Consider the following 57,671-nt stretch of genomic DNA (forward strand, 5'->3'; position numbering starts at 1 on the left):
GTAGACCGCCTCTTTCGTGACCTTGGCGTCGAGCGGAGCTTCGTTCGCAAAATCGGGCAGCAACTCAAGCATCGACCGCGGATCAAGCAGCGCCCCGGAGAGGCAGTGCTGTCCAACCTCCCGCGCTTTCTCGAGAACGTAAATATTTTCTTTACTGAACTGCGAATCCGGATGCTCCGCATTGTGCGCGTCAATCATCTGCGCCAACCGCAGCGCGCAAGCCATCCCAGCCGGTCCGCCGCCGACGATGACTACATCAGCCGGCATCTGCGGCCGTTCAACGCCTTCGAGAGGTTTGCGGAACACTAGCATTTAGCACCAAGTGTAACTGGCTATGATAACGGAGCGGGCGGATTCAGCGAAGGGGATCGGGCACACCAAGTTGTTTGCAAATTCGAATCGCTGTGGGATTCTTGACTTCTCGATGCCGCGGAACGGTACTGGTGCGTTGGCCGGCAGGATTGAAGTAGACACTATGATTCGCTCCCTCGCGGACAAGAACGCAGCCATTTGAAGCAAGGTGACGAATTAAGTCCACGCGCTTCATCTGAGCTTGTGGGTAGCCCCGTTTGCAGCGTTTAAGATTAAGAAGGATCAGAGGGCTACGTCACGCGACAGACACGATGATCTTCTCTGTAGTGATTTTCTTACCCGGATTTCGCTTTCCAGTAATTTCGCGGTTGGCTTCTACGAGCAGGCTGATCGCGTCTCTCAGGTTCTCGCGTGCCTCTTCCAGCGTATCTCCCTCGGAAATTGCACCCGGTAGCTCCTCCGCGTAGGCAAGGTAACCGCCGCCCTCAGACGCAGGCACTTCCTCGAATACGGCAGTGAGCATCAAGTCCATAGCAATATTATAAAGCGTCTGTCCAGTCCAGGATACGTTGGAAGAAGCTACCCTCCTGCCTTCGCCTTCTTCACTTCTTCAATCAGCGGCGGGACGATGTCGAACAAGTTACCCACGATCGCATAATCGGCTATCTCGAAGATCGGCGCTTCCGAATCTTTATTCACCGCAATAATCGTGCGCGCGCCCTTCATGCCGACGATGTGCTGAATCGCCCCGCTGATGCCGAGCGCCAGATACAGCTTGGGCGCGACGGTTTGCCCCGACGATCCGATCTGGCGGTCCATGGGCAGCCAGCCGGAATCACAGATGGGGCGCGACGCAGCCAGGTCTCCGCCGAGCGCGTCCGCCAACTGCTTGGCGATTTCGATGTTCTTCTGCTCTTTGATGCCCCGGCCCACGGCTACAATGATTTCCGCCTGCGTCAGGTCGACCGCCTGCTTGGCTTCCTTGAAAACTTCCTGCGGCTTGCTGCGGATGACGCCGTCGGCGATCTCGACGCTAACGGTTTCGACGGGGGCGGCGTTGGCTCCGGCCTCGGCCTTGTCACCGCGAAACGCGCCGTTCTGAAACGTAGCGAACCATGGAGCGTCGCTCGTGAAGCTCACGTCGGCGGCCAGCTTGCCCTGAAACATCTGCCGCGTAAAAACCAGCTTGCCGTTTTCGTGCTTGAATCCAATGCAATCACTGATCACGGTGCGGCCCATCGCCGTGGCCAGTTTGGGCACAAAGTCGCGGACCTGGTAGGTGTGCGGCATCAGCACCAGCTTGGGCTGCTTCGCTGCCAGGAATTGCTTCAGCCCCGCAGCGAATGCATCGGGCGTGTAGGGCTCGAGTTTCGGCGACTCGACGGCATAGACTTTCGCGATCTTCTTCGCCGCAACTTCGGCGGCAAGTGCCGCGGCGCTGCCGCCCACAACGGCCGCCTCCAAAGTCCAACCCGTAGCCGCGGCAATCGCCTGGCCCGCGGTGATAGTCTCCCAGGAGACGCGATTCAGTTTTCCTTCGCGCTGTTCGACGACGACTATGATGCTGTCAGCCATAAAATCCTTTTGTCATTCCGAACCGGCGTTCTTCGCCGGTGAGGAATCTGCTTTTCCGCCTACACCATCGCAGCAGCCGAGCTTCGCTCGGCGGGCGGACGAGGCGTCCGCCCCTCCCTAAGCCACTACAAAACCCGCAATTCGTTTCGCAGTTTATCTACCAGCTTCTTCGCAATCTCTCCCGCTCCGCCTTCGATATGCTCCGTCTTTTTCGTCTTCTGCGGAACGTACAGGCGCTCGATCTTCTGGAGATTCTCGCCGATCGCCGACTGCACTTCCGCCAGCGCCACTTTCCGCAGCGGCTTGTTCTTCGCCTGCTTGATGCCGATCAGCGTGGCGTAGCGCAGCTTGTTGATGCCCGACTGAATGGTCAGCACCGCCGGCGTAGGCATGTCGACAAACTGAAAGTACCCTGCTTCCAGTTCACGCTTCACCCGAATTCCGCCGTCGGTCTTCTCGATCTGCATAATGATGGTCGCATGCGGCAGCCCCAGCAACTCGGCCAGAATTACGCCGGTCTGCGCATAACCGTAATCGTCGGATTGCAATCCGGTGAAGATGAGATCGAATTGCTCGTCTTTGATCGCCGCCGCGAAGGCCTTCGCTGTGTTGAACGCATCGAGCCCAACGAACTTGTCGTCTTCCAGATGAATAGCGCGGTCCGCGCCCTTGGCCAGCGCCTCGCGTAAAACTTGCTGCGCGCGCGCCGGGCCGCTGGTAATCACGACCACTTCGCCCTTGTGTTTCTCGCGCTGGCGCAGTGCCTCTTCCAAAGCGTAAGCGTCGGGCTCGTTGACTTCATAGGACACATCTTCGCGGATCCACGCGCCGCTTTCGTTCAGCTTGAGCGGGGCATCTTTCTGCGGCACCTGCTTCATGCACACCAGGATTTTCAAGCGAATAGCTCCTTACTCATGGCTCAGCCAGCCACAGCAAAACCTGTCAGTATAAATGAGTGGGGAGCGAAGAAGGAAACTTGGCCGGATTGAGCGGTCATCCTTAGCGGAGCTGTTTTTCAGGCGAAGCGAAGGATCTCCCGCGCCACTTAAACGACGACGTCGGTTTGCTGGAGAGAATCCATATCGGTCAAAAGTCGATCCGCTACTCCGTGAACACGACCGACTGCACGCCCGAAATCTCAAAGCGCTTGCGGCAGCGCATGTTCTTGCAGGCCATCAGGTCGTCCTTGCGCAGCATGTAGGATCGCGCCTTGGCAAAGCGCGCGCGGTCGCGCTCGTCGGCCCGCCCGGAAAGCTGGCGCTTCTTGGTGCGGACCACCCACGTGACTTCGTACTCCGCCGCCTGGTGGCAGTGAGGACAATTCAGCGAAGCCATCTTCTTTTCCTGCTTCTCGTCGAAAAAATCGCGCTCTTCCATAATGTGGCTGGGTTCGTTTTCGATACCCGCCTAGGAGAATTATTGCATATTTACCGGGTCGCACGATTCGTAAACTGCGCCGATACCGCGCTCAGGTTACACTCGTGAAAGAAGTCCTGGAGCCTAGCGAACCATCATGGCGAGAAAAAAGAAAGCCAAACGCTTTCGAGCGGTCACCGCGGTCAAGGAATTAGCCCGCGACCGCGTCGGCGCGCCTCCCGCCGGACAGATCGTCATCGAGAAAAAAAAGAAGCCGGAAAAACACAAGCCTACGCTAGGCAAACTGCTGGAGCCGGAATGATCGGAGACCCTTTACTGGAAGGTCGCCGTAACTGTCGTACTCGCGGACAGCACCACGTCGCACGTCGTCGAAGTTGACCCTGCACATGGCGCTCCCCAGGATACAAAATTCGCAGCCGGCGAGGCGGTCAGGCTCACGACTGAACCGGTCGGAAACGGCGCTCCGCAAGTCGTAGCCGGGCAGTTGATACCGGCTGGAGAACTGGTTATCGAATCGCCCGTGGCGGTGTTGGGCTGAATCACCACCGCCAGAATCGGCGACGTCGTCCCGCCCGGACAGTAGGAGATCAGCGGGTTATTCACCGTCACCGTCGCCGTGCCGCTCACCAGATTGCCGCTCGGCCCAGTTCCTTTGTCGTAGCTGGCAGAAATATTGGCCACGCCACAGCCTAGGCCCGTTGGAGACACCGCGCCTCCATTCAGAGTAATCAGTTGCGGAATGTCGTTCCCCCAGGTGACGATGGAGGTGATGTCTTTGTTTTCCGCCGGATGAATGTAAGTGCCGACGGCGGAGAAACCGGCCTGTAGCGTCGGATCGGGAGTCAGAAACGTAAACGTCGAGGGTGAAACCGTAATGCCCACCAATTGCTGATTCCGCGCACAACTATTCAGGCTGAGCAGCCACGTGCTCACGCCCATCAGGCCAATAACACCGATCCACTTGCCAAGCCACTTCCGGTTCATACCAGCTCCTGAGCGGGCGATCGAAGCAATACGCGCGCAGCGGGGGATGGGCCAATTTAGTCAAAGGCCAGGCAAAAAGCAATAGCTCAAACGGCCCTCGCGTCAGCCCTTGACCGCCTCCGCCACCACCTTCGCGAACTCCTGCACATCTTCTTCCGTCGTGTCGAACGAGCACATCCAGCGCACGATATTCTCCTCTTCAATCCACGGATAAAAGAAGTAGCGCTCCTTAATCTTGGCGATGGCGTGCCCGGGAACCTGCGCGAACACTCCGTTGGCTTCCACTTTCCACACGACGCGAACCTGCGGAATTTTCGCGATCTCGGCTTCGAGCACGCGCGCCATGCGGTTGGCATGTTCCGCGCTGCGCCGCCACAAATCGTTCGTCAGCAGAGCCTCGAATTGCGCCGCGATGAAGCGCATCTTCGACGCCAGTTGCATCCCTTGCTTGCGCAGATAGAGAAAATCTGCGCTCAGCTTGTGCGCGGGCTCGCGATTGAAAAACACAACCGCCTCCCCGCCCATGATCCCATTCTTGGTGCCCCCGAACGACAGCACGTCCACGCCCAGGTCGCGCGTCGCCTGCCGCAAGGTCTGCCCGAGACTGGCAGCGGCGTTGGCAATGCGCGCGCCATCCACGTGCAAAAACATTTCGTGCTCATGCGCGAACTGAGCCAGCGCCTGAATCTCTTCCGGCTGGTAAACCGTCCCCATCTCAGTAGATTGCGTGATCGAGATAACCCGCGCCTGCACATGGTGCTGGTCGCCGATGCCGTGATAGGCGTGGCGCACAGCGTCGAGCGTGATCTTGCCATCCTGATGCGGCAACGGGATCAGCTTGCATCCCGTATGTTTTTCCGGCGCGCCGCATTCGTCCGTATAAATGTGCGCGTACTCGCTGCACAGCACCGCATGATACGGCCGGGTGAGCGACTCTAGCGACAGCACATTCGCCCCGGTTCCGTTGAAGGTGAAAAAGACGTCGATCCCGACGCCAAAGTGTTCCTCAAATTTCGCCAGCGCCGAGCGCGTGTAGTCGTCGTCACCGTAAGCGACGACGTGACCTTGATTGGCCCGCGTGATCGCCTCCAGCACCTCAGGATGCACTCCGGCATTGTTATCGCTGGCAAAATTGCGAGTCGGCGTTTTTGGCGCTAGCGGCATAGCAAGACAATGTAGCAGAACTGCTCCATGTCATCCTGAACCCAGGCGAAGCCGGGGTGAAGGGCCCTACGTTCGCCCGAAGCCACGATGCAGTTGACAGGAATGCCCACGTTTCTTACAGACCGTACCGCTCCCATCCACTGCAATGCCTGTTGCGTCGTATCGTAAGGTCCTTCGCTCGGTTTCACCGAGCTCAGGATGACATCACGATGGTTCGCTGCCGCAGCCGCGCCATTACCGGATTTTGTCAGCGACACAATCGCGGCCACCGAATTACAATTCCCTTCCTGATTTCCGGAGGCCAGTTCGTGACCCTGAAGTCCTGCGTGATCGTCCTTTTCCTCTCTGCCCTCGCCGCGGCCCAAACCGCCGAGCAGAAAACCGCGCGCTATCTCGACTCCATCCGCCATCAGCCTTCCCTGCTTCTCGCCTTCCTGCACGACGTGCCCAAGGGCGGAGACCTGCACAACCACCTCGACGGCGCCATCTACGCCGAAGATATGCTCGACTGGGCCGCCTCCGATAATTTCTGCGTCGACCGCACCACTTCGCGGCTGCTGGGAGCGCCCTGCGATTCCTGCGAGCACTACACGCCGAAGCCCGCAATTAGCTGTGCCTATGACGACCACATTCTTTACGGCCAGATCGTCGACGCCTGGTCGATGCGCAACTGGCGTCCCGGCGACGAATCCGGCCACGACCACTTCTTCGCCGCCTTCGACAAGTTCGGACTCGCCTCGCACGGCCACGTCGCCGAAGCCGTCGCCACGGTCATCAATCGCGCTGCCCGCGAACACGTCCAATACATCGAATTCATGCACACCGCCGACGGCCGCGCCTCGGCCAATCTCGGCACGAAGTTAGGGTATGACCCCGACTATGCCAAGATGCGCGACAATCTGCTCGCCAATGGCCTGAAAGAAATCGTTGCCGCGACCAGCAAGACCCTCGCTGACGATGACGCCCGCGCCCGCGCCGAACTGAAATGCGGCACGCCCGACGCCGAACCCGGATGCACCGTCACGGTTCGGTACCTTTATCAAGTGTTGCGCGGCCTGCCGCACGAATGCGTATTCGCGGAGATGGTGCTGGGCTTCGAACTCGCCTCCTCTGATCCGCGCTTCGTCGGCCTCAACCTGGTCATGCCTGAAGACTGGTACGTGCCCATTCACGATTTCAACGAGCACATGGCGATGCTCGATTACCTGCACGGCGTTTATTCCCCCGGGGTTCATCCTAAAGTTCACATCAGCCTGCACGCCGGAGAAATTGCCGCCGGCCTCGTGAAGCCCGAGGATCTCTCCTTCCATATTCGCGCCTCGGTCGAGCGCGGACACGCCGAGCGCATCGGCCACGGCGTCAGCGTGATGCTCGAAAAAGATCCCATCGCCCTGCTGAAAGAAATGGCGGCGAAGAACGTGCTGGTCGAAATCAACCTCACCTCCAACGACCAGATTCTGGGCGTCAGCGGCGACGACCATCCCCTGCCGATCTATATGAAGTACGGCGTCCCGGTAGCGATCTCGTCAGACGACGAAGGCGTAGCCAGATCTGACATGACCCACGAATACCTGCGCGCCGTACAAGATTTTCACCTTCCCTACACAGAACTAAAACGCATGACGCGCCAAAGTGTAGAGCATAGCTTCCTGCCGGGAGAGAGCCTGTGGGCGTCGACAAAAGACGCGTTCCGTTCGGTAGCAGCCTGCGCAGGAGATTCCGCCGCCACTGCAAAGCCCTCCGCAGCCTGCGCAAAGTTTCTGGAAGTTAACGAACGCGCCCGCGAACAATGGAAGCTGGAAGCTGCCTTCGCCGAGTTTGAAAAGAGGTTTTGAGCGGGAAATATTTCTTAGAGAATCACCCCGACATCTCGCGGATTGAGGGCCTAAGTCCGCTACCGCACGATTACGCTCTGCGATAAGCTGCTCTCATGCCTCGCAAACGCACCCTAGTCTCGTCGCCTCTCGCCTGGAGCAGCACTTGGATCAAGACCGTGCCAGTTCCCCCTCCACCGCTGCCCGTCCTCGCTGAGCGCGGAGGCACGCAGTTGCGCACGCCCTTGCCCGTGGCCATCGTCGACACTCGCGAGCAGAACCCGCTCTCCTTCCGCCGCTTCAAAGGATGGTTCACCCGCATCGAGCACCGCGCCCTGCGCCTCGGCGACTATTCAGTCGAGGGTATGGAGGACAGCTGCATCGTCGAGCGCAAAGACCTGGCCGATCTGATCTGTTCTTTCACCACAAATCGCTCCGTGTTTATCAAACGTCTGCGCCACATGGCTGACGCGCCGCACAGCCTGCTCGTCGTGACCGCGTCGCTGACGGAAGTAAAATCCGAATATCCCTACCGCGCCGCCAATCCCAACCGCATCACGCAATCGCTCATCGCCACGCTCGCCGGCCTCCGCCTGCCGTTCATCTGCACCGACTCGCACGAACTCGGAGAAGAAGTCGTCGCCTCCTACCTCTACCAAACATTTCTGTATGATTGGCTGGACCGCAACGGCCACGGCCGCCAGTTAGCCGACGGAGATCTGTAAGATCGCGTGGCTAGGATCGCGTGGCCCCGGACGCATTCGTCCGGGGCCCGCGCCAAGCGCGCGATGGTTTGCATTGAAAGCGCGCGGCTTCAGGCCGCGCTCGTGCCCAAAAAAATAATTCCGGCTTTAGCCGCTGAGATATTTCTCCAAGCGCGCCCACGAACACGAAGGCACGACATAATCATGTCACAGCAATTCACCCAAGCCGACACCGCCGCGCAACTCATCCTCACCCGCACCCCTCTGCGCCCGCAGATCGCCCTAGTCCTCGGCTCCGGCCTCGGCAGCTTCGCCGATTCCCTCACCAACTCGACCCGCGTCCCCTACGCCGACATCCCCTCATTCCCGCGCTCCACCGCCATCGGCCACGCCGGACAAATGGTGATCGGCCACGCCGGTACCGTCCCAGTCGCCGCCATGCAGGGCCGCGTGCATCTCTACGAAGGATATTCCCCGCAGGAAGTAACCTTCCCCATCCGCGTCTTCGGACGAATGGGCATTCGCGCCGTCATCCTCACCAACGCCGCCGGAGGCATCAACCTCAGCTACTCGCAAGGGGCGCTGGTCGTGCTGCGCGACCACATCAACCTGCAAGGATCGAACCCGCTGGTCGGCGCGAACGACGACCGCTTCGGTCTGCGATTCCCCGACATGACGCATGCCTACGCCCCCGAATATCGTCAGATCGCGCGCGAAGAAGCCGCAAAACTCGGCATCCCGCAAAATGAAGGCGTGTATGCCGCGCTGCTCGGGCCCAGCTATGAGACTCCGGCGGAAATAGAATATCTGCGCCGCATCGGCGCTGACCTGGTGGGCATGTCGACGGTCGCCGAAGTTATTGCCGCCCGTCACATGGGAATGAAAGTCCTCGCAATTTCCTGCGTAACAAATATGGCTGCAGGAATTTTAGACCAGCCGCTATCCCATGCCGAAGTCATGGAAACCGGAGAGCGCGTAAAAACCACATTCGAGTCCCTACTGCACGCCGTCCTCCCCCGCATAGCGCAAGACATAGGAGAGTAAATCGGCCCCACGTGGCGACGGACGCATTCGTCCGTCCCGCGATAGCTTGCCCTGAGCGAAGTCGAAGGGGCGAAGCCGAGTGAAGTCCGCAAGACGGCCGCCGGAGGAAAATCACCGTCCCATCCTCCGAATCAACCAGCCGCCGGCGGCTTCACCCACGAACCGCGACGAAATTATTCTGACTCACCGCAAACCCAAGTGCCCTCGCGAATCACCGCCGCGCGAACCATGCCCGCGTTCTATAATGCTGCTGCAATCCATTTCACGGAGGCACTCATGCCGCAAGCCATCCCCGAAAAGTACAAAGATCTTTTTCAGAAGCGGGCGTTCGCCAGCCTGGGGACTTTAATGCCCGACGGCAGTCCGCAAGTTACGCCGGTCTGGTGCGACTTCGACGGCGAGCACGTCATCTTCAACTCCGCCCGCGGACGTCAAAAAGATAAGAACGTCCGCCGCGATCCCCGCGTATCGCTCGCAATTATCGATCCCGAAAATCCCTACCGCTATCTCGAAATTCGCGGCCGCGTCGTCGAAATCACCGAAGAAGGCGCCGACGAAAGCATCAACAAGCTGGCCAAAAAATATCTCGGCGTCGACAAGTATCCCTACGCCCAGCCCAGCGAAGTCCGCGTCATCTACAAGATCAAGCCCGAACACACCACGGTGATGGGATAGGCGTTTTCGTAGCGCCGGCGTCCCGCCGGCCGTCGCGGGGCGTCACGCCCCCCACCCCTGGAAAGCAGCACTTCGGCTAGACGCACCGTGGAAGAGCGGCGCTTCAGCGCCGCGTCCAGCGCGAGAAAAAAGAATCGGGCTTTAGCCCCCGAACGAGGATCGCCATCCGTACTTACAACCTGTGCTTCCTCGGCTTCGGCAACGTCAACCGGACGCTGGTCCGCCTCCTCGAAGACCGCGCCCAGGAACTTCGCGACCGCCACGGCATTGCGTACAGCATCACCGGAATCGCCTCCCGCCGCCTGGGCTGGATCGCTGACGCAGACGGCCTGGACGCTTCCGTCGCTCTCAATCCGAAGAACGAACGGGAAGGGCGCGACTTCAGTCGTGCCGATAACGCCCCGGCAAAAAGCGGGCTTCAGCCCCTGAGGGCCGCAACCGCCTACGATCAAACGAAAGCCTGGCTCGCCGCCGCCCGCGCCGACGTCCTCTTCGAAGCCACATCTCTCAACGTCGAAACCGGCCAGCCCGCCATCGAGCACATCCGCGCGGCGCTCGAACACGGAGCCCACGCTATCACCGCCAACAAAGGCCCCATCGTCCACGCCTACCGCGAACTCCGCGACCTGGCCCTGGCGCGCGAAAAGAAATTCCTCTTCGAATCCACGGTCATGGACGGCGTGCCGATTTTTTCTCTCTTCGATCAGATGCCCACGATTCACCTGAAAGGCTTCCACGGAATTCTCAATTCGACGACCAACGTAATCCTCAGCGAAATGGAAAATGGCCTCGCCTTCGACGACGCCGTGAAAAAAGCGCAAGCCCTCGGCATCGCCGAAACCGACGCCACTCACGACATCGACGGCTGGGACGCCGCCGTAAAAACCGCCGCGCTCGTGAACGTATTGATGTGTTCGAACGAAAATGACACGCCGATTCGCCTCGACGAAATCGCCCGCGAAGGCATCCGCGACATCACCATGCAAGCCGCCCGCAACGCCCGCCGCGACGGCTGGCCCTTCAAACTAGTCTGCCGCGCCAAGCGGGAAGGCGACAAAGTAGTAGCGAGCGTCGCCCTCAAAAAAATGCTGGTTAGCACGCCAATGGGAGGAATCTCTGGAACCTCCTCATACATTTGTTTCAATACAGACGTTTTCCCCGTGCTCTCGATTACCGAGCAAGACCCTGGCCTGCATGCGACCGCGTACGGCATGCTCGCGGATTTTGTGCGTGCGGTGGAGTAATGTATGTTTGCTGTTAGGTTTGTGGAAGGGCACGGCTTCAGCCGTGCCGTTAAGCGCCACGAATCACGCGGGCTTTAGCCCCTGCGCGGCGCCGGCCACTGCCGCTCTGGCCGCGACGATCCTTCACAAGCAATGGCCAATGCTTTGGATAGACACGTCGCTCAAAGTATCGTAGGGCGATGGATCGACCTGACGGTTCGTGTGATTGAATCGAAACTCGACGTACACAGACCAGCGATCGCAAGCCAAGCCATCTCCGGGATACTCGTCGATCTTAACCCGCGGATTCCACATCTGATCAGAGTAAGGCGTTCCCCGAGTGCCCAGATACTTTCCCACCTCGGCTCGTCGGCTCCCACGCGGCAGGTCGCGCTGAAACTCCGCGAGCTTGGCCTGATACCGAGCGTCCCGTTCAGCCTCAATTCGCGCCGCCGCCGCACGCCGTGCTTCATACCGCAAAACAAGAATTCTCCCCGAAACCAGAGCCAATAAAACGACAACGAAGATCACTACCAGAGGTTTTTTCATTGAGCGGCCCGAGCAGCAACATGATGCCACGCATTAGCTGGCTCGACAACGACGTCCGCAATCATGATAAAAATAAACCGACGATTATGCCCACCACCGAACACGTCATCTCCCGCACCCTCGACCTCGCCTACATCCGCGCGCAATTCCCCGCGCTCGCCCAGGCCGTCAACGGACACCCCGCCGTCTTCCTAGACGGCCCCGGCGGGACGCAGGTTCCGCAGCGCGTGATCGACGCCATCTCGAATTACCTGCGCCGCGACAACGCCAACACCGGAGGAGCCTACGCCACCAGCCGCCGCACCGACGCCATGATCGCCGAAGCCCGCTCCGCCATGGCCGACTTCCTCCACTGCGCCGCCGACGAAGTCGTCTTCGGCCCCAACATGACCACGCTCACCTACGTCATCTCTCGCGCAATCGCCCGCGAACTCAAACCCGGCGACGAGATCGTCATCACCCGCCTCGACCACGACGCCAACGCTTCCCCGTGGCTGCAAATGGCCGAGGATCTTCAAAATGAAGGTCGGGGCGTCATCGTCCGCTGGGCCGAGATCAACGACGCCGACTGCACGCTGAACATGTCCGACCTGGCGTCGAAAATAAACAAGAACACGAAGCTGGTCGCAGCCGGCTACGCCTCTAACGCCGTCGGCACCATCAATCCAGTGAAGGAGATCGTTCGCCTCGCGCACGCCGCCGGAGCGCTCGCCTATATCGACGCCGTCCACTACGGCCCGCACGGACTCATCGATGTGGCCGCGCTCGATTGCGATTTTCTGGCGTGTTCGACCTACAAATTCTTCGGCCCGCATATGGCCGTGCTCTACGGCAAGCGCGAACACCTCAAGCGCCTGCGCCCTTACAAACTGCGTCCCAACACGAACGCCATTCCAAACTGCTGGGAGTGGGGCACGCTCAATCATGAATGCATCGCCGGCATCGCCGCCTGCGTGGAATATCTGGCCGATCTCGGCCGATCTTCTGAACAGAGGGTGCCCCACCCTTCGCGCCTTTCGAAGGGTGGGAATTCCGACTCTCGACCTGAGACGACGCCCCGCCGCGCCGCCATCGAAGCCGCCTACGCCGCCATTCACGAGCACGAGCGTGCTCTAACGGAACAGATGATGGCCGGCCTCAAGAAAATTCCTAGCGTAAAGATCTACGGTATCACCGACCCCGCCCGCTTCCACGAGCGCTGCGCCACATTCGCGATAAGAATTGAAGACCACACGCCGCTCGAACTCGCCACCAAACTCGGCGACCGCGGCATCTTTACCTGGGACGGCAATTACTACGCCCTGAACCTGACCGAGCACCTCGACGTAGAAAAATCCGGTGGCTTCCTGCGCATCGGCTTAGTCCACTACAACACAGCCGACGAGATCGATCGCCTCCTCGCCGCGCTGCACGAGATTGTCGGCGCGTAAGAAGATTTAATCTAATATCCGACACGCAGATCAGCCCGGGACGCGAATCCCGGGCTGTTGTTTTGCAACCGACGCGAAATGTCACTGGGTGCCCCATTTCTCGCGTTCTTGGCGAGAAAGCTTGCCCTGAGCCTGTCGAAGGGTGGGGACTTCAAAGACCCGCGGTTACGGCCAGCGCTTGGCGGTGTCTTCCCAACCCGCAGCCCGCACAGGCTGCGGCGGAGGAATCGACGGCGACGACGGGATCGTTAGCCGCGCCGTGGGCTGTGGTCCATTGACCGCGGTCGCCAAGGCCGGCTTTCCCATTTCGGACGCCATCTCTTTTTCCTCGGAAAGCAGGGGCGCCACCAACCGCAGGGCCTCCACTTCCTTCTCCAGGCGAGTCAACTCCATCTCCTTTTGCCGCAAGACTTCATAAACGTTTTTCATCGCCATAGCACCTGCCCGTGTTGGTCAGAATTTTGTTGGTCGAAATTTGGATTGGGTTGCAAACCCGTTCTCCGCACTCTAGCAGAGTTGCCTGTGTTGTCAAGGATTTCAGTGCGCTGCGACCCTAATGAAGGCGCCAATCGGGGCCGCGAAAGATGGTCGCGCTTCCGCAGCACGGGATAACCCGCTATCCGTATAACCCGTTAAGTGTAAAGAATTGGGTCTAACGCGATCTAACCTACTAACGATCTAACGTACTAAGATCTAACGTACTAAGAAGATCGCGGCGACAACCGCGCCCACCACCAGCAGAACGCCCACTATGTACTTGTGTGTCGCGAACCACGACTGCGCGGGCTCCAGTCCCGCGCTCAATACGAACTCCGGCGAGCCTTTCGCCGCGGCCGGTTCCATCCCGTCAAACGCCGCGCTCGAAATCCCCGTCGGCGCTTCTGTCGCTTTGAATTCCCTTACCGTCGTCGCCGGAACCGAACCGCCCGAAACCCTAATCATCGAGGACGCCCGCTCAATCGATGGCATGGATACGCCACTTCCCGCCGATTGAGCTGCCGCGAATGCCCGCATCTCCGCTTTCGGCGCCATCGTAGCCGGAACCACGGAGCTCGCCGCAGCCGTCACCCCTCCCGCGCCCGCCTTGGGCACGCCCAGCTGGCCCCGCCACTTTTTCTCTTCGCACTCCACACAAAGCGTCCGCCCCGCCGATACTGGAAATCCACACGCCTCACACTTGCGCAGACTCATCAACCCCGGTGGAACGTGGCTCTGATCCACATCTTCCGCCGTTTCCACCTCGCTCGCCGGATGCAATGCCGCCGACCAGAATAACTTCTTCTTCGCCTCGTTCTTCCGAGACGCAGGCGCCTCCTCGACAACGGCTGCCCCATCCCTTCGCGCACTTTGCGAAGGAGCCTCCGCTGGGCTTGTCGAAGGGCTGGGAACCAGTGTGATTGATGGCTCTTCTACGTCGAGTAAAACCTCGCCTGTTTCCAATTCCTGCGCCGAAATCTCATCCTTCTTCAGCATCTCCGGTAGCGTCCGCGCAGCCTGCGCCAGTCGCACCGCGGTTTCCACCATCTCGCTCAGCCGCTGCACCGCCGACACGTCGCGCGCGCCAAAGGCATTCGCCTTCCCCGAAAAAAGTTCGAAGATCCCCAACACCCCATCGTCGTTGACCACAGGCATTACCACTACGGAGGCGATCCCCATCTGGCGGCACACTTCGCGGTTCACTCGCGCGTCGCGCTCGGCATCGTCACAGCGCAATGCCTGGCGCGTACGCACGCTCTCCCCCGACAACCCGAACTCAGTGGAGAACAGCGCGCCCAACTCCGGCGCGTTCGATCCTGTGGTGGCGCGGCACAGCATTTCGTCCTTGCCCTCGCGCCGCAGGGCAATCGCAACTCCGCTCGCTCCGGTAATGTACTGCGCTCGGTTCGCCAGCAACTGCAACGCAGCATCCAGGTCGCGCTGTGCCATTTCAGCCAGCGACCCGGTAATCTCGCCGGCAAAACTGGTCGCAGCGGGATGTAAGCCCGGTCCCATGAGAGGATGCGCGCCCTGCGCGAGCGAAGAGCCATTTTGAGAGGAGTTGGCGTGCGGTTCCATAGCGACTGTCGCCGTCCTTAAGCCGGGCAATCCCGGACCGAAGCCCTCAGCGATTCACCTAAGTCGTTAAGGACGCGGATGATTGAAGTCTCGCTCGCAACAGGAAAGGTGTCAAGAATTTCGCTACGCGAAAGGATTAGCCCAAAAGTTTCAGGAATCGCGCTTTGCCCGCCACCGCTCACGTAGCGGCGGACGCATTCGTCCGCGCACGCTAAGGGGCCGAAGTGCTCGGCTCGGACGAATGCGTCCGGGCCTACGTGACAATGCTGAGTGCCGCCTGCTGCCTCATCCGCCGCAGCGCCGCCTGCGCCAGCCCGTTCGCCTCGGCATTACTCTCCCGTGGAACATGCGAAATGGAAAACGCCAGCGAGCGCGCCAGCTTCCGGCAGGTCCAATGCAAAGAGTAAAGTCGCGGACTGCGGCAGATATACTCCCCCGTCATCTGCCTCACCACGACTTCCGAGTCGGAATATACATGCAGCTTTTGCGCCTTGCGCGAGATCGCGTATTGCAGCGCTTCCATAAGCGCCGCATACTCGGCAACATTGTTATCTTGATGGCCAATCCACTTGGCGATGCGTACCGGGCCGCTGGCGCAGCCCTGAATCACCACTCCAATGCCCGATGGCCCCGGATTTCCCAGGCACCCGCCGTCCACGTAAGCCACCAGTTCTGACATCACGATGCGCGACTTCGATTTTTGCGACTTCCGATTTGGCGCCGATCGTCTGACGACCGCTCTCTGCAATACTCAAGATTGAAGATGCGCTCATCCCGCCATACCGTCAAGACGATTTTTTGATTCTCTTTCATCGTTTTGCCCTGTGCCCCAGCAGTGTGCAAGTTTATGTGCAAAAACCGGACCAATTTACTCGGTCTGTGGATAAGCTCCCAATCTGCAATCATTTGCATTTCTGGTTATGCACAGCTTTGCTTGGAGCTATTGCACCAATAGTTTGCGTTGACGTTTTTTAATTCTCTGTTAATGTTGCTTGCGTCGACGGTCGAAAGGGTTGGCGCCGTAACAAGCGACAGTCCAAAGTAGACTGAGTGATCGGCCCGGCGGGGCGACCTGCAAGGGCGACCAGACCTGAAAAAACCGACTGCTCTGCGAGGGTCAGTTGGGGTTTGGGACTGCGAAAGCAGTGATCGCATCAAGGGGTCGTGACGGTACATGCTTCCACGCTGTTGGCTCCCTCGCAGGAGCAAGCAGCTAGAGCATAACCAATGTCACGGCCCTTTCAATTTTTCCCTGGCTGTTCTCCACAATCGGCATCTTCCGATCAATGGCGCTTTCAGCGTGTTGTTATCCGCATCTGCAACGTTGCGGCGGCACCCTTCCGTCGTGAGCGCTGCTCACCTTCCCGTCACCGCAGCCTTTCCCACTTCGATAAGACCTGGGCGTGCAACCAACGCAAAAAAGAAAGTCGCTCCTTTGCCGACTTCACTTTTCGCCCAGACCTCTCCTCCATGCTTTCTGACGATGCGGCGAACCGTCGATAGTCCAACGCCCGTCCCCTCGAAGTCCTCAGCCTTGTGTAGCCGCTGGAAGACGCCGAACAATTTGTTAGCATACCGTTCGTCGAAGCCCGCGCCATTATCCCGCACAAAGATCACAGATACGCCCTTCTCCTGGATCTGCCCAACCTCGATCACCGCAATCTCGCGCCGCCGGCTATATTTGACGGCGTTCGAAAGCAGGTTGGTGAAGACCTGTTTCATCAAGCCGGGGTCGCACTCCACCGGGGATAGATCTCCAATCTGCCAATCGATCTGACGGCTTCCACACTCGGACTGGAGATCCGAAAGGACGTCTCTCAGCAGTGAGTTCAGATCGGTATTCACTCGTACCAGATGCTCGCGCCCGATCTGGGCCATTTTCAGCAAGTCTTCGATGAGCCGGCCCATACTCTTTACCCCGCTCTGGATTCGATTCAAATACTGTTGCGCCTCAGGCTCCATCTTCGAACCATATTCTTCGCTCAGGATCTGGGAAAAACCGCTGATGTGACGCAAAGGAGCTCGCAAATCGTGTGAAACGGAATAAGAAAAGGCCTCAAGATCGCCGTTCGCCGCATGAAGCTGCGCCGTGCGTTCTTGCACCTGTTGCTCCAAACGATCATGGGCTTCTCCTATCGCTGCATCCCGCTCTTGAATCTGCGCCAGCATTTCATTGAACGTAGAGATCAGAACCCCAATCTCGTTGCGCTCGCCATTCGCGGGCGCACGGACCGAATAATTCTTCTCGCTTAGAACAATTTGGGCAGTCTCCGCCAGCCGCACGATAGGATCGGCAATGGACCGCCGTGCCGAAGCTGACATCCACATCGCCGCCAGCAGCGCCATCAGAAACACCGTCGCGACAATCAGCGCGGAGCCCCTCTCGCGGGCGTTGATCGCTTCTAAATCCGATCGCAGGTACACCGTCGCGACCGGCTTTCCGTGAAACATAATCAATCGGACTAACGCGACCTGACCATTCTGGATCCGAGAGGCTTGAGTTTGACCGTTTGGAATTGTGGGCTGAAGCGAAGGCGCCTGCCCGCGATCTCGCCGATAGCCGGCGAATTCGGAGCCGTCCAGCGTATAGATTTCGGCCGACATCACATGAGGCGCGGCTCGCAAGGCGGACAATGTTGTCTCGGCGGAGTGGGGATCGTCGAACATGACAGCCGAGATCGAGTTCGACCCGATGATCTGCGCCTGAATCCCGAGGTCGCGCACCGTCCCCGCCCGAAAGCTGTAAAGGTCGTAGGCGAACAGCCCGGCCCCCGCCAACAGCAATGCGGTGCCGCTGACCACCATGTTGATCCAGGTCAGCTTCTTAGGGATCGAGCAGTCTCGAAGGCTGAGCATTGTCTTTCTAGTCTCCGAGTTGAACGCTGGTTCTTACGTTGACCGCGACTTTTAATAGTTCGGAACTTAGAGTAAGTCCAGCCCGCTCCGCGCTGGCGGAGTTCACTTCGAACCGTACCCGGTTGCCGTCCACAACGAACTGCACCATGCCCCCGCGTTCTGTAAACTTGGGTAGATCGCTGACCGTCAAAACGCTTGCCGTTCCAAGGCTCATGAGAATTTGCTTCAATCGTTTGTCTTCCGACGTGCTAATGAACAGGACGCGGCAATCGGCCGCGTCTTGCATTGTGTGAATTTGTTTCGCCACTGCGTTCTTGCCGCCTATTGTTTCCTGTGCCACCGTAGCCTCGAGCGCCGGACCGAAGGGATTGTCCCCCAGCACACAAATAGCGAAGGAATCGCCCTCGCCTTGCGCGCCCTGAACCGGCCACTCCACGAATCTCGTAAAGTTATAGAGATAAGTAGCCTTCACCTCATATTCGGTGGGCTTCCCATGTTGTCCGAGCAGTGGCTGAGGAGCGATGAGTATCCATGCCATCGCCAAGATTCCGCATCGAGCTAAAAAGCTGTGGCGCAGTGAGTTCGGGATGCGGATCGAAGTGGATTGTGGTCGCCGCATGGATTTCAATCTGCGCCTCTCCAGGTTACCTGTCCATAAACGCTCCTTTTCACGCCGACCAACCCCGTGGGGTCGCCACCGAACTCGGCATGATGTGGCTGCAACAGATTTTGACCGGTGACCGATAGCTCCAAACGCGAGGCGAGGTTCCACCCCAGCCAGGCGTCCGCCGTGCTGTAGCTCTTGACCCCTTGCGCCGGCAAGGCCGCCACGTAACGGTATGCCGGGTCAAATTCGAATCGTTTAGGCAAGGTTAAAATTGCCTGGGCAGTTGCTTCATGGTGCGGGCTCGACCCCTCGTAGGTCGAAACATAACTGGTTTTCGTGTGGGTTGGCTTATCCAGCAGATCCATGCTCAAGTAGGAATAAGACGCCTTCAATTCCATCCACCGGGCCGCCTTCCAATCCGGCGCTATTTCTCCTCCATTCGTAGAGCCCATGATGCCGTTGGCGAATGGAAGCGAGAGCAGAGTGTAGCCGGGTGGAGGCGAACTCACGATCGAAACCGTGGCGTTTCCATAACTTTCGAGGTCGTTATACTTGTTGTGGAAGGCGGCCACAACCAGGTAAAGCCGCGAATTCACCAGCTTCCGATACCCCGCTTCATAGCTCAACAGCGTTTCCGAAACAAACTTCCCGTTGTCGCAGACGCAGACGTAAAGCGGAGCAGGCGGGGCATTGCTGACAAACCCCGTCAGTTGCAGATCCTCGTCAACGCGGGAAGGCGTGCGCACCGCGCGCGATACGGCTCCCCAGAATGTCTGATGAGGAGTAGGCGTCCACAAAACGCGCCCGCTCGGTTGGTTTTCCCAACCGGTGAAAATGTTGTGTTCGAACTTCGACCCAACCGTTAACCAGAGTTTGTTCTGAACGATTGCGATCTGGTCCTGTGCAAACAGACTATAGAGATTGTCGGCCTCGTGATGGGGCAGGAAATTAACGGTCGCGACCGTTTGGATCAGGTCGCTGGGACTCCAGCGCGCTCCCAGTCCCCAGACAATCTCATTTCGCTGGAGGACGAAATGGTGAATTGCATCAAAGTCAAAGGTATTTCGAGTCTCCCCCAGTTGCGGCCCCAGCCTGTAGGTCCGGTCATAATAGGCTTGAACCTGAAAATCGGAGCCGCCGCTTAGTTCGCGACGCCAGCGCGCGAGGAGGTTTCCCCCCGACACATATTGCGTTCCATCGACGTTCAGCTGGGCCGGCGGCGAAAGATAAGCGATGCCGATCTGCTGTCCGATATGGCCTTTGTAAAGGTCACCCTGAACGGTGAGCCTGTCACGAGCGGTTGGACTCGAGTCCGCCCGAAAACCGGCTTGCCCTAACTGCCAATCATCATAGTTGTCGCCGTTCACGTGGTAGCCAGGTGAGCGCCCGAATCCTATGGCATAGGCGCGGTAGTCGAACCCATCACCATGGCCGCCGCCATACCGGATTGCTCCTGCACCTCGATCGGAATTTCCCGCGCCCGCGGTGGCGAGCTCTCCATGAGTTTCCTTGGCACTCTTCGTAATAATATTGATCACGCCGTTGACCGCATTCGATCCCCAGATCGTCCCTCCGGGCCCGCGAATCACCTCGATGCGGTCGACGTCGGCAAGGAGCAGGTTTTGAAGATTCCACTCGACCCCGGCGAACAGGGGAGTGTAGACGCTGCGGCCATCGATCAATACCAATACCGATTTCGAGAAGCCGCTGCCGAATCCGCGTATGCCTACGGCCCACACGCTCGAATTGACTCTGGCAACTTCAACGCCAGGCACGAGTCGAAGAACCTCCGGAATGCTTGTGGCCCCAGACCTTCGAATGTCCTCCTGGGTAAGAACGTAGACCGCAGCCGGAGTTCGCCAAACCTGCTCGGGCTCCTTGGAAGCGGTCGTCACCTCCACATCGCCGAGCTGCTCCAGGCTCAGATGTTTAAGGGTCACGCTGCTGTTTTGATCGCTTTCAGGGCCATCGGCCCAGCTCGTGCCGGCCAAGCCTGCGCCCAATAATAGGCATGACAAAATATCCAGGAAGAGTCTGATTGCGGTCCAGTAGCGTGCGTCGTTCATGAGCCGGGTCTAATTACTGAGGTCTTAGTGTTCTTGTGTCATCGGCCGGGAAGCATAATGACTTCAATCGGGTCTTGGCTGCCCATTCTCAACGACTGAAGCGCCAGGACTGCCGCTCTGCTTATGGGTACGCCCGTGCAATTAATGCCTAGAAAATCGTTTTCCTAACTCCACCGCTCTTGTGCAATAATTCCTCCCCGGAACCCCTCCGCGCCGGCCGAGCGCTGTCACGGATGCTCTTGAACAAAATTGGACCAAAATTCGACCAACATTTTGTGAGGCGAAAATCTCATGGCTAAGTTTCCCCTGTCTCGCCGTCAATTCATCAACCTTGGAGCGGGCGCTCTCGCCGCCTCGACTGTAGCCAAAAATATCCTGCAGCCTCATCTGCTTTCCGCATCACCCCGTCCGGTCGCTCCCAGCGATACCATCCGCTTCGCATCCATCGGCACCGGCATTCGCGGATGCGAGCATCTCGAAGCGTCGCTCAGCGTTCCCGGCATTCAGTGCGTCGCCGTCTGCGATCTTTATGACAGCCGCCACACCGCCGCGCAGGAATCCGTCAAGAATCCCAGCGTCCCCGCCACCCGCGACTATCGCTCCATCCTCGACCGCAAGGACGTCGACTCCGTCCTCATCGCCACCATGGACCACCAACATCGCCACATCTTCGAAGATGCCTGCGCCGCCGGCAAAGACATTTACTGCGAGAAGCCCATGTCGCACACCGTGGAAGACGGATTCGCCATGATGGAAGCCGCGCAAAAAAATAAACGCATGGTGTGCATCGGCAGCCAGCGCGTCAGTTCCATCCTCTACGCCAAAGCCAAAGAAATTTACGACTCCGGCAAACTCGGCGAAGTCTTCTCCATCAACGCCTATTGGGACCGCAACTCTCCCAGCGGCGCCTGGGTTTATCCCGTTCCCCCCGACGCCAGCGAAAAGACCATCGACTGGAACACTTTCCTGGGCAATGCCCCCAAGCGCCCCTTCGATCCCGTCCGCTTCTTCCGCTGGCGCTGCTTCACGGATTACGGCGAAGGCCTCGGCGGCGATCTTTTTGTACACCTACTCTCTGGCATCCAGTTCATCACCGGCATCAATCAGCCCGCGCAGCGCGCCATGTCCTCCGGCGGTCTGTTCCATTTCAAAGACGGCCGCGAATTCCCCGACCTGATCGAAACTCTCTACGAGTATCCCAACTGCCGCGTCACCCTGCGCTGCAACCTCAACAACGACGGCGGAGAGTTCATCGGCTTCTACGGCACCAAAGGCACCATGATCATCAAAGACGCGACTCTAAGCTACAAGCCGCAGGACACGCGTCCCCGGCCTGAAGACTATTCGATTTACGGTTGGCCAAAGGCGCTGCGCGACCAATATCTCCAGCAGTGGCAATTGGACCACCCCATGCCACCCGCCCTGGTATCGAAAACCGAAGAGGAAGGCGAGTCCTACGCCCTGCCTCGCGGATACAGCGACACCGTCGATCACCAGACCAACTTCTACAATGCCGTGCGCACCCGCAAACCCGTCGTCGAAAACGAAGTCTTCGGCAACCACGCCGCCATCGGCTGCCACTTGGCAAACTTCTCTTACTTCAACCAGGACGTTGCCGTCTGGGACGAGAAAACGAAAAAAATCGTGAAGGGATAAACGTTAGCGACAAGTTTCCCCCAAGTGCAGTCGGGTGCCCCATTTCTCGCGCGTTCTTTGCGCGAGAAGTGGGGCTTCTGTTTTCGCGAAGATTTCGATTGGAGGCGTTTGTCCATCCATCATGCCGTAAGTGGACTACCGTTTGTCGGCTGCAATGTGTGAAATTCTTTTCGCTCTATGCAGGGTGTCGAATTACATGTAAGATTCCTCGGATTTTTCAAGTCCCGGGAGATTTCACCATGTTTTGTCGGACCCTCGCGATAGCAATCCTGGCATCTCTACTCGCTCTCCCGACAGCTTCGGCGCGCCCGATCCGCTTCGCGGCTGCGACGACTACGACCAGCGGCATCTCTCACACAGTTCGCGTGGCGGTCGGCGACTTCAACCACGACGGCAATCCCGATCTCGCAATCTCCAGCACCTACAACCAAGTTGCGGTTTTTCTTGGTAACGGCGACGGGACCTTTAGCGGCCCAACGATCTACAACCTCACTTTCTACGTTACCGGCTCGGTGGCTGTCGGAGACTTCAATCACGATGGCAAACTCGATCTCGCGGTCGTGGGCGGAGACACTTCTGGCAACGGACTCGCCTTCCTCTCAGGCAATGGCGACGGCTCATTCAACCCTCCGGTCTACTTCCAGACCACTCTCGGCGGCGCCTCGATTGTGGCCGTCGCCCGCGACTTTAATCATGATCACAACTTGGACTTGTTTGTCGGGGGCAACGGCAGCAGTCAAGTACTTCTGGGAGATGGAAAGGGGAATTTTCAGAATGGCCAACTGGAAAGCGTGTACGGTGACGGCGTGGCGGTCGGCGACTTCAACAGTGATGGAAACCTCGACGTCGCCTCCACCCAGCCTTACCCCTACTACAACTCGACCGGCGTATCGATCCTGCTCGGAAACGGAGATGGCACGTTCCAGTCCCCGCTGGCCTATTCCGGCATGGAGGAGCCTTATGCGATCGCTGCTGGAGACTTCAACGGCGATAAGAAACTTGACCTGGCAATCGGAGATTACCTCTTCAATACCGTCGTCATTCTGCAGGGTAATGGCAATGGCACATTCACGAACATCGGCCAATGGTACGCAGGCGGCAATCCGGGCGCGATCGTCGTTTCCGATTTCAATCTTGATGGCAAGGCCGACTTGGCCGTGTCAGATTACAGTGGCAATGACGTCGACGTCTTAACCGGGCAAGGAGATGGCACGTTCCCTGGTTCAATATTTCTCTCAACCGGCGCCGGCGCTTCCGACGTCGTGGCTGTCGACCTGAACCACGACGGCTCTGCGGACCTTGTGGTGGTTAACAATGTGGACGACACTTTCAGTGTTCTGCTCAATGCAGCCGGAACTTACGTGCAGATCACAAGTTCGCCTAACCCCTCCCGCCTGGGCCAACCCGTGACCTTTACAGCTACTGTTAAGGGCAGCGTGACTAAATCTTCGACTCCTTCGGGCACCGTAGTTTTTAAGGATGGTGCAATTATTCTGGCAAACGTTCCGCTTGCCAGTGGCACTGCGGCATTTACTACATCGTCCTTGAGACAAGGCCGTCACAACATAACTGCGACGTATACCGGAGACATCGCCTTCAATCCACACGAACCAGCGACACTGATGCAACGAGTCCAATAGCATCGTAGTTACCCATTGCAGCCGATTCTCGAAAGAGTTCTATCTTCCGCCCGCTCGCTTGACAATCATTCCGCTTGGGCATCCACTTAATAAGTTGATCGGAGGCGTCTCATATGTTTCGCTCCCGCATTTGCGCAATTCCGATATTCCTCAGCCTCGCCTGTACCCTTCTGCCCGCTCAATCCGACTCTTCCGCGCCCGCCACCCAATCGGCGCAGGCCTCATCCGACATCCCCACCTTCCGTAGCACCGTCCGCCGCGTCGTCGTCGACGTCGTCGTTCGCGACCAGAACAATATGGCGGTTCACGGTCTCGCCGCCAAAGATTTCGTCCTTACCGAAGACGGCCGCCCGCAAAACATTCTCTCCTTCGATGTCCACGAGTTCGATACGCCATCGATCTCTATTCCCCCCAACACCCATCTCCCGACGAACAACTTCGTGAATATTCCCCCCGTCCCGGAGCGCGGCCCGCTCTACGTAATTCTTTACGACCTCGTCAACATCGAGATCGCCGACCAGCCCGACGCCCGACGCCAGGTCATGAACTTCATCAAGAAGAAGCCCGACGGAACCCGCTTCGCCCTCTTCGTTCACTCCGACACTCTCGCCCTGGTGCAGGGTTTCACCGACGACAAGAGTCTTCTGTACGCCGCCCTCGATCCTTCGCATCCCAAGCCGCACGTCCCCATGGTTTTCATGATGGGCAAGAATCTCGGCTTCGGCGACCCCGTCTCGACCATGAATATCCTGACCCAGGTCACGCAGTTTCTCGAAGGCGTTCCCGGACACAAGAATTTGATCTGGCTGGCCGGAACTTTTCCGCTTGCGCTCGCTCCCCGCCGCGAAGATCCGCGCGAATACGAGGACGACATCAAAGCCGAACTCAATGTGCTGACCCGCGCCGAGGTGGCGATTTATCCCATCAATGTCGGTGGCGTGCCTGTCAATCCTCCCGGCCAATTAACCGGAGCAAGACCAAACGGCGGCGCCGCCAGCCAGACCGCCACTGCCGGCGCCCAAATGACCGCAGCGGGCGCGACGGGCCAACACCCAACCAGCGGCCTCGGAGAATTGGGTTCCGGCGGCCAGGCTGACGCCGCTGGAATGGTGCAAGTCATGCAAACCGAAAGCACCTTCGATTCCGCCATCACCGACTACATGGTGCAGAAAGCCATTGCCGAGGCCACCGGCGGCCGCGCCTGGTGGAGCACCAACGACATCACCGGCGCACTCGAGGAAGCCACCGAGGTCGATGGCAATTACTACGAGTTGACTTACTCGCCCACCAACACCAGCGATGAAGGCCGACGCCGCAGCATTCGCGTGAAGCTCGACCAAAAGGGATATCAACTCGCTTATCGCCGCTTCTATTTCATGGGCGCTTACTCGGCCCGACCGCAATTATCCAAAGATCAACCGGCGGCCGCGTCCGTCGCCACCGCCGAAAACGATACGCTTCAACCCAATATGAAACACGGCGCTCCCATGCTCCACGATCTTCTCTTTTCCGCGCACGTCCGCGCCGACGGCATTCCCGCGAAAGCCACGGCAGAACAAATGGCCCAACTGGCCGAGCAGCCGGGCTATGCCGGCACGCGCAAAAAAGACAAACCGATGTCGTCCGTCGACGTACAGAAATATCTGGTGGATTACCGCGTAACTGACAAAGCTCTCGTCTCGAAAGCCGCCGGCAGCAAGCCCGCGCAATTCGAATTCGCCGCCGCCGCCTTCGATGACGACAGCCGCATGCTCAACGGCGTCATCAACAACGCCAGCGGAGAAACTTCCGTCAACCCGGAGACCAGCAAGTCCGGCGTCTTCCGCGTCCGCCAGGAGATTTACGTTCCCGCCGCCGCCTCCTGGATTCGCATCGGCGTCCGCGACAAATCCAGCAACCGCGTCGGCACCCTCGAAGTCCATCTCCCGCTCGCCCCCGAAACGCCGATCCCCGCCACAACATCGGCCCGTTAGACACCTCGAGAAATTGTCATCCCGACCGAAGCGGAGGGAACTGCTGTGCCGGATTTGCCTCGGTGAACCCCTGTGCCCTCTGTGGTCAAGATCTTTGTCCGCGAGTAGTGGGATGTTTTCGCTTCGACGAAGCGCTCTTCTGCCGCCGATAAAAATTCCGGAACTTCTCCCGATTCCCGCACCGCGTCATATCGCACCAGCGGCGCTGATGATTTTTGCTGGTATCCAGAAAAAACCACTCGCAGCTCTTCGAGAAGCATGCCCGCACATAGGCCAGTTGCTCCGTCGCCAGCAGATCGCCCGCCGCGCGCGCAATCGGCCACAGCACGCGATCGAAGTCGCGGACATCGTCGAACTTCCACGCGAAGCCGCCTCTCACCGTAACCAGGCTCATGTGCATCGCCGCGTCCTGCGCAAACGCGTTGAGCTTCGCGAGCGCAGCCGGAGGCACTGGCCGCCGATTAATGACTTCCCAAAATACATCGTGAATCGCTTCCCGCAACTCTCTGCCCCGCACCAGCGCTTCCTGCGCGCCGCCGGGATTGATGCGGCTCCGCTCCTGCAACCCATCCGCCTGACGCCCATCGAGCAGCCCCGCATCCTCGCCGAAGCGCACGAGATCGCTATACGTAACGAGCAACTCTTTCGGCAAGATGTGACGGTCGTCGAGCGTGTTCACGAAGTCGAGGCACACGTTCCCCGCAATCAAATCGAAGCGCGGCGGATACCGACCTGCGATTTTCTCCTCTTCCCTCTTCTGGTCCAGCGGATTTTCCTTTCGCGATCTTCTCTAACCATTAAAACACACTTGACAAGTTAGGAGCTAACGATTATTATCGACCTAACTCGTAATTGCGCTTTTGGCGGTTAGCTTATGACGACTCAAGTCGGCGCTCGAAGCTACGGCACCCAATCCTCAGCAAGCAACCGCCAACGAAGAGTTGGCCGGGCAGGAAAAGGTTATAGCCGAAAAGATCATTAACATTGGAGGCAGACGCGTGATTGTGCCCAACTCACTTAGACCTGCAACCGCTCGCAGCCGTGCGTATTCCACTCAGCTGGCGCTTGCCTTCGCGGCCATCTATATCGTCTGGGGGTCGACCTATCTCGCAATTCGTTACGCAGTCGAAACCATTCCTCCGCTCGTCACTGCCGGCATTCGGCACTCGATTGCCGGAGTGATTATGTTCGCTTGGGCCTGGGCTCGCGGCTTTCGTCCCACCCGCGCACATTGGATTTCAGGATGCGTCTTGGGAACATTGTTCTTTCTGATCGGCCACGGCTCGCTGCACTGGGCAGAACAATATGTAGGCTCCGGTCTCGCAGCCTTGCTCGTCGCGACCGAACCCATGTTCATTCTTGTGCTGGCGTGGTTCATGGGGCAGCAGCGGATCAGCCGGCTGAGCGCTCTGGGATTGGGTTTGGGCGTGCTCGGAGTCGCAATACTGGCGGGCGCCGAGTTGACGATGAAAGGATCGAGCCTGCTCGCAGTGCTGGCCGTGCTGCTGGGCTCGCTCTCATGGTCGGCCGGGGTCGTGATCTCGCCCAGGCTCAAATTGCCTGAGGACGCTCTCGGCCGAACTGCGCTGCCCACGCTTTGCGGCGCGGCTATGCTGCTCGCAGCCGCAGGCCTCACCGGGGAATTTCATGCCACCCATTGGGCCGCCATTTCTCTCCATTCAATTGTGGGCCTGGCCTACCTCATCGTTTTCGGTTCGGTGGTGGCGTTTACGGCTTACACCTGGCTGTTGCAGCGCTGCCCGCCGGCGCTGGTCGCGACCCACACTTACGCGAATCCAGTGGTTGCCGTATTCCTGGGATGGCTCCTAGCATCCGAGCCGCTCACCATGCGCGTCGTGCTGGCGTCAGTTGCCATCCTCGCCGCAATCGTCCTCGTACGCCGCGGAGAACAAGCCACTAAAGCACCGGCCTCAATCTCGCTGCTGCCCAAACTGCGGAACGAGGAATGTGCTTAAACGCGAGTAATTGCCTGCCGCTATCACGCCAGTCGCTGTGACCCGAGCCCAGTCACATCGAGTTGTCATCCCGAAGCGAGCCGTTCTTCAGGCGAAGGGAGGGATCTCCCGCGCCACAACTCTGTCCAGTCGCCTGTATCGATCCCACCGACTGCCGCTCCACAAATTTTAGTTAACCATAGTTTACGTTCTGCTATATACTTCTGCTAATACTTTCTGCTGCATATAGGTTCACGGGACCTCCGCTCTACCGCCCGTCAATTGACCGTCTCTAAATGGACGACCTGAAGGCACCATCGAAGCCGCGGAGGGATTCGCCCTTGCGCGTCCCCGATGCTCGGCTGACCGCACCCTCAGGCCTCGTCATCACCCACGAGGATATCGATCGCGCCCACGACCGCGAACGTGTCCTCACCACGCGCACTCAACGCGGCCCGTGGTCGCGCGCCCGGCTGCTCTGGCTTCTCGTCGGCCCCGGCATCCTCGTCATGCTCGGCGAAAACGACGGCCCCAGCATGCTGTCCTACGCCGGGACCGGCGCGCGTTACGGCATCGGATTCTTTCTGCCCTTCGTTGTGCTCACGTTCGTCATGGCGTGCATCGTCCAGGAAATGACAGTGCGTCTCGGCGCGGCCACGCATCGCGGCCATGCCGAACTCATCTTCGACCGCTTCGGCCCTTTCTGGGGATGGTTTTCCATGATCGACCTGATGGTCGGCAACTTCCTCACGCTGGTCACCGAATTCATCGCCATCCGCGCGGGCCTGGGATTCTTCGGCATTCGCCCCGCGGTCGCCGTCATTGGCGCATGGCTGGTGCTGTTCGTCGCTTTGATGGCACACCGCTACTGGACCTGGGAGCGCATCACTCTGTTCGCCGCCATGTTCAACCTGATATTCATCCCGGTCGCTCTGTTGAGCCATCCACACTGGGGTGCGATCGGCAGCGCACTGTTTACCTGGAAGCCCCTGCCCGGCGGAGTTACACCGGAAACGGTTCTCTTCCTGCTCTCCAACATCGGCGCAACGGTCACTCCCTGGATGCTTTTTTTCCAGCAGAGCGCCATCGCCGACAAAGGCCTGACCACTCACGATATTCGCTTCGGCCGCATCGACACCGTTCTGGGCGCGACCCTGGCGGCGCTGGCCGCACTCGCGACGATCGTCGCGACCGCGCCTCTGTTCGCGCACGGCATGTCCGCCGGAAATTTCGAAGGCGCCGAGTTCGCCCAGGCTCTGCAACCGTTCGTCGGACACTGGGGATCGGCTCTGTTTGCGCTTGGCATTTTTGAAGCCGGAATGGTGGCGGCCATCACGATTTCAACTTCTTCCGCGTACGCCTTCGGAGAAGTCGCGCACCGCCCGCACAGCCTGAATCTGCCCTTTCAGCAGGGAAAATCTTTTTATCTGGTCCTGATTCTCGAAGCCGCGGCCGCCGCCGGCCTGGTATTAATCCCCGACATCCCGCTGGTTTACATCGTGCTGCTGGTCAACGTGATTGCAGTCCTGGCCATGCCCCCCGCGCTTCTTTTTCTCTACATGCTGGTGAACGACCGCGAAATCATGGGCGATCTGGTGAGTCCTACCTGGGCGAACATTCTTGCGCTCGGCGTAGTGCTTATCCTCGTCGCAGCCGGGCTCCTGTTCGGCGTGAGCGTAGTCGCACCCCACGCCCTCGCGTTGCTGGGGGGAAAGTAATGGAAGCACATTTCAACCCCGACGACTCCGATATCAGCAGCGAAGATCTGGCCTCCGTCGTCAACTCCCTCGAACCGGACCAACTCATCTCCGCGAAGGAAAAACATCACTGCCCGCGCCGCCAGTTGACGCGTACCGAGAAGATCTTGTTCTGGGCGCTCCGCATTTATCTCGTCTTCATGTTCGGAGTAGTGATCTATCAAATCTGGAGCGGAGCCCCTAACTTTACTGCTCGATTCTATGTGAGCCCCTGTGCCCTCTGTGGTTAAAGCCTTCTCATCCCTCGCCACGCAATTTCCCGCGAAACGAATTACACTAGGGAGTTGCGATCTATGTAGGAGAACAACCGCCCGCGGCTGTCCTGCGGCGTGCGCGAAGTCATCCTTCCAGGGAAGGCCATCTCATGTCCGTGAATAGTTTCAACAGCAAATCTACCCTCAAGGTCAGCGACAAAGAATACGAAATTTACCGCCTCGACGCGCTCGACCAGCAAGGCATCTCGACCAAACACCTGCCCTTCTCGCTGCGCATCCTGCTGGAAAACTTGCTGCGAACCGAAGACGGGCGCAACGTGACCAAGGACGAAATTCGCGCCCTCGCCGCCTGGAACAGGTATTCGAAGCCGGAAAAAGAAATTGCCTTCACCCCCAGCCGCGTCCTCTTGCAGGATTTCACCGGCGTCCCTTGCGTCGTCGATCTCGCCGCCATGCGTGACGCCATGAAAACTCTGGGCGGCGACCCCGCGCTGATCAATCCCCTGCAACCGGTCGAATTGGTCATCGACCACTCGGTTCAAGTCGACGAGTTCGGCACGGCACAAGCTTTCGATCTAAATGCCCTGCTCGAATTCCAACGCAACAAAGAGCGCTATTCTTTTCTGCGCTGGGGCCAAACCGGATTCCGCAACCTCTCCATCGTCCCCCCAGACACCGGCATCGTCCATCAAGTCAACCTCGAATATCTAGCCCGCGTAGTCTTCGTCAATGAAACTCCCGGCAAACGCGTGGCGTATCCCGATACGCTCGTCGGAACAGACAGTCATACAACCATGATTAATGGGTTGGGGGTGTTGGGATGGGGCGTCGGTGGGATTGAAGCTGAGGCGGCGATGCTCGGGCAGCCGGTGTCCATGCTGATTCCGCTGGTAGTGGGCGTGAAGCTTTCCGGAAGATTGCGCGAAGGCGCGACCGCGACCGATCTCGTTCTCACCGTCACCGAAATGCTGCGCAAGCACGGCGTCGTAGGAAAGTTCGTCGAATTCTTTGGCCCGGGCCTGCGCGACCTGCCGCTCGCAGACCGCGCCACAATCGCCAATATGTCCCCAGAATACGGGGCAACTTGTGGAATTTTCCCGATTGATAAAGAGACGTTGAAATATTTGCGGTTGACTGGACGCAGCGAGGAGCAGATTGCGTTGGTCGAGGCTTATGCACGCGAGCAGGGAATTTTTCACGACGAGAAGACCGCGGAGGCGGAGTACTCTGAACTGCTTTCGCTCGATCTTGCAACCGTGGAGCCGAGTCTGGCGGGGCCGAAGCGTCCACAGGATCGCGTGGTGTTGTCGCAGGCGGGCGAGTCGTTTCAGAAGGCGTTGCCTTCGCTGATCAAGCCGAAGGCTGCGGCTGCATCAACGTCAACCGCGGCCGCAAACAAGACCACGACGAAGGAGCACTGGGAACTTGAAGGTGGCAGCCCTGCTGCGATCGGCGTGGAAGATCCGAACGTTCATGAGCATGTGCCGGCGTCGGTGAAGAATTCGCTGAAGCACGGCAGTGTCGTGATTGCGGCGATCACGTCGTGCACCAACACTTCGAATCCTTCGGTGCTGATTGGCGCGGGGTTGCTGGCGAAAAAAGCCGTCGAAAAGGGTTTGACCATGCCGGCGTGGGTGAAAACTTCTCTGGCTCCGGGATCGAAAACGGTGACCGAGTATCTGGCGAAGGCTGGGTTAACGCCGTATCTCGAGAAATTGAAGTTTCATCTGGTCGGTTATGGATGCACGACTTGCATCGGCAACTCGGGGCCGCTGCCGGAAGAAGTTTCGAAGGCGATCGACGAGAACGAGTTGGTCGTCGCGTCAGTGCTTTCCGGGAATCGCAATTTTGAGGGCCGCATCAACTCGGAAGTGCGCGCGAACTATTTGATGTCGCCGCCGCTGGTCGTGGCATTTGCGTTGGCGGGGCGCATCGACATTGACTTGCGCAAGGACCCGATTGGCAAAGGCCGCGACGGGCAACCGGTGTACATGGCCGACATCTGGCCGTCGCAGCGCGAGATTGAAGAGACCTTGCAGCAATCGATTTCGTCGGACATGTTCTCGAAATCTTACGCCGACGTGTTTTCGGGAGACGAGCGCTGGCGCGGGCTCGCCGTGCCTAAGGGCGAGACCTATGCGTGGGAAAAAGATTCCACTTACATTCGCCAGGCTCCGTATTTCGACGACATGGCGGTGAAACCGGAGCCGGTGCACGACATCAAGAAGGCGCGCGTGCTGGCGGTTCTCGGCGACAGCGTCACCACCGACCACATTTCGCCGGCGGGATCGATCAAGAAAGATAGTCCCGCGGGAAAATATTTGCAGGAACATGGCGTGAAGCCGGGGGATTTTAATTCTTACGGTTCGCGCCGCGGCAATCACGAAGTGATGGTGCGCGGAACTTTTGCCAACGTCCGACTGCGCAACAAGCTGGTCGCTACCGAAGGCGGATTCACGCGGCATCTGCCCACGGGAACCGAAATGTCGATCTTCGATGCGTCAGAAAAATATCGCGCGGCCGGCACGCCGCTCGTGATTCTCGCGGGCAAAGAATATGGAGCAGGCTCCTCGCGCGACTGGGCCGCCAAAGGCCCGGCCCTGCTGGGCGTGCGCGCCGTGATCGCCGAAAGCTACGAACGCATCCACCGCTCGAATCTGGTGGGCATGGGCGTGCTGCCGCTGCAATTTCCCGCGGGGCAGAATGCCGAGTCGCTCAAGCTGACCGGTGAGGAAGTATTCGAGATCACCGGCATCCGCGACCTGGTCGAGAAGTTCGCCGCAGGAAGCAAAGTGAAAGTGCGCGCGTCGGCGAAAGGCAGTCCAGATATCGAGTTCAACGCTCTGGTCCGCATCGATACGCCGCAGGAAGCGCTGTATTACGCGAACGGCGGGATCTTGCAGTATGTGTTGCGGCAGTTGTTGAAAGGTTAAGGATACAGCTTTCTGACTGTGCGAATCGTTTGATTGTCTTTATCACACGTTGAGCATTTCATCTCCGCCGCTTCGATCAAATAATCCATGATTTTGGTTACCCCGCCCTCAACAGCAAGTTCGACAACTGTATAGTACAGACCCCGATGCAGACGCTCTTCAAACGGATAGTCCACCATCCGACAGAATGTCTGCAAACTACGTTTGTGAGCGAATGGGCGCGTGTTACCGGTATTCATCGGAGCAAGGGTGATGGATTGTTGAAAGTCAGTGGCAAGCCGCAATGTGTCCAATATGAGCACGACATGAGTTTGGCTGCAGTATTCGCGCGCACACATCAGTGTCTGGAGACGTTCTTTGCACAGCCAGAAGAACACGCGAGAGTTCAGCATGTTGAGCCATTGCTCGAAAGAACATCCCTCGAGGGCTTTCTTTTCAAGCTTGGATCGATTAAGAGGTTTTTGGTCTCTGATCGTGGCTACGCCGTGATCCGGATGCTTAATGGGGACTGACTTATTCCTCTGTGTGGAGAGAATGGCAGGGCGGTCTGCCACCGGCACTAGGAAAAGGTTTAGAAGGGCTTCAGTGCTAAGCAGCCCGTGACGCTGGATACTTTCCCAGCTGCTGCCTTCTGCCATGTGATACAGGCGCGGATAGTGCGTGGCCAATTCCGTCGGCGTAACACTCATTACCACGCCCGCCGATCTATGATGCTACGGAAGTCGAACCTAGTAGAAATCAAACTCACAGGGGCAGCAGCAACTATCTCTACTTGTTCAATGAACTGGATGTCATCAACGTTCAACTGTTCGAATCGTCGAGCATTTTCATTGTTTTTGTGTAAGTAGTCTGCGAATGTTAGGGCCACGTCTGTCGGGCCGTTCAAAGCGGCGGCCTTACGAAGCAGAGCCCAGTCAAACTCGCTGACCCGGCGATCACGATTCGTAGTGGAAGTCTTCTCGGTTTTCTTCAGCTTTGCCAAGGCGATGCCACTACGCTGTGCCACATCGCTCCATTCGATTGGGAGAGACATTGGTCCAGAAGTGCCTTTGGGCGGATCCTGCACTCTTATGGGATAAGTACGGCACACCATAACAACTTTTCGCACTCGACTCGACATCACGGGACACTACCGTTGCTGGTTGCCTATCAGAAGCTGTAGCTGATGATGTGTGACTGCCCCTTCATCCATGAAGACTTTGTGCCCGGCATTGGGACCTCCGACACGCACAAGTACCTGATATTCGCGAGCTACGTAAGAAATGATATGGCCTTTACCTTCGCTCCCAAACTGCCCTCCTACGTACACGTCAACCAACCGAGAATAATCGCGAGTAACCAATCCCAAGTAGGTTGCTACGCGAACCAAAACATCTTCCGCTGTGCAGCGCTCTGTGTTTACAACAAAGTCTGCCGAATTTCTTAAGAGCGCGACGCGCGATTCCGTCGGGTCTTTCTCGACCGCGGAATAAGTGCGCAGCTCTTTTAAGCTGACATTTCCACGAGCCTTGTATCGCTTGGCGAGAGCAGGCGGCGACGCTTCCAGATGGACGTGCTTGACAGCAAAACCGTACGACTTGCGGATCGCTTTTATTTGTTCGAGAATTCGAACTGCATCAACAACAACTACATCGTCTTGCCCTATTTTTCCGTCGACAATATGTCTTTTCAGCGCATTGAGAACCCACTCCCCGCCGGTTTCTTTGTCGAGTTCGGTTCCGAATTGTTGTAGAGCCGTCCGTTCTGCTGGCAACGTCTTCTTAAGTTTCGAGAGAGCTAGGTCTTGCAGAACGTCCTTCGTCTTTAGCCTGCTTGCAGTGTACTGCCTCCGTAGATTGTCAGAAAGCGTGCTTTTGCCTGCAGAGACACTTCCAGAAATTAGAACGATCAGTTTTGGCATTGCACCGCCCTTACGCTGTGAACGCTAGGTCTTGCTGTGCCTTGGCCCTTTCCTTCCCCTGAGGTAAGTCATACACGAACACTTTTATTGCGGCTTGAACTAGAACTTCACGGACGATTTCCTCAACGACGGGCCAAGCGCCGCCAGCCAGTCCTGTTCCTATACGGGGCATATGAACTGTAGCGTTTTTTGCTTTGGCGATCTTGGCCACTTGCAATAAACCATCACGAAGCGCCCCGTAGCGAATGCGGGGACGTGGCGACGGGCCATATCCATGTTGTGCAACAAGGCTGGTCAAGACCACATTGGGCTGTAGTTCATTCGCAATCACATTTCCGAGCTTCAACTTTGCTTTGTCGTTCGTCACCTCTAGAGTAAAGGCGCGCTGTGCCGAGGGCCATTTATTCTTTACGGCTGCTGCAAAGCCCCCCCCTCCCCACGTAAAAGCACCGTCATTAACGACCTGCACCAGTACCTTGCTACCGTCTCCCCGAGTTGAGGTCGCGTCACCTCGAACATACGTTATCGGCAGCCCGGCCCTAGATTGTTCCTGCGGCGGTCGTAGAAAGCCAATTACGCGGGGATAAATGTCCAGCGGGAATGGTGCAATACCTACGCATTCCAAGTTCACATCCCCTAATGGAGACCAGTGTTCGCTTTGCTTAGCTGTGAAGCCGATGGCAGTGCACTCGGCAGCTGCAGTTTTCGTTGGTAGGTTCCATCCAGGCCGGAGTGACCATTGGGCGGCGCTCGCTGTAGGCGTTGCATAGTCGATTACGTATCGCCCAGCTGCATCGCGATGAGAAGAAAATGCCAACGCCGTTTCGCTCGTCAAGCGGCAGATGCGAAGAAGGGCTGCTTCAGCAGAGGCTTCGTATTTTTCCCGTAACGCCAAAACTGTATCGACAGAAGCCCGCAAAGTATCGATTTGCTTTAGTGCCCCTGTAGGCAAAAGGAATTCAGCCGCAGCCATGTTGCACAAAGTTTCTAATTGCCAGTCATCGCGTCTGGCTGCGTTGTGCGTACCACGATGACGGATCGTGTCTGCACAATCCGGAAAAAGCGTGTGTGCTATTTCATGAAAGACGGAATATCGAGTTCGTCTTCGTGGTCTGTCAGGGTTGAACTCAATCCTGAAACGACCCCCAACCGGCACTGTCCTCGCATCCAGCACTTCTGTTGTAGGCTGGGTCTGAATCCCTAATAACTCGGCAAGTTTGAATGGATCAAAAGGCGGGCCTTGCCAGCCAAGCTCCAGTGCGCGGAAAACAAGATCTCTGGCCTCTGAGGTTATTGCCTCAATAGGATCACGTCCACGACTGAGAGCGCGCACCGATGGATTTGTCCAAAACACTGATTGCAATCTAGTTCACCTTTGAGGAGGATGGCCCGACGTATCGAAGCTCTTCACTAAGCGTGAAATATATCCTAAATGGAACAGCGACGAGTAGAATTTTCTATCTGTTCCGTATTCGTAACGTCGTGTTCTGGCTGCGAGAGCGAACCTCAACGACTGAAGCCGTTTAGATTTGTGACCTTTGCGGCACGGCTGAAGCCGTGCCCTTCCACGAAGCTTCCACGCGACGATTTCGATGGCCTTCCAGGCGACGGCTTCTGCGATAGGCGGCTCCCTGGCGGCGCAAGCAAACAGCAGATTCCTCCCCTTCGCTCTGCTCAGGGTCGGAATGACAAGCCGAATAACGGGCGCAGCCCTCTAGCGATTTCCGAGACGCGACAGGGCGCACCGATTCTTGGCGAGCATTTTCCAGGCTTCGCGGTACTTCTCATAGAGGTAAGGGCATCGCGTCGAGGGCCGCACCGGGCAGAGCTGGAGGCCTTGAATGTGCTGACGCAGGAGTACAGCAGCGGGGATGAGGTACCAAGCGTCCGTTGGAATCACATAGGCGGCGAACAGATCAACCTGCTCGAGGCTGTAGCCGGTCTGGAAATCCTGCGGTTTGAACTCGCAGTAGTACCCAGTGCCCCGCCGGTAGCTGCTCGACTTAACTTGCACGCGTAAATAGTTCGATCCGTGATGGATACCGACATCGCAGGCCGCGGAATCTCCCCATGGCTTGGAGATTCCGAATCCGCGTAACGCCGCAGCTGCCATGAATAGTAACTCGACCCATTCGCCCCGTTGTTTGAACGTCCTGAACTTCTCCCACTGCTCCATCTGCATCGCCCCTGACTCGTCCCGGAAAAGAAAAAGGCGCGACCGGTGGGCCGCGCCTTTAATCCACTCTATATATCTAGTCTAGCAATTTGGCGGGAGTAAACCGGAAAAGATTTGAACTTTATATTTGGAATGCTTTCATGGGGTTGGGTGGAAACGTGTGTTTTTTGCCTCTTGACAAGATTTTTGGGGAAAGCGGGTTTCGGCGCTGCAAGTGGGGGCGGGGTTTGTTTTGAGGTCAAGGACAGCAGGTCCCTCGGCTGCGTTCGGCTTCGCCGGCATTCGCGGATGACAACTTTAAAAGTTGGCGAGATTTCCAGGCAAAGGCTTTGGGTTAGAACTCGACATGCGCGCGCAAACTAGAACTCTACGTGGGCGCGGAAGTAGGGGACGACTACGGGGCCGCGGTCGCGGTTGTAGCCGGGGTTGTTGATGTGCTGGAGGCCGGGGGCGAGATAGATTCCGCGCCAGACGTGGACGGTGTAGTAGGACTCGAGGATATTTTCGCGGCCGTAGTTGAGATGGCCGTCGCCGAGGAGGAATCCCAGGCCGCCGGCGGCCAGATAATTCTGGTGATCTTTTTTGATGGCGTTGCTGACGAAGGCGATGCCGGCGCGGTCCTGTTTGCGATGCCACCACGCGCCGTTTGCGCCGACGCCTTCGGCGACGGTTTGATCGACCTCGGTGTAGGCGAAGGACTCGGTCTTGCCATTGTCCCATCCGAAGCGGGCGAAGGCGGTGAGGTAGTGCGTGAGAGTTTGCTCGGTGTTGATGCCGAAGCCATATTTTCGAGTGATGTGCCAAGGATGGGCGGTGATGTCGGGAGTTGTGTCTTGTGCCGCGGCCTGGATGATCTGATCGCGGTAGATGCCCATGTTGGCGTAGTTGGTAAAGGCGAGCAGGCGGACGACACCGGTTCTTTTCGGAAGCACGCCGCGGCGCAATTCGTATTCCCAGTTTTCGCCGTGGGCCTGCCACGGCTGCCAGACCAGATCGATCCCGTTGGCGACTTTGGGCATGAGGGCTTCGGCGAAACGGAATCCCCAGTTGCGGTCTTCGTAATCGGCGGTGAGGCCGACAGTGTAACCACGCGTGTCGGCTGCATAGTCCCAGGCGCCGTTGTTGTCGATGGTCCAATTCGCGAACTGGAAGTGAGTGTCGGAGCCGACGGAATTGATGTCGAAGAAATCGGGCATGGAGAATTTGCCGATGCGGAATTCGATGCGGCGGCGGGGCAGTTCGTCGAAGAGGGAAAGATAGTTGCGCGTGTTCTCGACTTTGTCTTTGCTGAGGGCAAATACTTTATGGAAGATGCCGCGACCGAGGTAGGGAGCTTTGCTGAGCGCGGGGTTGCGGACGATATCGAGATTGGTGTTTCCGGCGAGGCCGAAACCGAGCGTGAGCGCGGAACCGCCGGCCTCTTCGATGTCGACGAGAAATTCGGTGGAGTCGTTGAGGCGCATGCCCGTGTAGAGGGTCATGACGCGGGAGGTGGCTTTTTCATACTTCGGGCTGAGACTATGCGGTCCGCTGTAGGGCGCGTGAAAATCGGGATGAGTTTGAAAAATGAAGTTGGTCTGGCCGGAGATCCAGAAGCGCGTGTCCTTGAAATGCGGCAGCATCGATTGGGTGTTGTCGTCGGCGGAGACGGAGGGGTCAGCGACGGCCTCGGCGTCAGTTTGAGCAGGAGGAGGAGCAGGGGCAGGAGACTGTTGCGCGGAAGCGGGAGCGGCAATGGCGATGGCGGCGGCCAGGGCAAGCGCGAATTGGGCGAATTGGAGACTGGGGCGGAGGCGTGCCCGGCTGCACTGAGCGGTATCGGCCTTCGCGAAATCGAAAATAACTTTCAGTCTCATGACCTAGCTGCAACAAGAGTAATTAACCACGCTGTACTTAACTTTGTTAACCGTAGTTAACAGTAACTATGCGCCAGTGTCAACCACGCAAATTCGAGTACTATATGAATCTCCCAGCCTACGCACGGCTCGTTAAAGCCATGTTACGACTTGCGATGAAGCCGGCGCGCCGGATATTAATCAGCTGCCGGCAACGGACCTCAATTTTAAGAGGAGTTGGAGATTTGCATTTTCGGTGTGGAGTGTTATTGAGTGGAGACAAAAAGCGGCCGAGCTGCGCTCGACGGACAGCCGGGGGCGGCTATCCCCACATATTTCTTTTTCCCGGCGGATGGTTTGACACCGTTCCGCTTCAACCCCTAACCTTGATTTTCTCCGGCTTATGAAAGTTCTGGTTCTAGGAAGCGGTGGGCGCGAGCACGCGCTGGTATGGAAGCTGCGGCAGTCGCCGCGGATCTCGCAACTTTATTGTGCGCCGGGGAATGGCGGCATCGGGCGCGACGCGGAGTGCGTGGCCGTGGATTTGCAGAATCTGGAATCGATCATTTCACTGGCTGCGCGATTGCAGCCGGATCTTACAGTGGTAGGGCCGGAGATGCCGCTGACGCTGGGCGTGGTGGATGAGTTTACGCGGCGGGGGTGGGCAGCGTTTGGTCCGACGAAAGCCGCGGCGAAACTGGAATGGAGCAAGAGCTTCGCCAAGGAATTCCTGCAGAGGCATCACATTCCCACGGCAAACTTTGCGATTTGCGATTCGATCGAGCAAGTGCGGTCTGCGCTGAGTCATTTTCATGTGCCGATGGTGGTAAAGGCCGATGGGTTGGCGGCCGGCAAGGGAGTGGTGATCTCCAGGAGCAAGGAAGAAGCAGCCGCCGTGGCGGCAGAGATGCTGAGCGGGAAGATGCTGGGCGCGGCCGGCGCGCGCGTGGTTTTGGAAGAATGTTTGAAGGGCGATGAGCTTTCTTTTTTGGTGTTCAGTGACGGCGAGCGGGTGGCTCCGCTGGTGGGGGCGCAGGATTATAAGCGCGTGGGCGAGGGCGACAGCGGGCCGAACACCGGCGGGATGGGCGCGTATTCGACTACAGATATCGTGGATGATCAGATGCGAGACTGGCTGGTGCATCACATTGCGCAGCCGGTGGTGAAGGGAATGAAGGACGAGGGAGCCGAATTTAAGGGCGTGCTCTACTGCGGACTGATGATGACGGCGCGCGGGCCGATGGTGCTGGAGTTCAATTGCCGGTTTGGCGATCCGGAAACACAGCCGATCTTGATGCGGCTGGAGAGCGACCTGGTGGAGGCGCTTGAGGCTTCGATTGAGGGGCGCGTGAGCGACGGGGATTTTAAGTGGTCGCGGGATGCGTCGGTGTGCGTGGTGATCGCGTCGGGAGGATATCCGGGGACGTACTCGGTGGGCAAACGGATTGATGGGCTCGATGAGGCTGGCGCGGTTGAGGGCGTGAAGGTGTTTCACGCGGGAACGACTCGGCGGGGTGGGGTTTATTACACTGCGGGCGGGCGGGTGCTGGGAGTTACGGCGCGGGGAGCGGATTTGGAGACGGCGGTGAATCGGGCTTATGCGGCTTGCGGGATGATCAAATTTGATGGTGCGCATTATCGGACGGATATTGCGGGGCGGGCGTTGAAGAGGTAGGTCCGGGTTTCGAGGGGACGGGTGCAGCATGGCGGCAGCGAACTCTGAGAATGTCATCGTGAGTTCGGTGAAACCGAGCGAGCGACCTCACGATGGATGGAACTGGCAATACAGTAGTTGGGAATTTCACGGGCACAGCGGAGAGGCATTCCTTTCACGGCATCCTAGCTTCAGGCCGACGTAGGGTCCTTCACCCCGGCTTCGCCTGGGTTCAGAATGACAAGACTTAGGAAAATTTGAGAGAGGGACGATGAACAAGACTTTGGTTTCGATTGTGATGGGGAGTGATTCGGATTTGGAGATTATGCGCGAGGCGGGGAAGGCGCTGGAGGAGTTCGGGATCGAGTATGAGATGGATGTGACTTCGGCGCATCGATCGCCGGACCGGACGGCGGATTTTGCGCGCAAGGCGGCGGGGCGCGGAATTCAGGTGATTATCGCGGGAGCGGGGGGAGCGGCGCATCTGGCGGGGGTGATTGCGGCGCATACGACTTTGCCGGTGATCGGCGTGCCGATTCCTTCAACCTCGCTGCAAGGGATGGATTCGCTGCTGGCTACCGTGCAGATGCCGGCGGGGATTCCGGTGGCGACGGTGGCGATTGGGAAGCCTGGGGCGACCAATGCGGGGATTCTGGCGGCGCAGATGATTGGTCTGGGGGATGCTGCTGTTGCGACGAAACTGGCGGCGCATAAAGAGAAGCTGGCGCGAGGGGTAGAGGAGAAGTCGCGGAAGCTGAGGGGAGTGTAGTTTGATTGCAGAATTTTTGATTTCAGATTGCCGATTGAAAACCCGCGGAGTGAATTTGAAATCGAACAACTGAGTTCAAATCCGGCGGTGATGGACTTTGGCTTACGCGCCAAGCCGGTTAAGGCTGAGATCCCTTCGACTTCGCTCAGGGCAGGCTCTTCACTCCGCCTGAAGAATGGCTCCGTTTGATTGGGATAAGGACGTTGGATGACATCGCGGTTTAGTTCTCCCCCACATCGCGACCCTCTACTTCGATGGGTTGCTCCGCCCGGAGGCGCCTAGGATTGGCTTTCGCGCGAGTGGCGAAAGCTGGTTGAGGAACGCCCGAATCAAATCGAGGTCGCGATCGGAAATCTGCAGAAAACGGATCCCGACTCCGACGTTGGCAGTTTTGTGGGCAACTTCTGCTTCCGCTGAAACCTTATCCTGGCCGAGCCACATATCTACTCTTAACTTTGCGGCTGGTTCTACGGGCAGCGGCATGTCGATATAGAATCCGCCGAGGCTGAGGTCCGCGAGGGTGCCGCGGAAGGAAGCGCCGCTGCGGGCATGAATCTCGACCGAATTTTGACAGCGGAAGCGGGGATGCTGCCGGCGCTCTATCTGCGCGGGCTTGTAGGCGTCGGCGAACGTGGAAGGTAGAGCGATATCCCAGAGAGGTTTTTCCGGGGAGATGTTCAGCAATCCGACGTGGCCCGCTTTGGGTGTGCCCGGTTTGCCGACCCATTTGACGCGGAAGTGGACTCGATTGGTGCCATAGGTCAGGCCGATGATCTCGTTGACGGCGAGTTCGGGTTGCACGGCGGCCAGTTCGGCTCCAGTGCGGCTGATGTTGACGGTGATGGCTTTTTGAGAAAAGGTCGAGCCGGCGCGGTCGGTGCCGAATATGCGCACCGGCAACTGCACTTCCAGGCGAGGATCGTTACGCTTGCCCATGGTGGAGGGCTGTGGTTCGTGATGATTGAGTGTAGAGGAGAAGAGTCGTAAATGGGCGTAACTAGAGAGCATCGGGGGGAACCAGGCGCACCACTGACCAGTTTGGCAGTGATCCCGGAGCGGCTCGCTTCGCATCGCCGGACGACCGAAGGCGGCCGTCAGCCACATGAGCGTCTCCGCCACCAAGTTTAATTTAGTTTCAACGTTTTCAGGTATTCACGGAAGGGGGCACCGAGATCATTGCGCTTTAGGGCGAATTCCACTGTGGCTTTGAGGAAGCCTAGTTTGTCGCCGGTATCGTAGCGGCGGCCTTCGTAGACGTAGGCGTACATTTTTTCCTGCTTGAGCAGCATGCGCATGCCGTCGGTGAGTTGCAGCTCGCCGCCGGCGCCGGCTTGCGTTCTGGCGAGGCAATCGAAGACGGCGGGAGTGAGGATGTAGCGGCCGATGATGGCGAGGTTCGACGGGGCTTCTTCGGGCTTCGGCTTTTCGACCATGTTGCGGATTTCGAAGAGGCGGCCGTTGAAGCCTTCGGCGGGCTGGGCGTCGAAGACTCCGTAGGAGGAAATCATTTTGCCTTCGACCACTTGGGCGGCGATGACGGAACATTGTTTCTGGTCGAAGACATCGACCATCTGCTTGAGACAGGGGACGGGATTATCGATGACATCGTCGGCGAGCAGGACGGCGAAAGGCTCGTTTCCGACGAGTTCACGGGCCATGAGGACAGCGTGGCCGAGTCCAAGGGCTTCTTTCTGGCGGACGTAGGCGACATGCATCATGTCGGAAATGCTGCGCACGATTTTGAGCAGATCGATCTTGTGGCGCTCCTCGAGCATTTTTTCGAGTTCGTAGCTGACGTCAAAATGATCTTCGATGGCCTGCTTGCCGCGGCCGGTGATGATGAGGATCTGGTCGCAGCCGGAGGCCATAGCCTCTTCGACGCCGTATTGAATGATCGGCTTGTCGACGATGGGCAGCATTTCCTTGGGCTGAGCTTTGGTGGCTGGCAGAAAGCGGGTGCCCAGGCCGGCGGCGGGGAATACGGCTTTGCGGACTTTCATCATGCGGGAGTCGGTCGTTAGTCGTCGGTCTTCGGTCTTCGGTCTTCGCGAACGCGGTGCTGGATCATTGTAAATGGTGGCATTTGCAGGTGGCGAACTAGGCCGCGCTATGGCCAGTCTTGGGAAGCGTGTCGGATGCGAAGGACGTTAACTTGGTTGTCGGCGACTTCGTAGACAACGATGAACGACCAAGGCGGAAAGACTAGTTCGCGAGTGTCGGGCGCAAGACCCTTGCGGCCGCGGTTCGGGAATTGTCGAAGTCAGCGATTGCGGTGTAAATGGTCCTGGCGACTCGTTGCGCGGCGGCGGAATTGTCCTGGCGGATACGTTCGACGATCGCCGCAAAGTCGTCTGCCGCTTTTGGCGTCCAGCGAACACGAGTCACGGGCGAAACATTCGCTCGATGCGCTCAACGACTTCATCGTGTTCCAATAGATCGCCGCGTCGAGCGCTCGCGCGGCCTTCCTCGACGGCAGCCAGGAACCGCTCGTCATAATCGAGCATCCGGTCGATGCCCTCTTGCACCAGCTGTTTCGGGTCTTTGCCTGTGCGCGCGGCTACTTCATGCAGACGGGATTGTTGCTCGGGAGTGAAATGCACTTCCATGCTGCTCAGACTAGGACTTTGGCGACGGGCGTGTCAAGAAACGGCATTCCCGCTTGTTTTGGTTCCCATTCCAGATGCGGTTTCTTCTGCGGCCAGTTGCTCCAGGACTGTGCGGAGGGCACGGAGGACTTCTTCTGGGGCGGTCGCCTTCAGGACAAATTTCAGCATGCCGTCTGGGGTGAACTGCGCGCCGCGCTGGGTGGAGACGAATTTGGCGAGTTGCTCGGGATCGACGGCGGCGTTCTGGCGGAACTTGAAAGTCACGGAGTCGCGCTTGCGCTCGATGGCGTTGACGCCGACGCGCGTGCAGAGCAGCTTGAGGCTGGCGTAGTCGAGCAGATTGCGGACGGCGGCGGGCGGCGGGCCGTAACGGTCTTTTATTTCAAGCTCGACATCCTCGAGCTTCGATTCTGACTCGACAGCCGCTACGCGCTTGTACATTTGCAGGCGCTGATTTTCTTCCGGAATGTAATCCGACGTGATGCGGATGTTGAGTCCGAGATTGAGTTGAGTTTCGGCTTCGTCGGGACCGGCTTCGCCTTTCATCTCGCGGACGGCGCGCTCTAGCATTTGCGTGTAGAGTTCGAAGCCGATGGCTTCGATGTGTCCGCTTTGTTCGCCGCCTAAGAGATTTCCTGCGCCGCGGAGTTCCAAATCTAATGCGGCGATTTTGAATCCGGCGCCGAGGTCGGAGAATTCTTTTAACGCTGCGAGACGGCGGCGGGCGATCGGGGTCAGCTCGACTTCTTTTGGGATCAGCAAATACGCGTACGCACGGCGATTGGAGCGGCCGACGCGGCCGCGGAGCTGGTAGAGCTCGGAGAGGCCGAGGCGGTCGGCACGATTGATGAGGATGGTGTTGCAGAGCGGGATGTCGAGGCCGTTCTCGATGATGGTGGTGGCGACGAGGATGTCGGCTTCGTGGTGCATGAAGCTGAGCATCACTTTTTCGAGTTCCGACTCGCCCATCTGGCCGTGGCCGACAATGATCTTCGCTTTCGGAATTAATTCCTGGAGCTTGGCGGCGATTTCCCAGATGGTGTCGACGCGGTTGTGAACGAAGTAAACCTGGCCGCCGCGTTCGAGTTCCTGTTCAATCGAGGATTGGATCAGTTTGTCGTCCCAACTGGCGACGACGGTTTGAATCGCCATGCGATCCTTGGGCGGAGTCTCGATGACGCTCATGTCGCGCAGGCCGACCAGCGACATGTGCAGAGTGCGCGGGATGGGCGTGGCCGACATGGTGAGCACGTCGACTTGTTTGCGCATTTGTTTAATGCGCTCTTTGTGGCGGACACCGAAGCGCTGTTCTTCGTCGACGATGAGGAGGCCGAGGTCGGCGAACTTGAGATCCTTGGAGAGGATGCGATGGGTGCCGATGAGGATGTCGATTTTTCCGGCTTCGGCTTTTTGCAGAATTTCTTTTTGCTGCTTCGGATTGCGGAAGCGGCTGATCATTTCGATGGTGACGGGGAACGGGCCGAAGCGCTGCTTGAAAGTTTCGTAGTGCTGGAAGGCGAGGACCGTGGTGGGGGCGAGGACCGCGACTTGTTTGTTGTCGCCGACGGCCTTGAAAGCGGCGCGCATGGCGACTTCCGTCTTGCCGTAGCCGACATCGCCGCAGAGCAGGCGGTCCATGGGCTGGGTGGATTCCATGTCGCGGGTGACGTCGGCGATGGCCTGGGCCTGGTCTTCGGTTTCGTTGAACTCGAAGGCATCTTCGAACTCGCGAACGAATTCGTTGCCGGCGGGAAAGGAATGTCCGACGGCCATTTTTCTTTCCGCGTAAAGTTTCAGGAGTTCGTCGGCCATATCTTTCATGGCCTTTTTCACGCGGGCTTTGGTCTTGGCCCAAGACTGCGTGCCGAGATGGCTGAGCGCTGGCTTGGCCCCTTCGGACGAACGGTATTTCTGGATCAGATCGAGGCGCGTCAGCGGAACGTAGAGGCGCGCGCCTTCGGCGTATTCGAGCAGCATGAACTCGGCGTTGCCGTCGCCCTGATTGATTTCTTTCAGACCTTGATATTGACCGATGCCGTGCTCGACGTGGACGACGTAGTCTCCGACTTGCAGGTCGCGGAAGTCGGAGAGGAAGGCGGAGACTTTCGATTTCTGGCGGCCGGGCCGCGCAGTAACGTTGTCGGATTCGTCGAACAGATCGCGAGCGCCGAAGATGGCGAGATGGGCGTCGGGAAAAAGAACGCCGTCGGGGACGTAGGCTTTGGCGAGGGTGGTGGTGAGGACTTCTCCGGCGAAATAGCTCGTTTCGTCGGCATAACTTTCGCCGCCGCGAGTGCGGCTGCCGAGACGGAAGCTGACGTTGTATTCGGTGAAAATGTCCGCGAGACGTTCAACTTCGCCGGTGTTGGGGACGGAGAACAGAACCTGATTCCCTGCTCCGGTGAGTTTCTGGACTTCTTCGAGCATGGACGGAACTGCGCCGTGGAAGCGGGGAGTGGGCTGAGTAAGGAATGTGACTAGCTCCTCGTCTGCGTTATGGGTGATGCCGAGATGTTCGATGTCGGCTCCGGTGAGGGTCGCGATTTTTGTCCACCAGTTTTCTGGCGGGAGATAGAGGTCCACAGGGCGGACTAAATTTCCTACGCCGCTGCGCTCGTGGGCTTCTTCGACGCGCAACCAGAAGCGATCGAACTCGGTGCGGAGAAGATCGGGTTCGTCGAGCAGGACGGCCGCGTTAGGAAGTAAATCGAAAACGCTACGGTCGGCTCCGGCTACGGGAGCGTAAAACTCCCAGCCGGGGAAGACGGTTACGCCGCCGGACTTGACGGCGGCTTCGACGATTTCTTCGCTGGTGCCGGCGATGCGCTTGCCGCTGAGGCGGGTGTGAATCGCACCGAGCAGATGGTCGCTGACGGGAGTTTCGGTGAGCGGGAGCAGGAGCGCTTCGTCCAGGGGATTGGAGGACCGCTGCGAAGTGGGATCGAAGCGGCGGATGGATTCGACTTCATCGCCGAAAAATTCGATGCGGACGGGGCGCTCGGCTTCGGGAGAATAGACGTCGAGGATGCCTCCGCGCAGGGCGTATTCGCCGGGCATTTCGACGACATCGGCGGCGGTGTAGCCGACGGTGTTCAGGTGGGCGAGAAGATTATCGACGTCGAAAGATTCGCCGCGGCGGAGGATGCGGGCGAGGTCGGTGTAGTAATCGGCGGAGCGCTGGAGGATCGCGGTGGCGGCGATAGGAGTGACCACGATGTTCGCTTTTCCCGTCGCGATCTTCCAGAGGGCGGTGGCGCGTTCTTCCTGCAACTCGGGATGCGGCGAAAGATTCTGGAACGGCAGCACGTCGCGGGCGGGAAGCGAGACGACGGCGTCGGGATCGGCGGCGGCGGTGAGTTCACAGAATCCCTGAAGGATAGGAACGAAATCTTCGACGACGCGATTGTCGTTGACGACGACGATGAGCGGCCGGTCGGCGTGACGGCGCAACAGCACGAGCAGCAAGGCTTTGGCGGTGGCCGAGATTCCGGAGACACGAATGCGCCCCGTGCCCTCCCGCAGGTGGGAGGCAACACGCGTGAAGGCGGGAAGCATTTCTACGTCCGCGAAGAGTTCGCGGACGAAGGGAAGAAGCATCGAGGTAATTTTAGCAGGAGTGGGAGGAAGGGGATTCTGAATGGTATCGAGATCTCACAACAAATTGTCGCGGCAGAAATCTCCCTCTTCAAAAACCGACATCCGCGACGTAAAATGTGCCTCATATGCAAGGAGCCCTAGACAGCAACGGCAAATGGATGACGGCGGGAGAGGCTGTTTCGAGGAACGAGACACGTGCAATCTGCCCGGAGTGCAAAGAACCAGTCAGACTCCATCAAAAGGGAAGGCATGGAAAGCCACGTGCCCACTTCGAGCATTTTCCCGGTCAGAAGACATGTTCTTTGCGAGCCTACTAGAGGCGTCGCCTGCAATTCTCTAAATCGTTGTTCCTATGCTCTCCCAAAGCGGTTGGCTTACTCCGTTTAGGTAAGTGATCCCAACATGCATCCGGCAAGCGAGTGCGCTCCCTCCAACTGCTTGGGCCATTCAGAGAAATCGGCAAGTCTAGGGTCTGTCCAAGGCGAATGCCGCCATCGTCACCCATCTCATAGACGTTTTTGTAGCTGAGCTTGAAAACAATGTCTGGCTTCGTATCTTGCTCGGCTTCCTCTCGATTCTTCCGGTTTCTGGTTGCGCCGACCTGAATTGTGAATGCGACTACGATCTGGTAAGGCCACAGGATCGAATTCGTTTTGAGGACATCGAAGTCGACGTTCGTGGGAGGACCCCATGTGGTCTTCGACCAGCCGTGCTTGCTAAAGTTTGCCGTGACGATTCGCGGCGAGCATTTTTCCACTCCCCACGCTAGCGCTTGAGCCTTTGCTTTCGCGTCGGCATCCCACGATCCCAACGTCTGACCAGCGAGGAACAACGCCATTAAGAGCACGATTCGCATCGGTAGGCCTTCCCGCTTGGATTATATGCTTGAGGCATTCAAGACCAATCAAATCGTTGGGAGGCCAGCCCGTCCTGCGCACTCAGTATCTTGAATGTGGTTGCCCCATCCTTCCCGCGTTCTTTGCGGGAGGGTGGGCTGCCACGAACGTCGATGGCATTCCGATTCCTTCTAGCCTGCGTCCCACCCTGTCTCCGCAAAGTGCGCGGACACAAGGGTGGGGCAACCTTGGTTCCCGGCTCGGAAAGGCTGGGCTGGCCCCCGTAGCGCTCATTGATGCTTCGGCGGTTAGAACCAGTCGCTGCGGTAGGCTACCCACCAAGAAAAGAAGAGTATGGGGATGGTGGCGGCGACGGCCCACCACAGCGGGAGCAGGAAATCGGCGAAGAGGCCGAGGACCGTGAACACCATCCAGAATATTTTTTTCTGCATAGGGAGTGTTTAGGAGAACACGATGCGGCAGGTTGGGCCGCCACGAACGTCGGCGGCATTCCGAGTCCTTCTTGCCTTCGCCCACCCTGTCTCCGCAAAATGCGCGGAGACAAGGGTGGGGCAACCTTGGTTCTCGAATCGGAAGGGCTGGGCCCGCCCTCAGTCCAAGCTAGATCAGACGCCAAGCGCGCCTGATCTCGGTTCCCGCTTGAACCGGATCGCGCTCTAGTGGTGCCCTCCGCCGTGCCCTCCGCCGTGACCTCCGCCGTGCGAACCACCCCGATATCCAGGGAGGGCGCGTTCGGCCTTCCCTTCATGGGGAGCATTGCCTACGTTGCCTCGCCCATCCCGCGCCTCGTTTGCCTGGAAGTGGTTGAAGCGCTCCGCTCCGCGCTCGGGCAGCGGTCCAGCGTAACCGTGATGAGGATCGAAGCGGTTGTCGACGTGGCCGTAAAAGCCGTGAGGACCATGAAACCAGGGGCCGGCTCCAAGAAACACCCCGCCGACAAACCAATCGGGCCCATAGTAGCCGTACGGCGCACAGTCATAGGGAGCATAGTCGAAGTACCCGTAAGGGCACACGGGAGCCACTCCGATGTCTACGCCGACGGAAACCTGGGCTTGCGCCACAGGTGCGCCGAATACAAGGGCGGTTGTGAGAGCTGCGAAAGCAAGCACACTGACTTTGAACATGATTTCTCCTTGGTTCGTTCAGAGTTTCAACCTGGACAACTTGAGGGCCAGCATAGTACCAAGGGTCAGTAACGGGCAATCCGGAAATTATTCCGGGCCACAGGACAGCATATTCCCGCGTTTCTGTGCGGGAGGGTGGGCTGGGCAGGAACGTCGGCAGCATTCTGATTCTTTATCGCCTCCGCCCACCCTGTCTCCGCAACGTGCGCGGAGACAAGGGTGGGGCAACCTTGGCGCCCGAAGCGGAGAGGCTGGGCTCGCCCCCGCTAGGTACAGCGTGCTCGTGGCGGGAAACAGCAGGTTCCTCGACTGCGCATGATTTCCGCTTCGCGGGAAATCATGCTGCGCTCGGAATGACAAATTCTTGCTCGGTGCGAGAGTCGTGTTGTCCACATGGCAGGCGCGGTGGCGCGGTTTCGGTAGATTTGCCTGGGCCCATATGCAAAATCTTTCATGCTAGTAGAGCGGACTGGATCGCGGTAGAGTCGGCGAAATCTGAATTTTCCTGAAGGAGAATCTCCATGATGATCAGAAAGGCTGTCGGATTTCTTCAGATCACAGGGGCTGTTGTACTGCTCGCGGGAATGGGGCAGGCGCAAAAAATCACCTACACGCGTTTTCAGCTGCCCAATTCAACTTTCACCGAAGCAATCGGCATTAACAATGCCGGTGACGTGGTGGGTTGGTATAACCAGGGATTTCCTACACAGGGCTTTCTATATAGCGGCGGGGTCGTCACTGAGATCGCGGACCCGTCGGCCGATGCGGGTACGACGGCGCCAATTGCCATCAATACCGCCGGCGCAATCGTTGGCACGTACACCAACAGCAGGGGACGGTCTCAGGCGTTTCTCGATGTCAACGGAGTTTTTTCCGACATTCAGGCGCCCGGCACCGTATCCGGTTCGGACGCCGCCGGCATCAACAATTTGGGCCAGATCGTAGGCATGTATTACGATGTCACCGGCCCGTGGCATGGCTATTTCTTTGATAGCGTGACCTTGAAGTTCAAGACCATCGATATCCCGGGTGCGCCATACACCTGGGCCCAGGGAATCAATGACAACGGCTTGATGGTTCTATCTTCGCTGGATTCCAATAATGTTCAGCATGCCTGGTTGTATAACGGCAAGACCTTCACCAACATCGACGTGCCCGGCTATGCCAACACGGTTCCCGAGGGCATCAACAACCAGGGCATGGTTACCCTCATCGCGACAACGAAGGCGGGGCTGAACTACGGCTTTGTTTATAGGGCAGGCCAATTCACGGCCGTGAACCCGCCGGGCGCAACCTCGGTATCGCTGCGCGGAATCAACGATCTGGGCGAGATCGTGGGCAATTATACGTTCGCCAGCGGTAATCAGGGATCTTTTCTGGCTAAGCTGCCGCAGCAGTAACCTAACGGCCGCAGCTTTCTTTTGCCTCTCCGGGCTTGTTCATTCAGCTCTTGCTCAAGCACGGCTTGCGCCGTGGGCGGCGTTCTTGCGCCGCTTTGCTGCTGGAGTACTCGTGGCGGGAAACAGCAGGTTCCTCGACTGCACACGATTTCCGCTTCGCGGGAAATCATGCTTCGCTCCGAATGACAAGGCATTTGCTGAGCGTTTTGGTTATCGACTTATCACAGTCAGGTCGGATTCTGCGGAGGCGTCGGGGATGGTGACGTGGAGGGCGCGTTTTTTCGCGTCGTAGGTTGTCTTTAGCGGCGTGGCGTTGGCTGAGAGTTTTGCTTCTGCCTGGCCGGACGGCCAGTCGTAGATCACTACTTCGATTTTCTTCCACCACGGCGCGTAACTTCCCTCCCGCGCGCTGAATTTTACTTTCATCGAATGGACTTCGTATTCGCAGGTTAGGGACTGGCGCAGATACTCGCCGTGCTGGTAGGCGAAGGTGTGGCCGTCGTCTAGGTACAGATTGCCTTGGCATTTTGGGCCGGGATAGACGTGGAGTTCTAGCGGGCCGGTGGGAGTTTCGTCGGTGCTCTGGATTGCGGGTTCGAGTGGGAGGATGCTGCCGCCTCTCACGTAGACGGGCATGGTGTCGAGCGCGGGATGGATTTGTGCGGGGAACTTCAGGGGAGCGGTCGTGGTGACGATCTGGGTAATCGAAGGCGGGGTGGGTTGGGGCGGCATTTTGAGTCCGGTCCAGAAGTCGAACCACGGAGTCGATTGCGGGAGCCCTACGCTGTAGCCGTCTTGCATTTCGCCGAATGGCGACGGAGCGATTAGAAGGCTCGGACCCAAGAGAAATTCGGTGTCGAGATGTTCGACGCCGGCGGAGAAGATTTCGGGGAATTCCATGAAGACGGGACGCATCATGGGAAGGCCGGTGCGCGCGGATTCGTCGGCTAACGAATAGATGTACGGGAGCAGGCGGTAGCGGGTTTCGATGTAGCGGCGGCGGATGGATTCCTGCTCGGGGCCGTTGACCCAGAGTTCGTGGGGCAGCGTGCCTTTGGCGGAGTGATCGCGGCAGAGCGGGGTGAAGGCGGCCATCTCGACCCAGCGCGTGAGCAGGTCGGACGATGGGGAGCCGTTGAAGCCGCCGACATCGGCGCCGACGAAAGAAATTCCGCTGACGCCGAGATTTAGGACCATCTGCGTGGCGAGGCGGAGATGGTTCCAGGTGGCGGAGTTGTCGCCGGTCCAGGTGAAGCCATAGCGCTGGCCTCCGGCGTAAGTCGCGCGGGTCAGGACGAAGGGGCGCTCGTTGGGGCGGAGTTTGAGCAGGCCTTCGAAAGTGGCGCGGGCGTTTTCGAGTCCGACGATGTTGTGAATTTCGGCGTGGGTCGCGGTGCGCGGGGCGTAGCCCGATTCGTCGATACGATGCACGGTGTCGAGGGGCATAGTGCCGCCGGGGCCGCTGAAGACGGAGGGCTCGTTCATGTCGTTCCAGAATCCGGCGACGCCATCTTCGACGAATTTCTTGTACAGCCCACCCCACCATGCGCGGGTCTGGGCGCGGGTGAAATCAGGGAAAACCGCTGGGCCCGGCCAGACTACGCCGACGAACTCGGAGCCGTCGGGATTCTTTACGAAATGGTCGCCGGCGTGGCCGGTGTCGTAGGGCGAGTAATTCTGATTGGGGGCATGTGCGATGTGAAGATCGGTGATGGTGACGAGATGAAAATGGTCTTTGCGCAGATCGGAAACTAATCCCGGAAAATTCGGAAATGTTTGCGAGTTGACGGTGAAGGGACGGTTGCGATCCTGGTAATCGATGTCGAGATAAAGAGCGTCGGAGGGAATTTTGTCGGCGCGAAGATGATGGGCGATGTCGCGCACCTGCGATTCGGGCGTGTAGCTGTAGCGCGATTGCTGGAATCCGAGAGCCCACAACGGCGGCAGCGGCGGCTTTCCGGTGAGATACGCGTAGGCTTCCACCACCTGCTTCGGCGCGGGCCCGTAGAGGAAGTAATAGTCGAGAGGACCGCCTTCGGCGCCGAAAAGGATCGCGTCGCGCGCCTGCTTGCCGAAATCGAACCAGGTGCGCCAAGTGTTATCGAGGAAGAGGCCGTAGCTGCGGGTGCCGTTGATGGCCAGAAAAAATGGGATCGCTTTGTAGAGGGGATCGGTGGATTCCTGCGGGGCGACGTCGGTATTCCAGAGAGTGTAGGCCTGGTTGCGGCGATCGAAGGATCCGGCCTTGTCGCCGAGGCCGAAGTAGTGTTCGTCAGCGGGCATTTGCTTGGAGATGGTAAAGCCGCCAAGTTCGAATCGGGTGGGGCGGCCGAGGGCGTCGGCGGAGATGACGTTGCCGGCGAGGTCGCTGATGACTAGGCGGAGGGGATTGAGTTCGACGCGGACATCGAGGGCGGCGGTGTGAAAGCCAACGGAGGCGGAATCCTGGACGGATTGGACATCGATCGATTTCGTGCGCGCGTTGGGCAGGACGGCCCAGGATGCGTCTTCGGGGAGCGCGCCGGCGGCGATGCGGACGCGGATGATATCGGCGCGGACAGCGGTGATGCGGAGAATCGCGGGGCCGGACTGAAGTTCGATGCCATCGCGCAGGGGCTGGGAACTGGTTACGGCGTCAAGCGTGAGTACGGGCCGCGGATTGGTTTCGGCGGGCGCGGGAGGGACGGCGAGAATTGCCAGGCCGATGAATCGGAAGAGCACTCGATGGCAACGGAACAACATGCGGTGACTCTTTCCCATTCGATTTCTGCGGTGCCGGAACATCATATCAACCTCGGCTGTCGCTTTGGGGGTCCGCCAGGCTTCGCCCACGCGGTACAGCCGAGGCGGCTGTCGCCACACGGAGCGTGGCAGTGGCTGTCCTGGCATGGACGGCGGCAGGCCACGAAATTTCATTTTGGACGCAAGTTTCGGATAGTCGGCTCAGCCGGTGTGACGTACGCTTTTCTTACTATGACTACCAATGCCATACTCACGAGTGAGAGCTTGAACACCATGCCGGGACATCCACTCAAACCTGCATTTTCCGCAAAGCCGCCTTCCGTCAAGGACGAGCCGCGCTGGGATGCCGTCGTCGCGCGCGATGCGGCACGAGATGGAGAGTTCGTGTTCGCGGTTTCGAGCACGGGGGTGTATTGCCGGCCGTCGTGCGCGGCGCGGCGGCCACGACGGGAAAACGTTCAATTTTTTCTTACGCCGGAGCAGGCGGAGAACGCCGGATATCGAGCCTGTTTGCGGTGCAAGCCGAAGGCGTTTCTCGGCAATCCTGAGGCGGATGGAGCGAAGGCGATTTGCCGGTTCATCGAGCAGCATCTCGACGAGCCGCTGACGCTGGATCGGCTGGGCAAGGAATTTGGGCACAGCCCGTTTCACTTGCAACGGCGATTCAAGGCGATGCTGGGCATCACTCCACGCGAGTATGCGGATTCTTGCCGGATGCGCATGCTGAAGCGGAATTTGCAGGCGGGCGAGTCGGTGACCCGCGCGATGTACGACGCGGGATACGGATCAAGCAGCCGGCTCTATGAAAAAACCGCATCGCAGCTGGGGATGACGCCGGACAAGTATCGGCGGGGCGCGATTGCCGCGTCGATTCGATATACGTGCGCCGATTCGCCGCTGGGACGGATGCTGATTGCGGCGACCGAACGCGGGATTTGCTCGATCCAGTTTGCGCGCTCGGATGAGGAATTGATCGAAGGTTTGAAGCGGGAATTTCCTTTTGCGGCGCGGAAAGTGGATGACGGTGGGTTGCGGGCGTGGGTGAAGGTATTGTTGCGGAAAATGCGCGGGCGGAATCCGGGGGCGTCCTCATTATTGCCTCTCGATATTCGTGCAACTGCGTTTCAGCGGCGCGTGTGGGCGTATTTGCAGGCGATTCCCTTCGGGACGACAAAATCATATAGCGAGGTGGCGAAGGGAATCGGGCAGCCGCGGGCTTGCCGGGCCGTGGCGCGGGCGTGCGCGACGAATCCGGTGGCGGTCGCGATTCCATGCCATCGCGTAGTGCGGGGGGATGGCAGCGACGGGGGGTATCGGTGGGGCATGGAGCGAAAAAAGGCTCTGCTGGCGATGGAAGGGATCGCCGTAGAGACGTAGCTTGCTACGTCTTTCTCGCTTGCCAACACTCTCAGTAGGCTGCCAGCAGAGACGTTGCGAGCAACGTCTCTACGAATAGGAGACGGGGGGTTCACACTCATGTATTGACTCTTGATTCTGCCGGCAGTCAAATAGCCCAACCGAGAGAGCGACTCGTCGGCTCTCCTCGCAAAGGCGGGAGTCATGCGTCTTCATGCAGTGGCGGCAGTTCTGTTGGTGAGTGGGTTGATGTGCGGTTGTGGCGGATCGAGCTCGGGAAATAATGGCGGCGGTGGCGGCGGTGGAAATCAGACTGCGGCGCCGACGATCTCGACAACGGGCGGGCCGGATGGCGTGCAGAACGGCGCGCTGGTCGTGACTCTGGCTTCAACGACGAATGGGGCCTCGATCTATTACACGGTCGACGGCAGCACGCCCACGACTTCTTCGCAGCAGTACCAGGCGCCTTTTCTGGTGGCGTCGAGCCTGACGGTGAATGCAATCGCCAGCGCCGCCGGGTCGCTGAGCACAGTCACCAGCCAGAGTTTTTCTCCCAACATTCCTTCCGGGACACTGGTGTGGAGCGATGAGTTCTCTAACACTAGCGGTGCACCCGCGCAGCCCGATCCTACGATTTGGACCTACGACACGGGGAACAGCGGGTTTGGCAACCAGGAGTTGGAAACTTACTGTGCGTGGGGCTCGAACACTTCGCCATGTAGCACGACGAATCCCAGCGAATATGTGGGGACGGATGGGTATCTCCACATCGAGGCGCAGCAGCCGTCGATGGGCGTGTATACCTCGGCTCGATTGAAGACGCAGGGACTGTTCAGTTTTCAGTATGGGCGACTTGAGATAAGCGCACAGGTGCCTGAGGCACAGGGGTTTTGGCCGGCGGCGTGGTCGATGGGGAACAATATCGCAACCGTGAACTGGCCGGCATGCGGCGAGATGGATGATATGGAGCGAGTCGACGCTGTGCCCATACCACCCGCGCCGGATTGGAATGCCGGGTCGATTCACGGTACGGGGTTCACTGGCGCCCAAGGGCTCGGCAGCACGTACGACTTTCCCAGCGGGCAGACGGCAGGAAGCGCGTTCCACGCGTATGGCATGATCTGGTCACCGGGGCAGGTGCAATATTACGTCGATAGCCCCGGCAATATCTATGCAACCTACACGCCAGCGGATGTCACGGGGATCGGCGGCATTTGGCCTTTCGATTCGGGGCAGAGCAATTTCATTCTGCTGAACCTGGCGATTGGCGGGAGTTACCCGGGACCACCCGACTCAACGACGCCTTGGCCTTCCGAGATGCTGGTGGATTACGTCCGGCTGTACACGAACTAGCACCGCATCGAGAGCTTGTCATTTCGAGCGAAGCATTGGCGGGTTGCGCGCCGTCGTGCGCAGTCGAGAAACCTGCTTTTGATCTAAACGAAGCGGCGAACAGCAGGTCCCTTCACATCGGTCGGGATGACAGTTTTTGATGTCGGGATGACAGTTTTGATAAGGGGGCGTCAATTGCGGGCCCTCGCGCGCGTGACCATGGCCCAGTTCAGCAATGCCAGCGCGACGGTCCCAGCCACGATCATCGACTGGCTGAAGTCCACTTGAGTAACCAGCACGGCACACATCAGAACAGCGAGCGCGGCGAGGATGTTTCCGGCGGGAAGGTGGAAGCGGGCACTTCCTGGCTGCTTTCGGCGAAGCACTGGCAGCGCGGCGCAGCAGACTGCGTAATAGAGCAGGCGGGCAGTCGCGGAGAGAGTTACGTTCCATTTGAATTCGCCGCTCAGCGCGAAAGCCCAGACCAGCGCGGCAAATACCAGAATCGAAATGTAGGGCGTATGAAAGCGCGGGTGGATCGCGGCGAAGGCCTGGGGGAAATCTCGCTGCTCGGCAAGCGCGAAGGTCACGCGCGGCATGGCGAGAATTTTCGCGCTGAGATATCCATAGCAGGAAATGAGGGCTCCAACGGCGACCAGGGCGGCGCCAACGGAGCCGGCCGCGATGCGCGCCACATCCGAGAGCGGGCGGGTACTATGCGTCGCGTCCGGTAGAACTCCCACCACAACCCACTGGATCAACACATAGAGCACAGTGCATACGACGAGTGCGGCGAAGAGAGCAAAGGGAGCGTCGCGGCGAGGATCTTTGGCCTCGCCCATCGGGGTGAGGGCGGTTTCAAATCCTCCGTAGGCGAAGACGAGGAGCAGCAGGGCGTTCATCCACTCGCTAGTCGTGACGGCGGCGGGCGCGGTGGACGAGGTCGCGGCGGGATGCGCATGCAACACGGTGAGTCCCATGGCGATCACGGCAAAGAGCGGAAGCAATTTCGCCGCGGTGAAAACGTTGCTGACCTGCGTACCGGCGCGAACGCCGCGAATGTTGATCAACGCGAGCGCGCCGACGAGCGCCGTGAGGATGAGCGCGCGGGGCAGCGGGTCGCGGGCGTGCGGCCAGAACTCGCCGAGATAAATCACGAACAAATTTGCATTGGCGGCTGGGGCCGCGACCTGGCCGAGGAAGAGCATCCATGCCATCTGGATGCCCATACCGCGTCCGAAGGCGGCGCGCGCGTAGAGGTACGGTCCTCCAGCCTGTTGGAATTGCGATGCGACTTCGGCGAAGCAGGCGAAGATAATGGCCATGCCAATTCCGGCGACCAGAACGGCGATGGGACTGAAACGTCCGAGTTTGCCGGCGACGACGGAGGGCAGGCCGAAGACTCCGCTGCCGATCATCGAATTTACGACCAGCGCGGTGAGGCTCCAGCGGCCGATGGCGCGGACGAGGTGATCCGCAGGCCGTTGCTGAGCAGATGCCATTTGTCCCGGCGAGTCTTTCACCGCGTGGTTGTATCACAAGTGGGGCGAGTGTGAGGCGGATGCGCACGGCGCCAGCCTTGTACCTCCGGCAGTTCGTGCCCCGGGGCGCGCTCGGCTTCGCCGTCGCTGGACGGAAGAATGCGTCCGTCCCCACATGGTTCGTGTCAACCCTCGGAGAGGCGCGTCAGATCTGGCATTTGAGAATTGTGACCTTTTGGTGCTCCAAAGTAATGCGGAGAATTACGAAAGGCGCATGC

At 58.6% G+C, this 57,671-nt stretch carries 49 protein-coding genes and 1 pseudogene (1 of these 50 cut by a window edge); 20 read left to right on the top strand and 30 right to left on the bottom strand.

What is annotated here, in order from left to right:
* The 5 genes from VGM18_01005 to VGM18_01025 all read right to left on the bottom strand — a co-directional run.
* Window positions 1-312, bottom strand: partial view of an electron transfer flavoprotein-ubiquinone oxidoreductase gene (locus tag VGM18_01005; GenBank protein HEY3971548.1) — the start only. 1,419 nt of this gene lie to the left of the window's left edge; only the first 312 of its 1,731 coding nucleotides appear in the window; the start codon lies at window positions 310-312; its stop codon lies off the left edge, out of view.
* Between the two features lie 295 nt (window positions 313-607).
* Entirely contained in the window at window positions 608-844 is a 237-nt protein-coding gene (locus VGM18_01010; GenBank protein HEY3971549.1) for a type II toxin-antitoxin system HicB family antitoxin, read from the bottom strand.
* Window positions 845-891: 47 nt separating this feature from the next.
* On the bottom strand, window positions 892-1,887 hold the full coding sequence (locus tag VGM18_01015) for an electron transfer flavoprotein subunit alpha/FixB family protein (protein ID HEY3971550.1): 996 nt from the start codon (window positions 1,885-1,887) through the stop codon (window positions 892-894).
* Window positions 1,888-2,012: 125 nt separating this feature from the next.
* Window positions 2,013-2,783 (bottom strand): electron transfer flavoprotein subunit beta/FixA family protein, encoded by a 771-nt coding sequence (locus VGM18_01020; protein ID HEY3971551.1) that lies wholly within the window; start codon window positions 2,781-2,783, stop codon window positions 2,013-2,015.
* Between the two features lie 205 nt (window positions 2,784-2,988).
* Complete coding sequence (locus VGM18_01025) at window positions 2,989-3,264, bottom strand: hypothetical protein (protein ID HEY3971552.1); 276 nt, start codon at window positions 3,262-3,264, stop codon at window positions 2,989-2,991.
* Window positions 3,265-3,400: 136 nt separating this feature from the next.
* On the opposite strand from VGM18_01025, the gene VGM18_01030 reads away from it, so the two are divergent.
* Window positions 3,401-3,565, top strand: a complete 165-nt coding sequence (locus VGM18_01030; GenBank protein ID HEY3971553.1) for a hypothetical protein — start codon at window positions 3,401-3,403, stop codon at window positions 3,563-3,565.
* Window positions 3,566-3,576: 11 nt separating this feature from the next.
* Here the strand turns inward: VGM18_01030 and VGM18_01035 are convergent, their stop codons facing one another.
* The 3 genes from VGM18_01035 to VGM18_01045 all read right to left on the bottom strand — a co-directional run bounded on the left by VGM18_01035 (window position 3,577) and on the right by VGM18_01045 (window position 5,681).
* Window positions 3,577-4,248 carry a hypothetical protein gene (locus VGM18_01035; GenBank protein ID HEY3971554.1) on the bottom strand — a complete coding sequence of 224 codons (672 nt, stop codon included), beginning with the start codon at window positions 4,246-4,248 and terminating at the stop codon, window positions 3,577-3,579.
* Between the two features lie 102 nt (window positions 4,249-4,350).
* Window positions 4,351-5,412 (bottom strand): low specificity L-threonine aldolase, encoded by a 1,062-nt coding sequence (locus VGM18_01040; GenBank protein HEY3971555.1) that lies wholly within the window; start codon window positions 5,410-5,412, stop codon window positions 4,351-4,353.
* Window positions 5,403-5,681, bottom strand: coding sequence for a hypothetical protein (locus tag VGM18_01045; protein HEY3971556.1), 279 nt, complete (start codon window positions 5,679-5,681; stop codon window positions 5,403-5,405). The genes VGM18_01040 and VGM18_01045 overlap by 10 nt, the downstream gene beginning before the upstream one ends.
* A gap of 39 nt (window positions 5,682-5,720) precedes the next feature.
* Between VGM18_01045 and VGM18_01050 the strand changes: the two genes are divergently transcribed.
* The 6 genes and pseudogenes from VGM18_01050 to VGM18_01075 all read left to right on the top strand — a co-directional run bounded on the left by VGM18_01050 (window position 5,721) and on the right by VGM18_01075 (window position 10,893).
* Window positions 5,721-7,247: an adenosine deaminase gene (locus tag VGM18_01050; protein HEY3971557.1), complete on the top strand. Its 1,527-nt coding sequence runs from the start codon at window positions 5,721-5,723 to the stop codon at window positions 7,245-7,247.
* Between the two features lie 95 nt (window positions 7,248-7,342).
* Window positions 7,343-7,951, top strand: a complete 609-nt coding sequence (locus VGM18_01055; protein ID HEY3971558.1) for an ERCC4 domain-containing protein — start codon at window positions 7,343-7,345, stop codon at window positions 7,949-7,951.
* A 183-nt stretch (window positions 7,952-8,134) separates the two neighbouring features.
* Window positions 8,135-8,974, top strand: a complete 840-nt coding sequence (locus VGM18_01060; protein HEY3971559.1) for a purine-nucleoside phosphorylase — start codon at window positions 8,135-8,137, stop codon at window positions 8,972-8,974.
* 276 nt (window positions 8,975-9,250) lie between these two features.
* The gene (locus VGM18_01065) at window positions 9,251-9,649 is read left to right on the top strand and encodes a PPOX class F420-dependent oxidoreductase (protein ID HEY3971560.1); all 399 of its coding nucleotides are present in this window, start codon (window positions 9,251-9,253) and stop codon (window positions 9,647-9,649) included.
* 215 nt (window positions 9,650-9,864) lie between these two features.
* A pseudogene (locus VGM18_01070) lies at window positions 9,865-10,251 on the top strand (hypothetical protein).
* Window positions 10,252-10,356: 105 nt separating this feature from the next.
* Complete coding sequence (locus tag VGM18_01075) at window positions 10,357-10,893, top strand: hypothetical protein (GenBank protein ID HEY3971561.1); 537 nt, start codon at window positions 10,357-10,359, stop codon at window positions 10,891-10,893.
* Window positions 10,894-11,016: 123 nt separating this feature from the next.
* On the opposite strand, the gene VGM18_01080 is transcribed toward VGM18_01075, so the two are convergent.
* Window positions 11,017-11,421: a hypothetical protein gene (locus VGM18_01080; protein ID HEY3971562.1), complete on the bottom strand. Its 405-nt coding sequence runs from the start codon at window positions 11,419-11,421 to the stop codon at window positions 11,017-11,019.
* A gap of 20 nt (window positions 11,422-11,441) precedes the next feature.
* Between VGM18_01080 and VGM18_01085 the strand changes: the two genes are divergently transcribed.
* Complete coding sequence (locus VGM18_01085) at window positions 11,442-12,851, top strand: cysteine desulfurase-like protein (protein ID HEY3971563.1); 1,410 nt, start codon at window positions 11,442-11,444, stop codon at window positions 12,849-12,851.
* Window positions 12,852-13,016: 165 nt separating this feature from the next.
* Here VGM18_01085 and VGM18_01090 read toward each other — a convergent pair whose 3' ends face one another.
* The 6 genes from VGM18_01090 to VGM18_01115 all read right to left on the bottom strand — a co-directional run bounded on the left by VGM18_01090 (window position 13,017) and on the right by VGM18_01115 (window position 20,435).
* A complete protein-coding gene (locus VGM18_01090; GenBank protein HEY3971564.1) occupies window positions 13,017-13,280 on the bottom strand; it encodes a hypothetical protein in 264 nt (87 codons plus the stop codon).
* 264 nt (window positions 13,281-13,544) lie between these two features.
* The gene (locus VGM18_01095; GenBank protein ID HEY3971565.1) at window positions 13,545-14,906 is read right to left on the bottom strand and encodes a GAF domain-containing protein; all 1,362 of its coding nucleotides are present in this window, start codon (window positions 14,904-14,906) and stop codon (window positions 13,545-13,547) included.
* Window positions 14,907-15,159: 253 nt separating this feature from the next.
* Window positions 15,160-15,585: a ribonuclease HI family protein gene (locus VGM18_01100; GenBank protein ID HEY3971566.1), complete on the bottom strand. Its 426-nt coding sequence runs from the start codon at window positions 15,583-15,585 to the stop codon at window positions 15,160-15,162.
* A 677-nt stretch (window positions 15,586-16,262) separates the two neighbouring features.
* Window positions 16,263-17,762, bottom strand: coding sequence for an ATP-binding protein (locus tag VGM18_01105; GenBank protein HEY3971567.1), 1,500 nt, complete (start codon window positions 17,760-17,762; stop codon window positions 16,263-16,265).
* 7 nt (window positions 17,763-17,769) lie between these two features.
* Entirely contained in the window at window positions 17,770-18,300 is a 531-nt protein-coding gene (locus VGM18_01110) for a YfiR family protein (protein ID HEY3971568.1), read from the bottom strand.
* A gap of 86 nt (window positions 18,301-18,386) precedes the next feature.
* A complete protein-coding gene (locus VGM18_01115; protein HEY3971569.1) occupies window positions 18,387-20,435 on the bottom strand; it encodes a TonB-dependent receptor in 2,049 nt (682 codons plus the stop codon).
* Window positions 20,436-20,726: 291 nt separating this feature from the next.
* Between VGM18_01115 and VGM18_01120 the strand changes: the two genes are divergently transcribed.
* The 3 genes from VGM18_01120 to VGM18_01130 all read left to right on the top strand — a co-directional run bounded on the left by VGM18_01120 (window position 20,727) and on the right by VGM18_01130 (window position 25,704).
* Window positions 20,727-22,091, top strand: coding sequence for a Gfo/Idh/MocA family oxidoreductase (locus VGM18_01120; protein ID HEY3971570.1), 1,365 nt, complete (start codon window positions 20,727-20,729; stop codon window positions 22,089-22,091).
* Window positions 22,092-22,330: 239 nt separating this feature from the next.
* The gene (locus tag VGM18_01125) at window positions 22,331-23,731 is read left to right on the top strand and encodes an FG-GAP-like repeat-containing protein (protein HEY3971571.1); all 1,401 of its coding nucleotides are present in this window, start codon (window positions 22,331-22,333) and stop codon (window positions 23,729-23,731) included.
* Window positions 23,732-23,844: 113 nt separating this feature from the next.
* Window positions 23,845-25,704, top strand: a complete 1,860-nt coding sequence (locus VGM18_01130) for a VWA domain-containing protein (GenBank protein HEY3971572.1) — start codon at window positions 23,845-23,847, stop codon at window positions 25,702-25,704.
* Between the two features lie 85 nt (window positions 25,705-25,789).
* Here VGM18_01130 and VGM18_01135 read toward each other — a convergent pair whose 3' ends face one another.
* Window positions 25,790-26,398 carry an ABATE domain-containing protein gene (locus tag VGM18_01135; GenBank protein HEY3971573.1) on the bottom strand — a complete coding sequence of 203 codons (609 nt, stop codon included), beginning with the start codon at window positions 26,396-26,398 and terminating at the stop codon, window positions 25,790-25,792.
* 310 nt (window positions 26,399-26,708) lie between these two features.
* On the opposite strand from VGM18_01135, the gene VGM18_01140 reads away from it, so the two are divergent.
* From VGM18_01140 to acnA, 4 genes are all read left to right on the top strand, one after another.
* Window positions 26,709-27,680: an EamA family transporter gene (locus VGM18_01140; GenBank protein ID HEY3971574.1), complete on the top strand. Its 972-nt coding sequence runs from the start codon at window positions 26,709-26,711 to the stop codon at window positions 27,678-27,680.
* A gap of 320 nt (window positions 27,681-28,000) precedes the next feature.
* Entirely contained in the window at window positions 28,001-29,377 is a 1,377-nt protein-coding gene (locus VGM18_01145) for an NRAMP family divalent metal transporter (protein HEY3971575.1), read from the top strand.
* A complete protein-coding gene (locus VGM18_01150) occupies window positions 29,377-29,646 on the top strand; it encodes a hypothetical protein (GenBank protein ID HEY3971576.1) in 270 nt (89 codons plus the stop codon). Before VGM18_01145 ends, VGM18_01150 begins: the two co-directional genes overlap by 1 nt.
* A 134-nt stretch (window positions 29,647-29,780) precedes the next feature.
* The gene (gene acnA, locus VGM18_01155; protein ID HEY3971577.1) at window positions 29,781-32,564 is read left to right on the top strand and encodes an aconitate hydratase AcnA; all 2,784 of its coding nucleotides are present in this window, start codon (window positions 29,781-29,783) and stop codon (window positions 32,562-32,564) included.
* Here the strand turns inward: acnA and VGM18_01160 are convergent.
* The 6 genes from VGM18_01160 to VGM18_01185 form a co-directional block, all read right to left on the bottom strand.
* Window positions 32,561-33,253 carry a hypothetical protein gene (locus VGM18_01160; protein HEY3971578.1) on the bottom strand — a complete coding sequence of 231 codons (693 nt, stop codon included), beginning with the start codon at window positions 33,251-33,253 and terminating at the stop codon, window positions 32,561-32,563. The two genes, acnA and VGM18_01160, sit on opposite strands and share 4 nt — an antisense overlap.
* Window positions 33,253-33,684 carry an adenylosuccinate synthetase gene (locus tag VGM18_01165; GenBank protein ID HEY3971579.1) on the bottom strand — a complete coding sequence of 144 codons (432 nt, stop codon included), beginning with the start codon at window positions 33,682-33,684 and terminating at the stop codon, window positions 33,253-33,255. Before VGM18_01165 ends, VGM18_01160 begins: the two co-directional genes overlap by 1 nt.
* Window positions 33,685-33,693: 9 nt before the next feature.
* The gene (locus VGM18_01170; GenBank protein HEY3971580.1) at window positions 33,694-34,464 is read right to left on the bottom strand and encodes an adenylosuccinate synthetase; all 771 of its coding nucleotides are present in this window, start codon (window positions 34,462-34,464) and stop codon (window positions 33,694-33,696) included.
* 10 nt (window positions 34,465-34,474) lie between these two features.
* Entirely contained in the window at window positions 34,475-35,797 is a 1,323-nt protein-coding gene (locus tag VGM18_01175) for an ImmA/IrrE family metallo-endopeptidase (protein HEY3971581.1), read from the bottom strand.
* 381 nt (window positions 35,798-36,178) lie between these two features.
* A complete protein-coding gene (locus VGM18_01180; GenBank protein ID HEY3971582.1) occupies window positions 36,179-36,646 on the bottom strand; it encodes a group I intron-associated PD-(D/E)XK endonuclease in 468 nt (155 codons plus the stop codon).
* A gap of 353 nt (window positions 36,647-36,999) precedes the next feature.
* Window positions 37,000-38,496, bottom strand: coding sequence for a carbohydrate porin (locus VGM18_01185; protein HEY3971583.1), 1,497 nt, complete (start codon window positions 38,494-38,496; stop codon window positions 37,000-37,002).
* A 382-nt stretch (window positions 38,497-38,878) separates the two neighbouring features.
* Between VGM18_01185 and purD the strand changes: the two genes are divergently transcribed.
* The gene (purD, locus tag VGM18_01190; GenBank protein ID HEY3971584.1) at window positions 38,879-40,150 is read left to right on the top strand and encodes a phosphoribosylamine--glycine ligase; all 1,272 of its coding nucleotides are present in this window, start codon (window positions 38,879-38,881) and stop codon (window positions 40,148-40,150) included.
* A 250-nt stretch (window positions 40,151-40,400) separates the two neighbouring features.
* Complete coding sequence (purE, locus tag VGM18_01195; protein ID HEY3971585.1) at window positions 40,401-40,898, top strand: 5-(carboxyamino)imidazole ribonucleotide mutase; 498 nt, start codon at window positions 40,401-40,403, stop codon at window positions 40,896-40,898.
* 246 nt (window positions 40,899-41,144) lie between these two features.
* Here purE and VGM18_01200 read toward each other — a convergent pair whose 3' ends face one another.
* The 6 genes from VGM18_01200 to VGM18_01225 form a co-directional block, all read right to left on the bottom strand.
* Window positions 41,145-41,834 carry a PilZ domain-containing protein gene (locus VGM18_01200; protein HEY3971586.1) on the bottom strand — a complete coding sequence of 230 codons (690 nt, stop codon included), beginning with the start codon at window positions 41,832-41,834 and terminating at the stop codon, window positions 41,145-41,147.
* A gap of 188 nt (window positions 41,835-42,022) precedes the next feature.
* Entirely contained in the window at window positions 42,023-42,901 is an 879-nt protein-coding gene (galU, locus tag VGM18_01205; protein HEY3971587.1) for a UTP--glucose-1-phosphate uridylyltransferase GalU, read from the bottom strand.
* A 378-nt stretch (window positions 42,902-43,279) separates the two neighbouring features.
* The gene (locus VGM18_01210) at window positions 43,280-43,504 is read right to left on the bottom strand and encodes a hypothetical protein (protein HEY3971588.1); all 225 of its coding nucleotides are present in this window, start codon (window positions 43,502-43,504) and stop codon (window positions 43,280-43,282) included.
* Window positions 43,505-43,537: 33 nt separating this feature from the next.
* Window positions 43,538-47,101, bottom strand: coding sequence for a transcription-repair coupling factor (mfd, locus tag VGM18_01215; protein HEY3971589.1), 3,564 nt, complete (start codon window positions 47,099-47,101; stop codon window positions 43,538-43,540).
* Window positions 47,102-48,245: 1,144 nt separating this feature from the next.
* Window positions 48,246-48,389, bottom strand: a complete 144-nt coding sequence (locus tag VGM18_01220; GenBank protein HEY3971590.1) for a hypothetical protein — start codon at window positions 48,387-48,389, stop codon at window positions 48,246-48,248.
* A 225-nt stretch (window positions 48,390-48,614) separates the two neighbouring features.
* A complete protein-coding gene (locus tag VGM18_01225) occupies window positions 48,615-49,082 on the bottom strand; it encodes a hypothetical protein (GenBank protein ID HEY3971591.1) in 468 nt (155 codons plus the stop codon).
* A gap of 521 nt (window positions 49,083-49,603) precedes the next feature.
* Between VGM18_01225 and VGM18_01230 the strand changes: the two genes are divergently transcribed.
* On the top strand, window positions 49,604-50,482 hold the full coding sequence (locus tag VGM18_01230) for a hypothetical protein (protein ID HEY3971592.1): 879 nt from the start codon (window positions 49,604-49,606) through the stop codon (window positions 50,480-50,482).
* 210 nt (window positions 50,483-50,692) lie between these two features.
* On the opposite strand, the gene VGM18_01235 is transcribed toward VGM18_01230, so the two are convergent.
* Window positions 50,693-53,242 (bottom strand): TIM-barrel domain-containing protein, encoded by a 2,550-nt coding sequence (locus VGM18_01235; GenBank protein ID HEY3971593.1) that lies wholly within the window; start codon window positions 53,240-53,242, stop codon window positions 50,693-50,695.
* A 255-nt stretch (window positions 53,243-53,497) separates the two neighbouring features.
* On the opposite strand from VGM18_01235, the gene ada reads away from it, so the two are divergent.
* Together ada and VGM18_01245 are read left to right on the top strand one after the other, a co-directional pair.
* Window positions 53,498-54,601 (top strand): bifunctional DNA-binding transcriptional regulator/O6-methylguanine-DNA methyltransferase Ada, encoded by a 1,104-nt coding sequence (gene ada / locus VGM18_01240; protein ID HEY3971594.1) that lies wholly within the window; start codon window positions 53,498-53,500, stop codon window positions 54,599-54,601.
* A gap of 183 nt (window positions 54,602-54,784) precedes the next feature.
* Window positions 54,785-55,933: a chitobiase/beta-hexosaminidase C-terminal domain-containing protein gene (locus VGM18_01245; protein HEY3971595.1), complete on the top strand. Its 1,149-nt coding sequence runs from the start codon at window positions 54,785-54,787 to the stop codon at window positions 55,931-55,933.
* A gap of 170 nt (window positions 55,934-56,103) precedes the next feature.
* Here VGM18_01245 and VGM18_01250 read toward each other — a convergent pair whose 3' ends face one another.
* Complete coding sequence (locus tag VGM18_01250; protein HEY3971596.1) at window positions 56,104-57,435, bottom strand: APC family permease; 1,332 nt, start codon at window positions 57,433-57,435, stop codon at window positions 56,104-56,106.
* Window positions 57,436-57,671 lie beyond the last annotated feature (236 nt).

The sequence above is a fragment of the Candidatus Sulfotelmatobacter sp. genome, from assembly GCA_036500765.1.
Taxonomy (GTDB): domain Bacteria; phylum Acidobacteriota; class Terriglobia; order Terriglobales; family Acidobacteriaceae; genus Sulfotelmatobacter.

Excerpts from the sequence above, each read along its gene's own strand:
- VGM18_01010 (HEY3971549.1), bottom strand. The coding sequence starts at position 844 with ATGGACTTGATGCTCACTGCCGTATTCGAGGAAGTGCCTGCGTCTGAG.
- VGM18_01015 (HEY3971550.1), bottom strand. The coding sequence starts at position 1,887 with ATGGCTGACAGCATCATAGTCGTCGTCGAACAGCGCGAAGGAAAACTG.
- VGM18_01025 (HEY3971552.1), bottom strand. The coding sequence starts at position 3,264 with ATGGAAGAGCGCGATTTTTTCGACGAGAAGCAGGAAAAGAAGATGGCT.
- VGM18_01030 (HEY3971553.1), top strand. The coding sequence starts at position 3,401 with ATGGCGAGAAAAAAGAAAGCCAAACGCTTTCGAGCGGTCACCGCGGTC.
- VGM18_01035 (HEY3971554.1), bottom strand. The coding sequence starts at position 4,248 with ATGAACCGGAAGTGGCTTGGCAAGTGGATCGGTGTTATTGGCCTGATG.
- VGM18_01040 (HEY3971555.1), bottom strand. The coding sequence starts at position 5,412 with ATGCCGCTAGCGCCAAAAACGCCGACTCGCAATTTTGCCAGCGATAAC.
- VGM18_01055 (HEY3971558.1), top strand. The coding sequence starts at position 7,343 with ATGCCTCGCAAACGCACCCTAGTCTCGTCGCCTCTCGCCTGGAGCAGC.
- VGM18_01060 (HEY3971559.1), top strand. The coding sequence starts at position 8,135 with ATGTCACAGCAATTCACCCAAGCCGACACCGCCGCGCAACTCATCCTC.
- VGM18_01065 (HEY3971560.1), top strand. The coding sequence starts at position 9,251 with ATGCCGCAAGCCATCCCCGAAAAGTACAAAGATCTTTTTCAGAAGCGG.
- VGM18_01075 (HEY3971561.1), top strand. The coding sequence starts at position 10,357 with ATGCCCACGATTCACCTGAAAGGCTTCCACGGAATTCTCAATTCGACG.
- VGM18_01080 (HEY3971562.1), bottom strand. The coding sequence starts at position 11,421 with ATGAAAAAACCTCTGGTAGTGATCTTCGTTGTCGTTTTATTGGCTCTG.
- VGM18_01085 (HEY3971563.1), top strand. The coding sequence starts at position 11,442 with ATGATGCCACGCATTAGCTGGCTCGACAACGACGTCCGCAATCATGAT.
- VGM18_01090 (HEY3971564.1), bottom strand. The coding sequence starts at position 13,280 with ATGAAAAACGTTTATGAAGTCTTGCGGCAAAAGGAGATGGAGTTGACT.
- VGM18_01095 (HEY3971565.1), bottom strand. The coding sequence starts at position 14,906 with ATGGAACCGCACGCCAACTCCTCTCAAAATGGCTCTTCGCTCGCGCAG.
- VGM18_01100 (HEY3971566.1), bottom strand. The coding sequence starts at position 15,585 with ATGTCAGAACTGGTGGCTTACGTGGACGGCGGGTGCCTGGGAAATCCG.
- VGM18_01105 (HEY3971567.1), bottom strand. The coding sequence starts at position 17,762 with ATGCTCAGCCTTCGAGACTGCTCGATCCCTAAGAAGCTGACCTGGATC.
- VGM18_01110 (HEY3971568.1), bottom strand. The coding sequence starts at position 18,300 with ATGGCATGGATACTCATCGCTCCTCAGCCACTGCTCGGACAACATGGG.
- VGM18_01115 (HEY3971569.1), bottom strand. The coding sequence starts at position 20,435 with ATGAACGACGCACGCTACTGGACCGCAATCAGACTCTTCCTGGATATT.
- VGM18_01120 (HEY3971570.1), top strand. The coding sequence starts at position 20,727 with ATGGCTAAGTTTCCCCTGTCTCGCCGTCAATTCATCAACCTTGGAGCG.
- VGM18_01125 (HEY3971571.1), top strand. The coding sequence starts at position 22,331 with ATGTTTTGTCGGACCCTCGCGATAGCAATCCTGGCATCTCTACTCGCT.
- VGM18_01130 (HEY3971572.1), top strand. The coding sequence starts at position 23,845 with ATGTTTCGCTCCCGCATTTGCGCAATTCCGATATTCCTCAGCCTCGCC.
- VGM18_01150 (HEY3971576.1), top strand. The coding sequence starts at position 29,377 with ATGGAAGCACATTTCAACCCCGACGACTCCGATATCAGCAGCGAAGAT.
- acnA (HEY3971577.1), top strand. The coding sequence starts at position 29,781 with ATGTCCGTGAATAGTTTCAACAGCAAATCTACCCTCAAGGTCAGCGAC.
- VGM18_01160 (HEY3971578.1), bottom strand. The coding sequence starts at position 33,253 with ATGAGTGTTACGCCGACGGAATTGGCCACGCACTATCCGCGCCTGTAT.
- VGM18_01165 (HEY3971579.1), bottom strand. The coding sequence starts at position 33,684 with ATGTCGAGTCGAGTGCGAAAAGTTGTTATGGTGTGCCGTACTTATCCC.
- VGM18_01170 (HEY3971580.1), bottom strand. The coding sequence starts at position 34,464 with ATGCCAAAACTGATCGTTCTAATTTCTGGAAGTGTCTCTGCAGGCAAA.
- VGM18_01180 (HEY3971582.1), bottom strand. The coding sequence starts at position 36,646 with ATGCAGATGGAGCAGTGGGAGAAGTTCAGGACGTTCAAACAACGGGGC.
- VGM18_01185 (HEY3971583.1), bottom strand. The coding sequence starts at position 38,496 with ATGAGACTGAAAGTTATTTTCGATTTCGCGAAGGCCGATACCGCTCAG.
- purD (HEY3971584.1), top strand. The coding sequence starts at position 38,879 with ATGAAAGTTCTGGTTCTAGGAAGCGGTGGGCGCGAGCACGCGCTGGTA.
- purE (HEY3971585.1), top strand. The coding sequence starts at position 40,401 with ATGAACAAGACTTTGGTTTCGATTGTGATGGGGAGTGATTCGGATTTG.
- VGM18_01200 (HEY3971586.1), bottom strand. The coding sequence starts at position 41,834 with ATGGGCAAGCGTAACGATCCTCGCCTGGAAGTGCAGTTGCCGGTGCGC.
- galU (HEY3971587.1), bottom strand. The coding sequence starts at position 42,901 with ATGATGAAAGTCCGCAAAGCCGTATTCCCCGCCGCCGGCCTGGGCACC.
- VGM18_01210 (HEY3971588.1), bottom strand. The coding sequence starts at position 43,504 with ATGGAAGTGCATTTCACTCCCGAGCAACAATCCCGTCTGCATGAAGTA.
- mfd (HEY3971589.1), bottom strand. The coding sequence starts at position 47,101 with ATGCTTCTTCCCTTCGTCCGCGAACTCTTCGCGGACGTAGAAATGCTT.
- VGM18_01220 (HEY3971590.1), bottom strand. The coding sequence starts at position 48,389 with ATGCAGAAAAAAATATTCTGGATGGTGTTCACGGTCCTCGGCCTCTTC.
- VGM18_01225 (HEY3971591.1), bottom strand. The coding sequence starts at position 49,082 with ATGTTCAAAGTCAGTGTGCTTGCTTTCGCAGCTCTCACAACCGCCCTT.
- VGM18_01230 (HEY3971592.1), top strand. The coding sequence starts at position 49,604 with ATGATGATCAGAAAGGCTGTCGGATTTCTTCAGATCACAGGGGCTGTT.
- VGM18_01235 (HEY3971593.1), bottom strand. The coding sequence starts at position 53,242 with ATGGGAAAGAGTCACCGCATGTTGTTCCGTTGCCATCGAGTGCTCTTC.
- ada (HEY3971594.1), top strand. The coding sequence starts at position 53,498 with ATGCCGGGACATCCACTCAAACCTGCATTTTCCGCAAAGCCGCCTTCC.
- VGM18_01245 (HEY3971595.1), top strand. The coding sequence starts at position 54,785 with ATGCGTCTTCATGCAGTGGCGGCAGTTCTGTTGGTGAGTGGGTTGATG.